Source organism: Novosphingobium sp. CF614 (assembly GCF_900113255.1).
Classification (GTDB): Bacteria; Pseudomonadota; Alphaproteobacteria; order Sphingomonadales; family Sphingomonadaceae; genus Novosphingobium.
Map to the genome: position 1 here is coordinate 1 of NZ_FOOR01000013.1, position 57,671 is coordinate 57,671.

The window sequence follows — 57,671 nt, forward strand, 5'->3', positions numbered from 1 at the left end:
CCCAGTTCCTTGCGTATCTGACCGAACAACACTTTGCGACGCCCCTTCGGGATGAACACAACGTGGTATTTGCACTCCCATCTCGTGTGGCTTAAACTCTGGTACTCGCTCATCGTGACATTCCTTTCGTGTGCTTGGCGGCTCACGAAAGCAAATGTCGCGATGGGTTCCCGGATACGTCAAACTATGATGGTCTCCCCGGCATAGCCGGGGGATTACCTTTTGGATTTAATGATTCAAATTATATTTTTGAGAATTAAATACTTATACAAACGTACTTAATTTCCACATAGTCATCTATACCGTATTTCGATCCCTCCCGGCCGATGCCGGAAGATTTCACTCCACCAAAGGGAGCCGCCTCGGTTGAGATGATCCCGGTATTTATCCCGACGATGCCATACTCCAGCGCTTCCGCGACGCGGAACACGCGGCCGAGGTCGCGGGCATAGAAATAGGCCGCGAGACCGAATTCCGTGTCGTTGGCGCGTTTGATGACATCGGCTTCGTCACCGAACCGGAACAGGGGCGCCAACGGACCGAAGGTTTCTTCACGGGCCACGGCGGCGTCATCGGGCACGTCGACCAGGATGGTGGGTTCGAAGAACAGGCCGCCCAGATCATGGGGCTTGCCGCCGGTCACCACCGCCGCGCCCTTGGCCACTGCATCGGCTATGTGCTCCTCGACCTTGGCCACCGCCTTCTCGTCGATCAGCGGCCCTATGGTGACCCCGTCCTCCATCCCGTTGCCGATGCGCAGCCGGGAGACGGCGATCTTCAGCCTGTCGACGAATGCGTCGTAGATTCCGTCCTGCACATAGAGCCGGTTGGCGCAGACGCAGGTCTGTCCGTTGTTGCGGTATTTCGACATCAGCGCACCTTCGACGGCGGCATCGAGATCCGCGTCATCGAAGACGATGAAGGGTGCGTTGCCGCCGAGTTCCAGGGAAAGCTTTTTGATGTCCTTGGCACATTGCGCCATCAGCTGGCTGCCGATCTCGGTCGAGCCGGTGAACGTCAGCTTGCGCACGATCGGGTTGCTGGTGAGTTCCGCCCCCACCTGCCCCGCCGAACCGGTCACCACGCTGAGGACCCCTTTCGGAATTCCTGCCCGTTCCGCCAGCTCGGCCAAAGCCAACGCGGAAAACGGCGTCTGCGAAGCGGGTTTGAGCACCATGGTACAGCCCGCGGCCAACGCCGGGCCAGCCTTGCGGGTAATCATGGCGGACGGAAAGTTCCACGGCGTGATCGCCGCGGTAACGCCGATCGGCTGCTTCAGGACGATTACCCGCTTGTCCGGCTGATGACCGGGAATGACATCGCCGTAGATCCGCTTGCCTTCCTCCCCGAACCATTCGAGAAACGACGCGGCATAAGCGATCTCACCGCGAGCCTCGACAAGCGGCTTGCCCTGCTCAAGGGTCATCATGCGCGCCAGATCTTCCTGATGCTCCATCATCAGCTCGTACCAGCGGCGCATCCGGACCGCCCTGTCCTTGGCCGTCAACGCGCGCCAGGCGGGCAGCGCCCGGTCGGCCGCTACAATGGCGCGCCGCGTTTCGGCCGCACCCATGTTGGGAACGCTGCCGATCGCCTGTCCGGTTGCGGGATTGGTGACCGTGATCGTCCGGCCGTCCATGGCATCGGTCCACTCGCCGTCGACATAGGCCTGCTGGCGGAACAGCGACGGATCGTTCAGTTGCACGCGCTTACCTCGCCAAGCGGCCGCAAGGGCAAACGGCCTCGTGATTTTGAAACAAGGGAGGCGCCCGCCATCCCGAGCCGCCTGTCAATCGACCAGTTCACTTTCGGATTCCTTCTCGAGCTTGAAGCCGCGGTAATTGTCCTGGACGACGTTCGCGAGCGTTTCGCGGAAAGCGCCGAGGCCGCCCATGTAAAAATAGATGGTGTTCTTCTTGCCCGGTATGTTCGCGCCAAAGATCCAGGAATCGGCTTTGGGGAACAGCGTCTGGCTTGCGATTTCCGCGCAAGTCCGGGTCCAAGCGGCTTCGGCGTCGGACGCGGGCTCGATCGTCGCATAGCCGTTGCGTTCCATATGATCGATCGCCTGGGCGATCCATTCCACTTCCGTTTCGATCGAGGGCGGAAGATTGGTGAAGGGACCGTTGGGGCCAAGCACCATGAACATGTTCGGGAACCCGGATGTTCCCAGGGATAGGTAGGCCGATGGCCCGTCCTTCCAGTGGTCCTGGATGCGGACGCCCTTTCTGCCGCGCAAGTCCATCCGCTTGTAATTGCCGTCCACCGCATCAAAGCCGGTGGCGAACACGAGGATGTCGAGTTCATGCTCCACCCCGTCCGCCGTTTTCACGCCCTTCGGCGTCATCGCCGTGATCGGGTTCTCGCCGATATGGACAAGCTCTACATTGTCCCGATTGAAGGTCCGGTAATAGCCGCTATCGCATAGCGGGCGCTTGGCGTAGAGATCCTTGGGCTTCAGCTTCCGGGCGGTCTCCGGATCCTTGACGATCTCGTCGATCTTCCGGCGGATATAGTCCTGCGCGGCCTTGTTCGCGGCCTTGTTCGCGCCCTCGTCCGTCGCGATGTCGCAGAACGTCTCGAACATGAAGCGGAAGCCGCCGCCCTTTTCCCAGGCCCTGTCGAAGATGCGCTCGCGCTCTTCGGCGGAGACGCTGGACACCGGCACGTCACTTTCCGGAAAGCCGAAGGCCAGCGCGGACTTGCGGACCGCCTCCCATATCCGGGGATAATCGTTCTTGATTTCCGCCAGTTCCGATCGGCTCAGCGGACCATTGCCGACGGGCACCGAATATTGCGGCGAGCGCTGGAAAACCGTCAAATGGCCGACCACCGGCGCGATCGCGGTTATGAGCTGGACCCCCGTCGAACCGGTGCCGACCACCCCCACGCGCTTGCCCTCGATTCCGGCATCGTCCGGCCAGCGCGAGGTATGGTAAATCTTGCCCCGGAAACTTTCGATTCCCTCGAATTTCGGAATGTTCGTCGCCGAAAGCAGCCCGACCGCGGTAATCAGATATTTGGCGGAATAGCGCTGACCGGTATCCGTCTCGAGTATCCAGCGCTTGGTATCGTCGTCGAACAGCGCGGACGTCACCCCGGTGTTGAGCCGGATGTTTCCATAAAGGCCATGCCGCTCGGCGACATGCTCAAGGTAGCGGAGGATTTCCGGCTGCGTGATATATTTGGAATGATGGTCCCAATCCCGCAGCAGATCGGTGTCCCAGGAATAGCAATAGACATGCGATTCCGAATCCGACAGCGCGCCCGGATAACGGTTCCAATGCCAGGTGCCGCCAATGCCGCCGGCCTTGTCAAAGGCCAGCGCATTCAGGCCCACGTCATCGCGAAGTTTCTTGAGGGCATAAAGTCCCGAAAATCCGGTGCCGATAATTGCGGCATCGAGGCAAGTAACCTCGCCATCACCGACAGCATTGACTTCATTCATCCTAGACTCCAATCCATGCCCTACATGTTATTCATGCTTGCCTGTTCGCTGCGGCGTATCCGCCAGCCATATCAGGTCGCTCGTGATGCCCCCTGAAACTCGCGGATCATGTTGCGCGCGATGATGACTTGCTGGATCTGGCTTGTGCCCTCGTAGATCCGAAACAGCCGCACATCCCGGAAGAAGCGCTCGATACCGTATTCGCTCATATAGCCCGCGCCGCCGTGAATCTGGACGCAGCGATCCGCGACACGCCCGCACATCTCGGTCGCGAAAAGCTTGGCACAGGAGGCCTCCGTGCTCACGTTCGCGCCCTCGTCGCGCTTCCGGGCGGCATCGAGCACCATGCACCGCGCCGCGTAGAGTTCGGCCTTGCTGTCGGACAGCATGGCCTGGATCAGCTGGAACTGCGCGACGGCGCGCCCGAACTGCTTGCGCTCCATCGCGAAGCGCAGGGTATCGTCAGGCCGAACAGGCCGAGCGCCTTCATCTGCTCGATGACATCGGCCGGAATGGCATCCGTTTCCGCGACCTCCTTTTCGCGCGGGATCAGCGCTTCGTCGACGAACCTGCCGATCGAAGCGAGCAGCGCGTCCAGAATCTCGGCGTCCCGGATCATCGCCTTGTCCTATGCCCGGCCAGTCGGGTCGGCCCGCATCTGGCTGACCATGTGCTTGAGGCGGGGACCGATATCGTCCTCCAGCTTCTCCCGCGGGAGCACGAAGCTCGGGTCGCCGCAATTGAAAGCAAACGTACCATGCTCGGGATGCACGAAGGGGACGCCCACCGAGTTCACGTCCCGCTCCCACTCCCCGATCGAAAGGCAATAGCCATAATCGGCAGCGCGTGCGCGGAAGAATGGATTGCCTGCATCCATGCGGCGAAAGTGCCGGTCGGCCCGATCAACGACATTGCGCAGGCGCTGCGCGAACCGCAAGTCGCCGCGCGCGACATGCTCGTGAACATCCTCCCCCCAGGAACGAAGACTTCCAGATGATCGGCAGTCCGATCAAGCTGTCCGACACCCCGGTGACCTATGCCGCCGCCCCGCCGATGCTCGGCCAGCATACCGACGCGGTGCTGCGCGAACAGCTCGGCCTCACGCAAGCCCAGCTCGATTCACTGTCCTCGGCCGGAATCATCTCGCAACTCGGGCCGCAGGAAGCCAAGGGAAAGACACCAAAAATCGCCGTCGACTGAATCCCAGGTCTCTTGGACCAAGACTCAATCTTCTCCCTTCGTCGTTGCGTCGGCGAATGCGGCCCGCGCCGCCAGGCAAACAGCTCAAGCCTTTCTGGCGGCAGTGCTCTTTCGAACGATCAGGTCATGCGGCAGCGTGATGTTCCTCAGGCTTTCCTGGCCGTCGTTCATGATCTCCAGAAGCAGGTGGACCGCTTGCAGCCCGATCTCGACAGTGGGCTGGGCGATGGTCGTAAGGCTGGGCCGCAAGAAACGCGCGAAACGGATGTCGTCGAAACCTGCCACCGATATGTCCTGCGGGCAGCTCAGCCCGGCTGCCGCGACGGCTTCGGAAGCCCCGATCGCCATTTCATCGCTGAAGCAGAATATGGCCGTCACCGCGTGATTCCGGATAAGCTTCTGGGCCTCCGTGAAGCCGGAACCTACCGAATAGTCCCCCTTCCCGATCTGCAGACTTGCCTGGATGCCATGCCGCTTCGCCGCGCTGCGCACACCTTTCAAACGGTCGCTGCTGATCGGGCTTGCCAAAGGCCCGGTGATGATTCCAATCGACGAATGTCCCAGGCTTGCCAGATAGTCGATCATTTCGGCGGCGGCGCCGGCATTGTCGATGTGCACGCTTGAGACGGGCAGGCCCGGGCTGTATTCGCAGCCATTGACCACCGCCGCGTTGCTGCCCTGCTCCGATATCATGTCGGACAGGATATCGGGCACGCGGTGCCCCAGGAACACCAGTCCATCAACCTCCCGGCGCAGGAGCATCAGGGCGTACTGGCTTTCGAGTTCCGGATCATAGCGCGTATCGCCCAGGATGACCGAATAACCGGCATGGCGGGCGGCCTCCTCGGCCCCCCGGATGATGTTGGCGAAGAACGGGTTGGAAATGTCCGGCACGGTCACGAGGATTTTGGAGGCGCGGCTGGTGCGCAATGTCCTCGCGGCGCGATTGGGTTCGTACTTCAATTCCTCGATGACTTTGAGCACGCGGTCGCGCGTAGCCGCCTTCACCAGCGCCGGCTTGCTCAAAACTCGCGAAACCGTTGCTGTCGAGACAGCAGCGCGGCGTGCAACGTCGATAATACTGGACATGTCCCAATTAATCCGGCGACGAAGCGTTTGTCGACCCTGATGTTGGCCCTGATATTGGCGGAACCGTCATGGGCGCAGCGGCTGATACCCTTAGCGGCGCTCGATAGCGTGAGCCCGGCCCGATGCGGCGCCTGGGGCTCCCTTGACGACGATTTGAGATCGTGATAGCGCATATGTAAAGCATTACATCATGCTTGTCTGGGACCAGAACACAATCACGAGAGAGGATACGAATGGCTCACCGCCAAGCGCTGCTTGCCATGGGATGGACCGGAAAGGGCCGCATGCCCGCCTGATCGATCTGGACGCCGCAGCCAGCAGCGACGCTTATTGCCAGGACCTGCAAGGGCGCGTCGCTGAACACAACGTCTGCATCACCGAGCTTTCCACTCACCTGCAAGGGCAGCTCGTGGCGGTCCATCCCGCGAAAAGCGGGTGAGTTCTTATCAATGCAGGTTAGTATCAAGATGCTCCCGGGTGACGGGTTCCGCGGAGGGCACGCGCGTTTCGCGGATCGAGGAGCGGAACTGTCAGGTCAAGATGGGCCGCGGTATCGTGGCTGTCCCGGCGGTCATTGTCCGGCCCGACACTCGTCCCCGACCGCTCCCGCAGCGTTGTTCCAGGCGATTGCCTTGCGTCGAGGCGTGAGACAGCCCAGTCAACTTATCCCGCCGGCGCGGGCTTCAGTTCCCGCCGTCTTGTACCTGCGGCGATCCACAAAGGCGCGAACCAGGCGGTCCCCACTCCAGCAGGCGGTCCGCCTGCGCTCGCGCCTCGTCGGTCACTTCCGCGCCCGATAGCATTCGCGCGATCTCTTCCTTGCGCGCCGGCTCGTCCAGCAGGGTGACCGACGTGCGCGTCACCGTGCCTTCGCTCGACTTGGCGATCATGTAGTGCCGGCCCCCGCGCGCCGCGACCTGCGGCGAATGCGTTACCGCCAGCAATTGGCCGCCGCTCGCCAGCCGCGCCAGCCTTTCGCCGATCGCCGAGGCGACCGCCCCGCCCACGCCCCGGTCGATCTCGTCGAAGATCACTGTCGCCGCCCCGCCTTCTTCGGCGAGGGCTACCTTGAGCGCGAGGATGAAGCGCGAGAGTTCGCCCCCGCTGGCGATCTTGGCAAGCGGGGCGAACCCGGCGCCGGGGTTGGTGCTAATCAGGAACTCGACCGCGTCCAGGCCGGCCGCGCCCCAGCGCTCCTCGGGCAGGCGCACCACCGATGTCTGGAAACGCGCCGCATCGAGCTTTAGCGGGGCGAGTTCGGCCGCCACCGCCGCATCGAGCCGTTTTGCCGCCGCGCGCCGCAAGTCGTGCAGCGCGCCGGCCCGCTCGCGATAGGCCAGCGCCGCCTTGCCCGCGGCCGCTTCCAGCCCCGCGAGGTGTTCATTCCCGCCTTCGATGGCATCGAGCGCGGCACGCATTTCGCGCATCCTGTCCGGCAGGTCGTCGACCTGGCAGGCATGCTTGCGGGCCGCCGCGCGCAATTCGAACAGGCGCGTCTCGATGCGGTCCAGCTCGGCCGGGTCGAAGGCCAGTGCCTCGGCCGCACGCTCCAGCTTGTCTTCCGCCTCGCCCGCCTCGATCACCGCCCGGTCCAGCGCCGCCAGCGCCTCGGCGAGCAGGGAATGCTCGCCGGCTATGCGATCGAGCCGCCGCGCCGCGCCGCGCAGGCCGGCAAGCGCCGAATCGGATCCGTTCCACAAGTGCTGGAGCGCGGCCAGGTCGTCGGCCAGCTTCTCTCCCTTCTGCATCTGGGTGCGGGCCATGGCGAGCTGCTCCTCCTCACCCACCTCGGGCGCGAGAGCGGTCAGTTCGGCCAGGTGGGCCAGCAGCAGGTCCTGGTCCTCGGCGGCCCTGGCGACTTGCGCACGGGCGGCGTCGAGCAGGCCCTGCGCCGCGCGCCAGTCCTTCCACGCCGCCTCCACCCCGGCGACATCACCGCCGGCGAAGCGATCGAGCAGGGCCCGATGCCCGCGCGGATTGACGAGCCCGCGATCATCATGCTGACCGTGAATCTCGACCAGCGCGGGGGCGATTTCGCGCAGGAGCGCCACGCCCACCGGCTGGTCGTTGAGAAATGCCTTCGATCCCCCGTCAGCCTTGAGCTGGCGCTTCAGGATCAGCGGCTCCCCGGCCTCCACCTCCAGCTCGGCGGCCTGGATCACCGTGCGGACCGCCTCGGGCAGCATCGCGAAATCGAAGCTTGCGGTTACGCTTGCCCGCTCCTCCCCCGCGCGCACCAAGGTGCTGTCGGCCCGGTTGCCGAGCACGAGCCCCAGGGCATCGAGCAGGATCGACTTGCCCGCGCCCGTCTCACCGGTGAGGACACCGAGCCCTCCGGCGAAATCGAGATCGAGCGCCGCGATCAGGACGATATTGCGGATGGAAAGCCGGCTCAGCATGTTCGCGAAGCGTTCTAGCGAAGAGCAAGGCCGCCGTCACCCCGCTTCGCACGAAGCCGGGCGTCGCATGCGCGCCCGGTCGGGTCGATCAGGACATATGGTGCAGGAACTGGACGACTCCCGCGAGCCACACCAGGGCAAGCACCGCGCCGATCGTTTCAAGTTCCCAGGTCCAGCGCGTCCGGTATCGGGGAAACGACTGGCGCGGATATCCGCTATGTGTTTGGTTCGCCTTCATGGCTAAAATCCTCGCGACCACTTTCGTCCGGATCATCCAAACCGGACGGGGGCATCCATGTCCCAACCTTCTGGTTGATTACATGAATCCGGTGTTCAAAAGGTAAATCGCGCGGTTGCGTCATGGTTCCCGCGACGCGCGCGTTTTCGCGCCGCGCCGATCAGGTCGCGAGGTTTTCGGGCGCGTTCTTGTTCATCAGCCTGTACGCCCGCTCATACCACACGCTGTTCGGATAGTTGGCTTCGAGCACGGCGGCCGCTTTCTGCGCTTCCTCGGAAATCCCCAGCGAGAGATATCCTTCGACAAGGCGATAGAGCGCCTCCGGCGCGTGGCTGGTGGTCTGGAAATTGTCCACCACGTTGCGGAAACGCAGCGTGGCGGCAAGCCACTTGCCGCTGCGTTCATAAGAGCGGCCGATGGTCATTTCCTTGCCGGCAAGGTGATCGTTGACGAGATCGAGCTTCAGCTTGGCATCGGCGGCATAGCTGGTGGTCGGATAGCGGCGGACGATGTCGGTCAGCGCCTGCTTGGCCTGCTCGGTGGTCTTCTGGTCGCGCGTGACATCGCTGATCTGCTCGTAATAGCAGACGGCGACCAGGTAATAGGCGTAAGGCGCGTCCTTGTTGCCCGGGTGGATCGACAGGAAGCGCTGCGCCGACTGGATCGCCTTGTTGTAGTCACGCGCGGCGTAATAGCTGAAGGCGCTCATCAGCTGGGCGCGGCGGGCCCAGGGCGAATAGGGATGCTGGCGCTCCACTTCGTCGAACAGCGCGGCGGCCTGCTTGGTCCGCCCCTCGTCGAGCCGGGCCTTCGCCGCCGCGTAGAGCGTGTCCACGTCGCGCGCGACATAGGCGGTATCCTTGTTCTTGCCCCCTCGCCCGGCGCAGCCGGCGGTAAGGACAAGCGCCACCGTGGCGGCGGCAAGGAGGGCGGTCTTCAATCGCGAACGTTCGAGCATGGCGAGGGTCTATAGACAGCGCGATGCTGAACGCCAAGTGAAGTTGCGCGGGTGCATGCCCGCCGTGCCGATACACGCACTGCAACAGGTGACAATCCGGCACGCGATGCCATAGTAGGCGGGCATGACCGGCAGCAGCGATCTCTATTCCCCCGTCATGTCCGATGCCCTGGTGATCCTGGGTGCCGCGGGCATTGTCATCCCGGTGTTCAACCGCTTCCGGATCACGCCGGTGATCGGATTCATCCTGGTGGGACTGCTGGTCGGGCCGTTCGGCCTGGGCCGGCACGTCTTCGATCACCCCTGGCTTTCGTACATCACCATCACCGACCCCGACGGGCTGGAGGGGTTCGCCGAATTCGGCATCATCCTGCTGCTGTTTTCGATCGGGTTGGAGCTGTCCTTCGCGCGCCTGTGGGAAATGCGGCGGATGGTCTTCGGGCTGGGTTCGCTGGAACTGATCGTGACCGGCTGCGCGCTGACCTTCATCCTCGCCGCGATCGGTGAGCATTTCGTCGGCGCGATGGCGCTGGGGCTGGCCCTTGCCCTGTCCTCGACGGCGCTGGTGCTCAAGATCACCAACACCACCACGCCGGTCGGCCGCGCCGCGCTGGCCATGCTGCTGTTCGAGGATATCGCGCTGGTGCCGATCATCTTCCTGCTCGGCGCGCTGGCGCCGCACGCGGAGGGCAATGGCGTCGGCAACCTGCTCGACACGCTGCTGTGGGGCACCGTGGCGGTGGGGGGCCTGCTGGTGCTGGGCCGCTACCTGCTGCCGCCGCTGTTCGCGCAGGCGGCGCGCACCAAGAGCCCCGAGCTGTTCCTGGCCGCAAGCCTGCTGGTGGTGATCCTTGCCTCGCTGGCGACGGCGGCCACGGGCCTTTCGCCGATCGTCGGCGCGCTGGTGGCCGGCCTGCTGATCGCCGAGACCGAGTACCACGCCGAAGTGGAGCAGATCACCGAGCCGTTCAAGGGCCTGGCCCTCGGCGTCTTCCTGATTACCATCGGCATGAGCATCGACCTCATGGTGGTCTGGGAAAACCTGGGCTCGATCCTGGTCGCCACGGTCGGCGTCGTCCTGCTCAAGTCCGTGGTGACGGGGCTGCTCCTGCGGCTGATGGGCGCGCGGCGCGGCACCGCGACCGAAACCGGCATCCTCATGTCGAGCCCTTCCGAAACCACGCTGATCGTCCTCACCGCCGCGTCCTCCGCCCAGCTGATCCAGCAGGGCACCGCGCAGTTCTGGCAGATCGTCACAGCGCTGGGCCTCACCATCACGCCGCTGCTGTCACTGGCGGGCAAGACCATGGCGCGACGCGTCGACGGCATCGAGCCGCCGCACCAGCCGGCGGACGGCGAGGGCAAGCCGCGCATCATCATCGTCGGCTTCGGCCGCGTCGGACGGCTCGTCGCCGACATGCTGGCGAAACATGGCCGACCCTATGTGGCGGTCGAAAGCAACACCGATTCCGTCACGGAAGGGCGCCGGCGCGGCTATGCGGTGACGTTCGGAAATGCCGGTCACGGCGATGCGATGCTGCGCCTGGGCGCCGCCGAAGCCGCCGCGGTGATCCTGACGATGGACGAGCCCGTCACCGCCCAGCGCATCGTGCGCAAGCTGCGCGCCCAGTTCCCCGACCTGCCGATCATCGCCCGCGCCCGCGACGCCGACCATGCCGCCCAGCTCTACCGCGCCGGCGCCACCCACGCGGTGCCGGAAACGCTGGAAAGCTCGCTCCAGCTCTCCGAGGCGGTGCTGGTCGAGATCGGCGTGGCGATGGGCCCGGTAATCGCCTCGATCCACGAAAAACGCGACGAATTCCGCGAGACGATCATGCGGCAGGGCGGGCTCAAGGAGAAACCCGCGCTCAAATCCAGCCGATTGCGCGAGCCGGAATCGAGCTAACGAAGGAGCAGCGACCATCATGGAGAACGCATCGGCGGCAACGCAAGGGAGATACGGCAAATTTACCTGGCTCATAGTACCGGCAATTGCCATTGGCGCGGCGCGATGGGCCGGACACAGCAGCCTTGCCTTAGCCTATCCCCGCCTTGCGGCAGCCCTGTTCCTTTGGATTGCCGCCGATGCCTTGACGCTGACAGTGATGGCCCGCTCGCCGAACCGCCGCCCTGCCGCCCATTCCGTCCTCGCATGCCTGGCCAGCGCCTGCATCGTAGTGGCCTTGAGCGCGCCACCGAGCGTGCGCCAGGGACTTGGCGCTCTGCCATGGCTGAGCGCCGTGATGACGCTGGTCGTGCTGGCCCATCTGGGCTGGAGCGCGATCCGCGCCAGCAAGACCTGGCGATCCGCCCAAGGGCAAGCCGCGGACAGATTCCGCGCTGTCGCGGAAGTTTTCCTGCCTGGCCCGCTGGTCCGTTTCGCAAGCGCGGAGATTTCGCTGCTTCACCTCGCCCTTTTCAAATGGGGTGCCGAGCCCGACATTCCGCACGGTACGCGCGGCTTTGCCTATCATCGCCACCTTGCGCCGATGGTGAGCGTGCTGCTGGCCATCCAGGTGATCGAAATCGCGGTAATGGACTTGCTGGTCGGGTTGTGGAACCGCTACGTGGCCAGCGTGCTCACCGCGATCGGCCTTGCCGCGCTGGTTTACATGGTGGGATTAATCAAATCACTCCGCTTGCGGCCAATCCTGCTCACCGAAGAAGGGTTGCTGGTGCGGGCCGGCATTCTGCATGAGCGCTTCATCAGCTATCAACAAATTGCCGGAATCGCACCAAGCATAGAAGCTGTGGAGGTCAAGGATCGCACGACGCTCGACATGGCCCTTCTGGCTTGGCCCAATGTCCTGTTGCGACTTCGCCAGCCCATCGCGCGTCGCCCTTTCCTGCGCACTCGCCCCGCCATCACCGCGCTTGCCTTCAAGGTCGACGATCCCGAAGCCTTCCTCAACGCTCTGAACTGGAAGCTTCGGCAGGCCTGTGCTTGAAGCCCCTACCCTCTCGGCTCGAACACCGACCATCCCGTCCGCTGCACCAGCCGCTCCAGCGCCAGCTGGCCCAGATGCGAGTTGCCGCTCGGGTTGAGCCCCGGCGACCAGACCGCGATGCTGGCGATCCCCGGCGCGACGGCCAGGATGCCGCCGCCCACGCCGGACTTGCCGGGCAGGCCGATGCGATAGGCGAAGTCGCCCGAATTGTCGTAGTGCCCGCAGGACATCATCAGCGCGTTGATCCGCCGCGCGCGCTTTTCGGTGACGACCCGGTGCCCACCGACTTGCCCCCCGCCCATCAGGTAGCGGCCGGCCATGGCCAGTTGCCGGCAGTTCATCGCCAGCGCGCAGAAGTGGAAATACGTGCCCAGCACCATGCCCACGTCGCCATGGATATTGCCGAAGGCGCGCATGTAGTTGGCCAGCGCCATGTTGCGAAAGCCGGTCTCCAGCTCGGCGCGGGCGACCGTCTCGTCGATCGCGATGCCATCGTCGCCCGCCAGTTCGCGCACGAAGCGCAGCATCTGCCCGATCGCCTCGCGCGGCTGCAACCGCCCGAGCAGCACATCGCACAGCACGATCGCACCGGCATTGACGAAAGGATTGCGCGGAATTCCGTGCTCGGTCTCGAGCTGGACGATCGAGTTGAACGCCGATCCGGAAGGCTCGCGCCCGACCCGGTGCCAAAGCTGGTCGCCGACCGCGCCCAGCGCCAGGGTCAGCGCGAAGACCTTGGAGATCGACTGGATCGAGAACGGCTCTTCCGCATCGCCCGCGGCGTGGACGGTGCCGTCATGCAGGATGACGGCGATGCCGAACTTGTCGGCCGGCACTTGCGCGAGCGGCGGGATATAGGTGGCGACTTTGCCGCGATTCTCGTGGGAGCGCATCTCTTCGGCGATTTCGGCGACGATCCGGGCGATGGCGATGTCCGCGACGGCCATGCTTTCACATCTCCCCTTCATTCCGCGTCGGCGGAATTCCTGCCGTGACGTAAGGCGACAGGACCGTCCAGCCCATACTGAGATAAAGCGCCTTGCCCTCTTCCGTCGCGGTCAAAACCTGCTGGCTGGCCGCGCTTTTCCGGCAGCTCGCAAGCGCTCCCATCACCGCCCGGCCAAGCCCACGTCGCCGATGGTCGGGCTCGGTTCGGATGCGATCATAAACAAATGCTTCTTCGGTCTCCACGGCGAAGCCGCTGGCCGCAAGCTTTCCGTCCCGCGCGAAGATCGCCGCGTGGTTGACCCCGCCTTCGGCAGACAGTTCCAGATCGTAACCAAGTGGAACGACCGGGCCGGACAGCGTGATATCGGCGCTCATGAAATAGCTGGAAGACATCAGTCGCCAGCGGTCCGGCAATAGCGACAGGAGAACCTCGGCTTCGCCGCAAAGCTTGAGCAGGTGGAACGGCTTCGTCACCTCCCGGCCAATGGCGGTTATCCCTTCTTCGGGAGCGGCAAAGACCCAGCGCACCCGTTCATCATCCAGATTCGTATCGACCCGCCAGCTCCCCCGATCGAATACCGGCGCCGGCAAGCCGCGCGAGATGGATCGGCCTTCAAGCCAGGCGCGCACCAGGGCGCGATCGCGGCCCTCGCCGAACATAAGCCGCTCGGCTACCCTGCCAGCGCCGCCTTCACGGCCGCGATCGCCTCCGCCGCCTTGCTGCCGTCGGGCCCGCCGCCCTGGGCCATGTCCGCGCGGCCGCCGCCACCCTTGCCGCCGAGCGCCCCGACGCCCGCGCGCACCAGGTCGACGGCGCTGATCGTGCCGGTAAGGTCGTCGGTGACGGCGGCGGCGATGCTCGCCTTGCCCTCGTTCACCGCGACGATGGCGGCGACGCCCGAGCCCATGCGCTGCTTGGCCTGGTCGAGCAGGCCGCGCAGTTCCTTGGGATCCAGGCCTTCGAGCACTTGCCCCGAGAACCTGACGCCGCCCACCTCCTCGTCCGCGCTTTCCGCCTTGGCCGAGCCGCCGCCGAGCGCGCCGGAGAGCGCAAGGGCCTTCCTCGCCTCGGCCAGTTCGCGTTCGAGCTTCCGGCGCTCGTCGAGCAGCGCGGCGACGCGCGCCTCGACCTCCTCGGGGTTGGTGCGCAGCAGGCCCGCCGCGCCCTTGAGCGCGTCCTCGCGCGCGACCAGCCACTGGCGCGCGCCCTCGCCGGTCAACGCTTCCATGCGGCGCACCCCGGAGCTGACGGCGCTTTCCGAGACTATCCGCAGCAGGCCGATATCGCCGGTGGCGCGCACATGGGTGCCGCCGCACAGTTCGACCGAATAGCTGTGCTCACCCACCTTGCGGCCCATCGAGAGCACCCGCACCTCGTCGCCATATTTCTCGCCGAACAGCGCCATGGCGCCCGCCTCGATCGCGTCCTCGGGCGTCATCAGGCGCGTGAGCACCGGCTCATTGGCGCGGATCTCGGCGTTCACCTCGGCCTCGATCGCGGCGATATCCTCGTCCGAGAGCGCCTTGGGGTGCGAGAAGTCGAAGCGCAGGCGATCGGCCGCGACCATCGAGCCTTTCTGGGTGACGTGATCGCCAAGGCGGCTGCGCAGCGCCGCGTGAAGCAGGTGCGTGGCCGAGTGGTTGGCCCGGATCGCATCGCGCCGGGCCACGTCGACGGCGAGCTGGACCGTATCGCCCGGCTTGATCGTGCCGCTCTCCACCGTGCCGCTCATCGCATGCAGCCGGCCGAGCGGCTTGGCGGTATCGGCGACCGCTATCCTGAGGCCGCCGGCACCGGTGATCGTGCCGGCATCGCCGACCTGGCCGCCCGATTCGCCGTAGAACGGGGTCTGGTTGGCCAGCACCATGATCCTGTCGCCGGCGCTGGCGGACTGGACTTCCTTGCCGTCCTTCACCAGCGCGACGACGCGGCCTTCGCCCGAAGTGGAAGTGTAGCCCGTGAACTCGGTCGCGCCTTCGCGCTCGGCCACGTCGAACCAGACTTCGCTGTCGGCGGCCTGACCCGAGCCTTTCCAGGCGGCGCGCGCGGCGGCCTTCTGCCGCGCCATGGCGGCATCGAAGCCGGCCTTGTCCACCGCGATGCTGCGCGGGCGCAGGGCGTCCTCGGTCAGGTCGTAGGGGAAGCCGAAAGTATCGTAGAGCTTGAACGCGGTCTCGCCGGGCAGTTCGCCGCCCTCGGTCATGCCGGCGGTCGCCTCGTCGAGCAACCTCAGGCCGTTGGCGAGCGTGCGGCGGAACTGCACTTCCTCGCGTTCCAGCGTTTCCTCGATCAGCGGCTGCGCGCGGCTCAGTTCGGGATAGGCCTGGCCCATCTCGGCGACGAGCGCGGGGACGAGGCGGTGCATCAGCGGGTCCCTGGCGCCGAGCAGGTGCGCGTGGCGCATGGCGCGGCGCATGATGCGGCGCAGGACATAGCCGCGACCCTCGTTCGAAGGCAGCACGCCGTCGGCCAGCAGGAAGCTGGTGGAGCGCAAGTGATCGGCGATGACGCGGTGGCTCGCCCGCCCCTCGCCCTCCGCCGCGACGCCGGTGAGGCTTTCGGACGCGGCGATCAGCGCCTTGAACGTGTCTATGTCATAGTTGTCATGCACGCCCTGCATGACCGCCGAGATACGCTCCAGCCCCATCCCGGTATCGATCGAAGGCTTGGGCAGGTTGCCGACGATCTCCCCGGCGGCCTGTTCGAACTGCATGAAGACGAGGTTCCATATCTCGATGAAACGATCGCCATCCTCTTCCGGCGATCCCGGCGGGCCGCCCCAGATGTGGTCCCCGTGATCGTAGAAGATTTCCGAGCACGGGCCGCACGGGCCGTCATCGCCCATCGCCCAGAAGTTGTCCTTGGTGGGAATGCGGATGATCCGGCTTTCGGGCAGGCCGGCGATCTTCTTCCACAAGTCGAAGGCCTCGTCGTCGGTGTGGTAGACGGTGACCAGCAGCTTTTCGACCGGGAGGCTCCATTCCCTGGTCAGCAGGGTCCAGGCGTGGGTGATCGCCTGTTCCTTGAAGTAATCGCCGAAGGAGAAGTTGCCCAGCATTTCGAAGAAGGTATGATGCCGCGCGGTGTAGCCGACATTGTCCAGATCGTTATGCTTGCCGCCGGCGCGCACACACTTCTGCGAGGAAGTCGCACGCGGGACCGCCCGGGTTTCGAGGCCGGTGAAGACGTTCTTGAACGGCACCATGCCGGCATTCACGAACATCAGCGTCGGGTCGTTGTACGGGACCAGCGGCGCGGAGGGAACCGGTTCATGACCGTTCGACGCGAAATAGTCGAGGAAGGACCGGCGGATTTCGTTGGTCGTCTGCATATTCGCGCCGATAAGCCACGCGCGCGCGGGCGGCAAGCCGTTGTCTGCGGTCAGAGTGTTCCGCATTCGCGATGAACGACCATGTGGCGAGACGAGCCCCGACAGTTCACGCGGGTTTACACCAAGTATCATCGATCGGAACTCCTGTTCCGCTTTCCTTCGTCGTCGCGGGCCGCCGAAGGGCGGCGCGGCAATCTAACGCGGTTGACGCCGCCCTGGATTGCTTCGGCGGCTTCCCCGCCTCGCAACGGCGAAAGGAGAAAACGAGTCGCAGCACGATCACGCGCCTCCGCTCGTCCTGAGCCCGTCGAAGCTTGTCCGGAACGGCGGCTGCAAACCGCCAGCCGAAAGGGACGATGGCGCGGCGGTGGGGCCAACACTCTTCGACAAGCTCAGAATGAGCGGACCTTGATCCGGATTTCGGGTTCTTCACTCCGGGGCGCACGGGCTCTAAGCGCTGCATCCATCCGACGGAACGGTTGCATCACCTACCCGGCCGTCGCGGTTATAGATGTCGGGATACAACGCAAGCTTGCCCCGGCCGTCGGCACCCGCGGTGAAGTAGGCGACGTAGACCGGCAAGTCGGCAGGCAGCCTGATCGTGATGGTATTCCTGGTGGCCACGATGGCCTGAATGTCGTCGCGGGTCTTGATCCCTTCCAGCAGGGTGCCGGCGAAATCCAGCGCGTTGCCGACCCTGATGCAGCCGTGGCTGAAAGCGCGAACCTCGCGCGCGAACAAGTGTTTGCTCGGCGTGTCGTGCATGTAGACGGTAAAGGGATTGGGCATGTCCAGCTTCATCGCACCCAGCGCATTGTCCGGCCCGGGCTTCTGGCGGACTTGCCCCCCGCTCCGGACATATCCCTGCCGTGCCGGAAAATTGCCGTGCTTCTCGCGGATGATGCTTTCGGGCACGGTCCACCAGGGATTCAGGATCACGCCGGTAATCATGGCGGAAAAGACCGGGGTCGGCGTCGAGCGCTTGCCGACGATCACCGGCCAGGTACCGACAAGGCGGCCCTGGCGCCACAGCTCGGCCTCGAAGGCCGCTGCATTGACCAGCACATAGTCCGGCCCCAGCGATCGCGGCATCCAGCGCCAGCGTTCCATGTTGCGGGCGATCCTCAGCCGGGACGGCGGATCGGCCGGGGCGGCATAGGCGGCGCGCAGCACGGCGTAGTCCGGGTGCGTCGGTCCGAGGCCGGCGAAGAAGGAATCGATCATGTCGAGCGATACGGCGCGCTCCAGCTGCCCGTGCAGGTCGACCGCGCCGTCGCTGTCGGAAATCCGCCATCCCGCCCGCTGCGCCGCCGGGGCGAAACCCAGAAGATGCATGCGCGCCAGGCGAAGCGCCAGGTCGGTGGCCGTGCTGTCGATCGCCGCGCCGTCACCGCTGGCCTCCGCCCTGGCCAGGGGGGCGGCATCGAGCAACGGCAGGGCGTCCTCGGGCGCCTTGGCGATCCAGTACTCCAGCCGTTCAAGCTTCGCCGGAGTCCATCCGGGAACGGTTACTTCACCTGGATGCGCGGAACACAGGAACAGGGCGCCCGCCGCAAGCAGGCCGGTCCGCGTTGTTCCCGCCGTTCGCCGGCGACACTTGAAAAGTCGCGCAGCCGCTTCCACGTGTTGGGAAAAGACTTTCGGGATTCGCAAAACATGATTTTCAGCAGGCGCCGCTTTATTGGCGCCGTCGCTGCAGGTTCCGCAGGACTGGTCGCGCCGCGCGCTTTCGCCGCGGTCCGATCCGGCGATCGGCCGGCCCTGCTGCCACGCGCGATGGCTGCCTTGGATACCCATGCCTTCCATATCCGCAATCGCGACCTTATGGGGCTGGTCGACTTTACCGAGCCTTCCGCCCTTCCCCGCTTTCACGTTGTCGACATCGGCAATGGCAGGGTGCTGGCGACCCATCTCGTCGCGCATGGGCGCGGCTCCGACCCAGGCAACACCGGCTGGCTCGACCGCTTTTCGAATCGCCCCGGCTCCAACGCATCCTGCCGCGGCAGTTTCCTGACCGCGGGTACGTACTACGGCAAGCATGGCCGCTCGGGCCGCCTCAATGGCCTCGATCCAGAGAACAGCAATGCCGCGAGCCGCGCGATCGTGATCCATGCGGCCGATTACGTCAGCCTGGGCATGGCCCTGTTGCAGGGACGCATCGGTCGCAGCCTCGGCTGCTTCGCCGTGCCGGACCGCAATGTGGCCGAAGTGCTGCAGCAGCTTGGTGAAGGCCGATTGCTGTTCGCGTGGAAATAGCCGCGTCAACCTGCCCTCCCCATCCCCGCCGTGGAATGTTCCCTGCCTTGCGCCGACGGTCCGGCGTGACGTTCCTCGTTTCCGCGCATGCGAACAGAAATCCATCCCCGGCACGGCTTTTGCATTGATTGCGGTCAACGCATGCGGCGCATGCTGTCGCGGCAGAAGCCGTGCCGTTTCGCGGCCTGTAACGATGCTTGATGATTGGTCGCAAAATGTCGCACCTGCGAATTGCGCTCTTGTGGGAGCGCCCGTTTGCATCGATAGGATGCGTCGAAGTCAGGAAAGCATGCGACTTGATACCCGCCCCCCATCACGACCTTCCAGCGCCGGGTTGGTGGCGATCGAGCCTTGCTCTGCTCGCCGCCGCGGCGCTTTCCTCCTGTTCCGGCGATCCTTCGCAGCAAGCCTCGCAGCATCCGGTGCCGCAAGTCGGCTACATCGTCGCCAGCCAGACGAGCGTGCCGCTCGCGGTCTCGCTCAGCGGGCGGACGGTCGCCTACGAGACTTCGCAAGTACGGCCGCAGGTCTCCGGAGTGATCCGCAAGCGCTACTTCACCGAAGGCAGCTACGTGCAGGCCGGCCAGCCGCTGTTCCTGATCGATCCCAGCCTGTACCAGGCGGCGGTCAACCAGGCCCGGGCGAACCTCGCCAGCGCGCGCGCCTCCGCTGATGCTGCGGCTGCGAAGGCTGATCGCTACAAGCCGCTGGCCGATATGGAGGCGATCGCCAAGCAGGACTATACCGATGCGCTCGCCAGTTCCCGGGTAGCGAAAGCAGCGGTGTCCCAGAACGCCGCCGCGCTCGATACCGCGCGGATCAATCTGCGTTTCACCCTGGTCCCGGCCCCGATCAGCGGCCGCATCGGCCGTTCGCTGGCCACGGTAGGGGCGCTCGCCAGCGCCAGCCAGACCGATCCGCTGGCAGTGATCCAGCGCACCGATCCGATCTATGTCGACATGCAGCAATCCGCCGCCGACCTGACCGCGCTGCGCCGCAAGCTGGCCGCGGGCGGGGTCCGTCCCGGCAGCACCGCAGTGCGCCTGAAACTCGATGACGGTTCGGACTACGGATCGCCTGGAATCGTGCAGTTTTCCGAAGTGACCGTGGACCAGGATACCGGCACCGTCACCTTGCGCGCGCGCTTTCCCAATCCCGACGGCCTGCTGCTGCCCGGCATGTTCGTGACCGCGGTGTTCGACCAGGCATCCGATCCCAACGCATTTCTGATTCCGCAGAACGCGGTCCAGCGCGATTTTGACGGCAGCGCCTTCGTCATGGTGGTCGGCGCCGGCAACAAGGCCGCGCACCGCAAGGTGACGGCGGATCGCACTTTCGGCGCCAACTCCGTCATAACCGCCGGCCTCGGGAAGGGCGACAAGGTCATCGTGCAGGGGCTGAACGGCCTCAAGCAAGGTACGGCGATCCGGCCCGTGGCCGCGTCCAGCCCGCAGCAGGCCCTCGCTCCGGCCGGCGACAAGGCATCCGGCTCCGGCTCCGGTAGGGGCGACTGAGCCCGGCATGTCGCGCATCTTCATCGACCGACCCATTTTCGCGTGGGTTCTGGCGATTATCGTCATGCTGGGCGGCATCGGCGCGCTGAAATACCTGCCCAACGAGCAATACCCGGATATCGCGCCGACCCAGGTCAACATCCGCGCGAACTATCCGGGCGCCTCGGCCGAGACGATCGAGAACAGCGTCACCCAGATCATCGAGCAGCAGCTGACGGGCATCGACGGCCTGCTCTACTTCAGCTCGCAATCGACCAATCGCGGCCAGGCGACGATCAGCGCGGTCTTCGCGAAAGGCACCGATCCGGACATCGCGCAAGTCCAGGTCCAGAACAAGGTGCAGTCGGCGATTTCGCGACTGCCGCAGTCGGTCCAGAACCAGGGCATCAACGTCACCAAGTCCAACCCGGACCAGCTGCTGCTGGTCGTGGTCTACGACGCGACCGACACGCGCTCCAACCAGGACGTGTCCGATTACCTCGCCTCGAACATCCAGGACCCGCTTTCGCGCATCCAGGGGGTTGGCGACGTCAATGTGTTCGGCACGCCGCACGCCATGCGGATCTGGCTGAATCCGAACCGGCTCGCCGCCGTTTCGCTGATGCCCAGCGACGTGGTCTCGGCGATCGAGGCCCAGAACACCGAAGTCGCCGCCGGCGAGATCGGCGGCCTGCCGGCGGCCAAGGACCAGGCGATCGACGCCATCGTCACGGCCGGATCGCGCCTCCAGACCGTCGACCAGTTCCGCGATATCGTGCTCAAGACCAATACGGACGGGTCGACGGTCACCGTGGGCGACGTCGCCCGGGTGGAGATCGGCGCGGAAAACTACAGCGTCGTCAGCCGGTTCAACGGCCACCCCGGCGCCGGTATCTCGGTTTCGCTTTCGCCCGGCGCCGATGCGCTGGCCACCGCAGAGGCGGTCAAGGCGAAGATGCGGGAACTGTCGGCCAACATGCCCGACGGACTGAAGTTCACTTACGGCAGCGACACCACCGAGTTCATCAACCTTTCCGTCTCCGAAGTCGAGAAAGCGCTGTTCGAGGCGATCGTCCTTGTCGTGATCGTCATGTTCGTGTTCCTGCAAAGCTGGCGCGCCACGCTCATCCCGGCGATCGCGGTGCCGGTGGTGCTGCTGGGAACGTTCGCGATCTTCTACATCGTGGGCTTCTCGATCAACACGCTGACCCTTTTCGGCCTGGTCCTGGCGATCGGCCTGCTGGTCGACGATGCCATCGTGGTGGTCGAGAATGTCGAGCGCCTGCTCCATGAAAACCCCGGGATGTCCCCGCGCGACGCGACGATCAAGTCGATGGCAGAGATCCAGACCGCGCTGGTGGCGATCGCGCTCGTCCTTTCGGCCGTGTTCCTGCCGATGGCCTTCTTCGGCGGGTCGACCGGGGTGATCTATCGCCAATTCTCGCTGACGATCGTATCGGCCATGGTGCTTTCGGTGCTGGTCGCGCTGGTCCTGAGCCCAGCCCTTACCGCGACCCTACTCAAGCAGAAATCCAGCGGCGAACACCGCGAACCCACCCTGATCGAGCGCCGCATACCGTGGCTGGCGCGTGGCTGGGAGAAGTTTCACACCGGGTTCAACCGCGGTTTCGAACGCACCGTGGATGCCTATGGCCGCCGGGTCGAGCGCGTGGTCGCGCACAAGTGGCGCTGGCTCGGCCTGTTCGGGCTGACTTGCGCGGCGACGCTGGTGCTGTTCGAACGCTTGCCGACCGGCTTCCTGCCGAACGAGGACCAGGGCATCGTCATGGTGCAGTGGCGCCTGCCGGCGGGGGCCCCGCGCACGCGCACCGAGGAAGTTCAGCGCCAGGTCGAGAAATACTTCCTGACGTCTGAGAAAAGCAACGTCGACGGGATCTTCACGATCGCCGGCGGCGGTTTCGGCGCCACCGGGCAGAACACCGGCCAGGCCTTCGTCAAGCTGACCGACTGGGAAAGGCGCAAAGCCTCCCGCGACGGCGCGGATGCCATCGTGGCGCGCGCCGCCGCCGCCTTTAACGGCCTACGGGACGCGCAAGTCTTCGCGCTTGTTCCCGGCGCGATCCGCGGCCTGGGCATCTCGGCCGGCTTCACGCTCGAACTCCAGAACCGCACCGGCATGAGCCGCGAGCAGTTCCAGAAGGCGCGCGACACCCTCCTGGCCGAGGCTTCCCGGAACAGCCGGCTCTCGGGCGTCCGCCTGAGCGACCTGCCCGACGTGTCCACGCTCAAGGTCGACAGCAACACCCGCGCGCTCACCGCCTATGGACTGACCAAGAGCGAGGTGAACTCCACGCTCGCGACGGCCTGGGGCGGGACTTACGTCAACGATTTCATCGACAAGGGCCGCGTCAAGAAAGTCTACGTCCAGGGTGATGCGCCGTTCCGCTCTCGGCCCGAGGACCTCGCCTACTGGTACGTGCGTGGCAGCGACGGGCAGATGTCGCCGTTCTCGGCGTTCTCCACGGTCGGCTGGTCCACCGCCCCCAGTTCCAGCTCGCGCTTCAACGGACTGCAAGCCTACGAATTTTCCGGCAATGCCGCCACGGGCGTCAGTTCCGGCACCGCCATGGACCTCATGGAGCAGCTTGCGGCGAAGATACCCGGCACCAGCGTCGCCTGGTCGGGTTCTTCCTACCAGGAGCGGCTGTCCTCCGGGCAGGCGCCGGTGCTTTACGCGCTGTCGCTGCTGGTCGTGTTCCTGTGCCTTGCCGCGCTCTACGAAAGCTGGTCGATTCCAGTGGCGGTGATCCTCGTCATCCCGCTCGGCCTGCTCGGCGCCATCGCGGCGGTGACGCTGCGGGGCTTGCAGAACGACGTCTATCTCCAGATCGGCCTGCTCACGACGATGGGCCTTGCGGCCAAGAACGCGATCCTGATGATCGAATTCGCCGAGCAGGCGGAGCGACAGGGCAAGCGCGTGATCGAGGCCGCGCTCGAGGCCGCCCGCATCCGCCTGCGCCCGATCCTGATGACCAGCTTCGCCTTCATCTTCGGCGTGCTGCCGCTGGCGCTGGCGACCGGCGCCGGCGCGAACAGCCGCAAGGCGATCGGCACGGCGGTGGTCGGCGGCATGCTCACCGCGACCTTGCTGGCGATCTTCTTCATCCCGCTGTTCTTCGTCCTCGTGCGGCGCGGCGTGCGCGATGGACTGGCGGCGGCGCGGCGCTACTTGCAGGAGCGCCGCCAGGCTTCGGGAGAGACGCCATGAGGTGCCTGGAGGCGATGAAGCTGGCGGGCGGCCTGTTGCCGGCGATGGCGCTGGGCGCCTGTTCGCTGGCCCCGGCCTACGTTGCGCCTGCTCCGCCGGTTCCGGCCTCATGGCCGGTCGGCGATGCCTATCTCGCGCAAAGCGAGGCGAACCTGCCGCTGGTCTCCTATACCGAGATCTTTCGCGATCCCCGGCTCCAGGCACTGATCGCCCAGGCTCTTCTCAACAACCGCGACTTGCGCGTCGCCGCCGCGAACCTCGCGGCCGCCCGCGCCCAGATCCGGGTGGTGCGTGCCGACCAGTTCCCGGCCATCGGCATCGACGGTGCCGCGACCCGCACCGACAACGGCGGCGGATCCTCGGGCGACGGTTCGTCCTATTCGGTCGAAGGCGGTATCTCCAGCTTCGAACTCGATCTGTTCGGCAAGCTCGCCAACGCCACGGCGGCCCAGCGGGACACGGCGCTGGCGAGCGAAGCGGCGGCGCGCACGGTGCGCCTTGGCCTGGTGGCCGACCTCGCGCTGGCCTGGGCCACCTATGCGGCGGATCGGGACTTGCTGGCGATCGCCGAATCGACCGTGGACAACGCCCGGGACAGCGTAAGACTGACTTCGGCCCGCCTTGCCGGCGGCGTTGCCCCGCGCACGGACTTGCGCCAGGTCGAACAAGTGCTCGAGACCGCGCGGGGCGACGTCGCCACGCAGAAGACCGCCCTTGCCCAGGACGCCAACGCGATTCGCCTGCTGGTCGGCGCGGACTTCGACCAGGCGTTGCTCCCCGCCGGCGTCGAAGAGGTCGGCCAGGGGCTTGCGGTCCTGCCCGCCGGCACCAGCTCGCAAGTTCTCCTGCGCCGCCCCGACGTCGTCTCGGCCGAATACGACTTGCGCGCCGCCAATGCCGATATCGGGGTGGCGCGCGCCGCGCTGTTCCCGTCGATTTCGCTGACCGGCCTGCTGGGCTTCGCCAGCGACGCCCTTTCCTCGCTGTTCAACAAAGGCGCGTTTTCCGCCACCGCCGGAGTCGACGCGAGCTGGTCGATCTTCAACGCCGGCGGCAAGGCGGCCGGGGTCGAAGTCGCGAAGGCGCAGCGCGACGCCGCGCTGGCCGCTTACGAGAAAGCGATCCAGACCGCGTTCAGCGAAGTCGCCGATGCCCTCGCCGACCAGGGCACGCTGGCCGAGCGGCTGCGCGCCGCCAGCGCTTACACCGCCGCCGCGCAGGATACCGCGCGGCTGACCGAGGCGACCTATCGGCAAGGCATCGCCAGTTCGCTCGACAATCTCGACGCCCAGCGCAGCCTCTATACGGCACGCCGTTCCGAGATCGCGGTGCGGCTCCAGGTCGCCGCCAACCGGATCACGCTCTATCGCGTGCTGGGCGGGGACCAGGCAACGACGCCCGGGCAATGATGCGCTCCGCTCCGCGCCGGCGTGCGTCGACAAGCTGAGGACGACAAGCTCAGAACGAGCGGTTCTTGATTCGGATTTTGGGTCCCTGGCTTAATACCAGGTCTCTTGGGCGGAGACTCGTTTTCCCCTTTCGTCAATTGCGAGGCGGCGAAGCCGCCGAAGCAATCCAGGACAGCGCCAAACTGCGTTGGAGCGAGGGCTCTGAACTTGTCTCGATCCAGTATTCAGGCGCCTGACCATAGCCCCTTCACGGACTGATGAAATCGACGGTCTCCTGCCGTGGATCGTAGGAGTCCGCCTTCCACCGGACCGAACCGAACGGCCGCTCGAGCCGGCGGCGGACACGCCGTCCGTGCCGCGAACGGTTGAAGGAATCGGCTTCGGCCTGAATGTCGAAATCGGCCTGGGTATAGCGATCGCGCATGCGCAGATAGTCGCCCCAGGTCGGGCAATGGTAACGCTCGGTCCAGAGCGCCGGATTTTCGATATCGCGCGCGATCGACCACTGGAATCCGCCGATACGCTTGCGCACGCCCTGCATCTTCATCATGACGCCGTAGAAATCGCGCGCGCGGTCGGGATCGACGTCATATTCCACGTCGACCACCACCGGCCCGGAACGGAGCGTCAGCGCCAAGCTCACTTCCGGCTCGTACCCGATCTCGACCGACGAATTATCCTCCTCCTGGTCGCGGGCGATAGGCAGAATGAAACCGAGCAGCGCGGTCGAAGCGACGGCGATTCCCGATAGAATCATCGCGAAAGACACATCATGCGCGGCGGCGACCGAGCCCCAGGCCCAGGCGCCGATACCGATCCCGGCCGTCGTCGCCGAAGAAAACAGCGACAGCGCGCGCGCGGTGACCCAGCGCGGCGCGGAAAGCTGCACGGCGACGTTGAGCATGGCGACCGTCTGGATGTTGCAGCCACCCACCACCACGAACGCCGCGCAAGTCAGGATCAGCGAATGGCTGAACCCGATGGCAACCAGCGCCAGCCCGGTGCCGACCGCATAAATCCGCACGGCCAGTTCGGTCGAGATCCTCTCCCGGATGCGGCCGACCAGCAAGGCGCCGATCACCGCGCCGATGCCCTGCGCGCAAAGCAGCATGCCGAATGTCGCCGCATCGCCGCCCAGCAGGTCCTTGGCGACCAGCGGCGCGAGCGCCGACGCGGTGGCGGTGGACAAGGCGAAAAAGTTGACCCGCAACATCGCAGTGCGGATCGCCGGGGCATTCAGCGCGTAGCGCACCCCGCTGATGAGCGCCCGGTCGATTCGTTCGGGCGGAAGCCGCGAGGGTACGTGGTCCCTGCGCCAGAGGAAAAAGGCGGTCAGCAACGGCAGGTAGAGCAGGGCCGTCATGCCGAACACGGTCTTCGCGCCGTAGAGCACCACGATGACGCCGCCCAGCGCCGGGCCGAAGCTGCGGGCCATGTTGTAGCTGATGGTGCCCAGCGCCACCGCCGCGGGCAGATGCGCGCGCGATACCTGTTCCGGGATCGAGGCCTGCCACGACGGCGAGAACAAGGCCACGCCCGCGCCGATCAACATGCAGAACAGCAGCAGCAGTTCCGGCGTGATAAGGCCGAGAAAGCCGATCCCGGCCAGGACGGCGGCGCAGACCGCGCTGAAGCCAAGGCCCGTCATCGCGATTCGCCTCCGGTCGAACATGTCGGCGATGGCACCGGCCGGCAGCGTCACCAGCACGAGCGGCACCATCATCGCCGTCTGGACCAGCGCGACCATGCTCGGCGAACTGGAAAGCCGCGTCATTTCCCACGCCGCGCCCACGCCCAGGAACAGCTGCCCGAAATTCGAAAACAGGCTCGCCAGCCAGATTCGGCGGAACGTGGCTTCCTGCAAGGGAGCGAAAGCGCTGCTCCTCGTCCCAGCCGTTCCGGCCCCATTGGCATCGCTGCTGCCGGACATCGCCACGTCTTCCTCATACCTGTCGGACCGCGATCTTGTCCCCCGCGTTGCCCACGTCAAGGCGGCCTATCGCGAAGACGATCGATTGACGCAACCGCATCGCGCGCCAATATACTAACCATGGAAAGCAATTGGCCGTGATCGGGTTCGCACCGCTGATCGCATTTCATCATGCGACCTTCGCATGCCCCCGGCGCGAACGGGGCCGTATCGAATATTGCTGATAATTGAACCAGGAAGGAACTGCGCGTGGCGACCGACGCCGACAACAAATCGACCGAGGTGAAGAAATCTCCCTTCGGCAACCGTGAGGAAAGTCCGAAGCGGCACGTCGGCTTGCGCATGACGGTGATCGCGCGGCTGCTGCGCAACAATTTCGACCGCAAGGTCGCGGTGCTCAACGTCACGCGCTCGCAATGGGCGATGATTGCGACGGTGGCGCGCCATCCCGGCTCTACCCAGCGCACGATCGCGGAATACCTGGAAATGTCGGAAGCATCGGCTGGCCGCCTGATCGATCGGCTCTGCGCTGACGGCCTGCTCGAACGGCGTGACCGCCGGGACGACCGGCGCGCACGCGCGGTCTACCCCACCGAACAGGCACGTCCCCTGCTGGTCAGGCTCGGCGCTATCGCCAACGAAAGCGAGCAGCGCATGTTCAATGGCTTTTCCGACGAGGAAATCGAGCAAATGCGCGGTTTCATGGATCGCATTTATGACAATGTGTGCCGCGGCTGAAACGGCGTCCATCGGCCGGATGGAGCATCGTCCGCAAAAGTGGGAACCCGGTTTTTCGCTTAAAACGATGCGATAACAAAAACCAGGGCGGGTGACTTGCGCCGGATTTCGCCCCGGATTTCGCACAGCCCGCTCAGAACGCGCACAAACAGAAAGGGCGGCGCCGAAGCACCGCCCTTTCCGCCTTGAGAGCTCGTGAAAAGCTTACTTGATCGAAGCAAGGTCCCGCTTCGAGAGCGCGGTCGTGACCTTGCCGTTAACCTCGCTGAGGGTCGAGGCCGGAACCGTGACGAGACGGCCGTCCAGCATGACCTGCGGGTTACCGTCGGCAGTGACGCGGTATACCGGGGCGATGCGATAGCCGTTCGCCGAGTAGAGCATGGCGCCGGCATTCACCTTGACGGGGGCGGCGGCTTCCTCGGTAACTTCGCGGACCGACTGGGTGGTTTCAGCGAAGACGGCGGAAGGGATACCGGCCAGAGTCGCGAAAGCGGCAAGGGCGGCGAGAGGGGCGAACTTGTTCATCGTGATAATCTCCGAAATTATGAAAACTGCGAACTGGTGGCTTCTTCACCTTACTAACCTAGGTTAGGAGTTGTTCGCACCAAAGTCAATTGCAATTGTTGCAACTGCGAACGCGGTTTGCTCAAAAGCCGGACTCCATCGCGGGTCGCGGCGGGAGAGCCAGCCGGGCGCGGTGCTCCGGGGTCAGGGAGCGGAGGACCTTTTCGCGGCTTCTCATGGCGGCGCGGCCATGCATAATATTCTATCGGCACCGCTCGAACTCGGCCTTGAACGGGAACCGATCGCATGCCTAAAGACACGCCGTGCGATTGCATGGGGATGCGCAAGCCCCCTATGCTGGACATTCAACATCAAACACCCGCCAAGAAGGAACCCGAGATGAAGCCTGGAACCCGCCTCAAAAGCGCCGCCTGCGACACCGAAGTCATGGTGATCCGCTGCGCCGACGGCCAGATCGAATGCGGCGGCGCGCCGATGGCCGAAGCCAAGCCCGCCGAGCCCGCGCCGCTCGCCGCCGATTTCTCGGCCGGCACGCTGATGGGCAAGCGTTACGTCGATGCCGACGGCAAGTACGAACTGCTCTGTGTCAAGCCGGGCAAGGGCTCGCTTTCGGTTGACGGCGTCGCGCTGGTCGTCAAGGACGCGAAGCCGCTTCCGGCTTCCGACTGATCGCCCATCCGCCAAGGCAGCAATATACGATGAACATTGCCCTCCTTCTCGAAATGGCGGCGGAAGCCGCGTCCGATCGTATCTGCCTTGTCTGCGACGGCAAGCGCTGGACTTATGGCGATCTGCTCGATGCCGCGCGCGGCGCTTTCGAACTGATCCAGGAGAGCGAGGCCGAATACGTCGCGCTGCTGGACGAAAGCAGCGAGGCGGCGGTGATCGCGGTGTTCGGCGCGGCGCTGGCCGGGGTGCCCTATTGCCCGCTCAACTACCGCCTGCCCGATGCCGACCTGGCCGCCCTGCTCGGCCGCATCGCACCGGCGCTGGTGATCGGCGACGAGGAACGCGTGACCCGGCTCGCAGGAGATCAGGGCCACACGATCTACTCGCGCGAGGAATTCACGCTCAAGGCACAGGAAACCGTGCCCGCCGACGACGCGCGCGAGTACGATCCGGGCGAAGGCATCGCCATCCAGCTCTTCACCAGCGGCACCACCGCCGCGCCCAAGGCGGCGATCCTGCGCCACTCGAACCTGCTCGGCTACATCCTGGGCACCGTCGAGTTCGCCTCCGCCGACGAGGCGGACGCCGCGCTGATGGTGGTCCCGCCTTATCACATCGCCGGCATTTCCGCCCTGCTCTCCTCGATCTATGCCCAGCGCAAGATCGTGATGCTGCCCAATTTCTCGCCCGAAGGCTGGCTGGGCCTGGTGGAGGCCGAGGCGATCACCAATGCCTTCGTGGTGCCGACCATGCTGGCGCGCATCGTCGATGCCATGGAGAAGGGCCTGAACGCCGATGTCGCCACGCTGCGCGCGATCGCCTACGGCGGCGGCAAGATGCCGCTGGAGGTGATCCACAAGGCCCTGGAGCGCTTCCCGGGCGCCGGTTTCACCAATGCCTACGGCCTTACCGAAACCAGTTCCACCGTCGCGCTGCTTGGCCCCGACGATCACCGCGAGGCGCTGGCGTCCGACGATCCCAAAGTCCGCGCCCGCCTGACCTCGCTCGGCAAGCCGATCCCGACCGTCGAGATCGAGATTCGCGGCGAGAACGGCGAAGTCCTGCCCGCCGGCGAAGCGGGCGAGATCTACGTGCGCGGCGAGCAGGTCTCGGGCGAGTACAAGGAAAAGAGCGCGCTCGACGCGGAAGGGTGGTTCCCCACGCGCGATGCGGGCTACATGGACGAGGACGGCTACCTGTTCCTGTCCGGCCGGGCCGACGACGTCATCGTGCGCGGCGGGGAAAACATGTCGCCGGGCGAGATCGAGGACGTGCTGCTCACCCACCCGGCCATCGCCGATGCCTGTGCCTGCGCGATTCCCTCGGTGGAATGGGGCGAGGCGGTGGGCGTCGCCGTGGTCACGCGCGACGGGCACGAGCCGCCGTGCGAGGCGGAGCTGAAGGACCTCGTGCGCTCGCGCCTGCGTTCCTCGCGCGTGCCCGAGAAAGTCGCCTTCGTCGCGGAGCTGCCCTACAACGAGATGGGCAAGCTGCTGCGCCGCAAGGTCAAGGAAGTCCTTGCCGACTGAAACCCTGCCCTCCGGCCCGGCGATACCCCTGTCGCGCTGGGCCGACCGGCAACTGAAAGCCATGGCGCGCGAGCACGGCCTGGCCGCGCTTGCCGCGCTGGAAGGCGCCGCCCTGATGGGAGAGCGCGCGTCGAGCGGCGGCTATCGCATCGCCGGACGCGTTTCCGCCGGAGCAGGCGGCAGCCGGCTGCTGCCGACGCGCGATGGCGGCTGGTTCGCATTGACCTTGATCCGGGACGAAGACCGCGCACTGCTGCCCGCGTTGCTGGGCGATGCCGGCCTGTCGATCCACGACGATGACGCGATCACCGCGGCAGTGGGACAGCACGATTGCGCCGCGCTGGTCGAGCGCGGCCGCGTCCTGGGGCTGCCGGTCGCCTCCACCGACGAAACGCCCGCCGCGCCGCCCGTGGAGATCATGACCCTCGGCCCCCGCCGCCGGCGTCCGCCCGGCCACCGCCCGCTGGTGATCGACCTGTCCGCGATCTGGGCTGGGCCGCTGGCGGGTCATCTGTTCTGGCAGGCCGGCATGGACGTGGTCAAAGTGGAGAGCCGGGGCCGTCCCGACCTGATCCGGCACGACGATCCGGCGATGTTCGCCCTCGTCAACCAGGGCAAGGCCAACGTCCTGGTCGATTTCTCCAGCGAGCCCGAGAAAGCGGCGCTGATCGCGCTCATCCGCCGCGCCGACGTGGTGATCGAATCGTCCCGCCCGCGCGCGCTGTTGCACCTGGGCGTCGATGCCGGGGCGCTCGTCCGCGAAGTGCCGGGGCTGGTCTGGCTTTCAGTGACCGGGCACGGCGCCAGCGGCGATGCGGCGAACTGGGCAGGCATCGGCAACGATTGCGGCGTGGCCGGCGGCCTGTCGCGCGCGATGGCCGACCTGACCGGCGAGATCGGCTACGTCGGCGACGCCATCGCCGATCCGCTCACCGGCATTCTCGCCGCGCGCGAAGGGCTCAAGGCCTTGCGCGGCGGCATGGCCCAGCGCATTGGCCTGTCGATGAGCGCGATAGCGGCCATGGCCCTGGCCGAGGAACGCGCGCATGACCGCGCCGCCATCGACGCCGAGCTGCGGGCGTGGGGCGAGTCGGGCGGCCGCTTGTTCCCGCAAGTACCGCCCCGCACCCCGCGCGCCGAAGTCCGCGCGCTGGGGGCCGATACCACGCGCTGCCTGCCGGAGCTTGCCCGGTGCTGATCCGCAATGCCGAGGTTTGGCAGGCCGGCCCGGCCGACGTCCGCGTCGAAGCGGGGCGGATCGCCGCGCTCGGCACGCTGCCGGCCCTGCCCGGCGAAACGATCGTCGATGCATGTGGCGGCGCGCTGCTTCCCGGGCTCCACGATCACCACATCCACCTCGCCGCGCTGGCCGCGCGCAAGTCTTCGGTCGCTTGCGGCCCGCCGGAGGTCCGCGACGCGCAAGACCTTGCCCGCGCGCTGGACCGCCCGGGGACCGGCTGGCTGCGGGGCATCGGCTTTCACGAAAGCGTGCTGGGCGGCATCCTGCCCGATGCCGCCGCGCTCGACCGGCTGGTGCCGCACCGGCCCTTGCGCATGCAGCACCGCACCGGCCGGATGTGGCTGCTCAATTCGATGGCGCTGGACGAACTGCTGCGCGCCGCCGCGCCGCCGCCGGGGATCGAGCGCGAGGGCGGACGGTTCACCGGGCGGCTGTTCGACGAGGACGCCTGGCTGCAGCGCGCGCTGGGCAGCCGGCCCCCCGACTTTTCCGAAGCGAGCCGGGAACTGGCGCGGTACGGCATCACCGGCGTGACCGACATGTCACCGCGCAACGACCCGGCGATGGCGGCGCATTTCGCGCGGCAGGCGGCATCGGGCGCGCTGCGGCAGTCGCTCGTCCTCGCCGGGACGCCCGCGCTGGCGGAGGCGGCTTGCGAGGGATGGCGGCTCGGCCCGGTGAAGCTCCATCTGCACGAAGCCGCCCTGCCCGATTTCGACACGGCGCTGGCCTTCGTGCGGGCGGGCCATGGCCAGGACCGGCCGGTGGCGGTGCACTGCGTGACCGAGGTGGAGCTGGTCTTCGCTCTGGCCCTGCTGGAGGAAGCGGGCCACCTGCCGGAAGACCGGATCGAGCATGTCTCGATCGCCGCGCCCGAACTGGTCGCGCGGATGGCGGCGCTCGGAGACGAAGCGGGGCTGCGCGCCTGCGTGCAACCCCACTTCGTCTCCGAGCGCGGCGACCGTTATCTCGCCGATGTCGAGCCGCGTCACCACGGCGACCTCTATCGCCTGCGCAGCCTGCGCGAGGCCGGAATCGTCATGGCCGGCGGCAGCGACGCGCCTTACGGCAGCCCCGATCCCTGGACCGCGATGGCGGCGGCGACAAGCCGGCGCACCAGCGGCGGGGCCGTGATCGGCCGGGACGAGGCGCTGACCCCAGAGCAGGCGCTGGCGCTCTATCTGGCCGATCCGCTCGACCTGGCCCGGCAGCGCCGGGTCGCGCCGGGCGAGCCCGCCGACCTCTGCCTGCTCGATCGGCCCTGGGCCCAGGCGCGCGCGCGGCCGCGGGGCACGGACGTCGCCGCTACCTGGGTATCAGGGCGCCTCGTCCACCAGCGCGTCGACAAGGCCCCAGTCGAGCGCTTGCCGGGCGCCGATGCGGCGCCCTGACAGGATCATCAGCAGGGTTCGCTGACGGCCGATGCGGCGCGTCAGCGATACGCAGCCGCCGGCGCCGGGAAGGATACCCATGGCCAGTTCGGGAAGCTGGAACCAGGCGCGGGCGGTCGCCGTCACGCGCCGCGCGAAGGCGGCCAGTTCCAGCCCGGCGCCGACGCAGGCGCCGTCGACGTGAACTTCCAGGCGATCGGCGCAGCGCAGCGCCTCGCGCGCAGGCAGGGTATGGCAGCGGATCCTGTGCGCGGTGGCCGGGTCGGTAGTCGTGCCGAACTCCGCCAGTTCCGCGCCCAGGCTGAACGCCTTGCCTTGCGCCCGCAGCAGGACGCGCGCGATGGTGGGATCGGCGTTGGCGAGCGCGAAGGCTTCATGCAGGCCGTCGCGCATCGCCCGATCGATCGCGTTTCCCGCCTCGGGCCTGTTCAGCACGACCACCAGGTCGTCCTCCTCCCGCGCCAGCATCACTCGCCCGGTCGGAGGCACGCGCTCGTCCCGGGGACGCGCGGCGATCCACGCGCGGTGGGCTTCGCTGCCTTGCAGCATGGCATAGGCGAGCGACTCGACGGTCAGCCCCTGTTCGAGCGGCAGCGCGGGCAGCAGGCGCAGCACTTGCGCCGCGGTCGCGGCGGCCAGCGGCTGGCGCGCGGCGGCCCGCACGACGGCGTCCGGATCGAACCGTTCGTCCACCACGGCATCCAGCCGCGCGGCGAGCGGATGATCCGGCGCCCCGATCCCGATCACCGGGCAGGATGGCAGGCTGATGCCGGGGATGTCCGCGCTTTCCCGGGCAAGATCGATCAGCGCGATCGGCCCCCGCCACTGCCCGGCATCGCTTTCCAGCCGGGCGGCCGGGATGGTGAAGGCGGCGGGAGACGTGGCTTGCATCATGGTCATGCGAACCCGGCGCCGGGATCGGCACCCTTCGACCGGGGGATCGGACCCCGGCCCGGTCTTCGTGTTCCCTGCTCCAATATCACGAACCCGTTTCCCCTTGACCACCCTGGCCCTACCGCCGCGCGGCTTTGTCCGCCAGCCCCCGGAGGCCTTGACGCCAGACGCCCTGCCGAGGCGGACCGGCGCCCCGACTGGCCGCGAACCTATCGTCCGTGGCCGGCGCGCCTCTTCCCCGGCCGCGCTGCAGGCCCGGAAAGGGCCCGCAGCAGCGCGCGGAGGCGCGGTCCAGTCAACTACTTATTCGCAGGTGCACAAGACCCCCGGGCCTGCTCCCAACACACTCCAACGAACGGCATCCACCAAGAAGAACGCCGTCACGTCGCGGGAGGGGCCAGGAAATCACAACCCCGGGGGCGTCGATGTTCAGGAATGTTCACACCACCTGCCTGCTGACCGCAGGCGTTTCGCTGCTCGCTTTCGCATCGGGAACAGCACAGGCCCGCAGCGACGACGCTGCGGCGTCGGCCAGCGCCACCGCGAGCGCCGAAGCCGATACCGGCCTCGGCGACATCGTCGTCACCGCCGAGCGGCGCGAAATCAGCCTGCAACAGGCACCGCTTTCGATCAGCGCGATTTCCAGCGACACGCTGAGGGCGGCGAACGTAACCGACATCACCGGCCTCAACGGCACCGTGCCGGGGTTGGTGATCGCGAAGAGCGGGGGCGGCGAACGCATGCTCTCGATCCGCGGCATCGGTTCGGAGACGCCGGAAAACACCAATACCCAGCCCGGCGTTTCCTATCACATCGACGGCGTCTACATCTTCAACTCGATCGCGGCGAGCGCGGCCTTCATCGACGTCGCCCAGGTCGAAGTGCTGCGCGGGCCGCAAGGCACGCTGTTCGGCCAGGGATCGACCGGCGGCACGATCAACGTCGTGTCGATCGACCCTTCGGCCGCCGATTTCAGCGGCAACATCGGCGCCGGCATCGGCAACTACAACTACAAGGAAGGCAACGGCGCGCTCAACGTGCCGATCAGCGACACGCTGGCACTGCGCGGCGCCTTCCAGTTCACCAAGCATGACGGCTATGCCCATGCAACGCAGGTTCCCGGCGTCGAGAAGTACGACCTCGACGACGAGGACAGCACCGGCTGGCGCATCGGCGCGAAGTGGTCGCCCACGAGCAACCTTTCCGTCACGCTGAACACCATCCAGTACGACAGCAACACGCATGGGCCGGCCCAGAAGAACATCCTCGACCCCGAGACCGACCCGCGCGTGCTGACCCAGGACTATCCGGGACGCTCGGTGGTCAAGACCCAGCTCTACACCGGGGTGGTGCGCTGGGAGACGCCGTTCGCGGTCATCAAGTCGATCACCGGCTTCCAGAAGCTCCATTCCGAACAGGCGTGGGACGCGGACGCGCTCGATACCGACCTGTTTTTCGCCCAGACCTACAGCCCGCTGAGCTTTACCGGCTATACTTACGACCACGTCGCCCTCTGGCAGGCCGACACCAAGAGCTGGAGCCAGGAAATCAACATCGCCTCCAACACCGCGGGGCCGTTGAGCTGGGTCGCGGGCGCGGTCTACCTGTGGTCCAAGAACAGCCAGTACATCAACGAATACAAGGGTTCGGACGACGATTTCCTGCGTCCGCCGCTGGCGATGAACACCGCCTACGACGACGCGGCGGTGGGCTTCCTGACTTACGCCGAGCTATCGTCGATCACGCGCGAGGACTATGCGTTCTACGCCCAGGCCACTTACGCGCTGACCGACAAGCTCAAGCTTACCGGCGGCGCGCGCTACAACCATGACAAGGCCTCCGGCACTTACGACAGCCTGTCGGGCGGCAGTTCGTCGCAGACCTCGGGCAGCTATCTCCAGCCTTCGGCCACCGCGCCGCGCAAGGCCTCGGCCTGGACCGGCAAGGCGGCGCTCGAATACCAGTTCGATCCCAGCCACATGGCCTATGCCAGCTTCACCAGGGGCTTCAAGCCCGGCGGCATCAACTCCGGCTCCGCCTCCGGGTTCGGCGCCTATCCGATCTTCGGCTGGACCGACGCGATCAAGCCGACTTACGCGGAGGAAAAGGTCGATTCCTTCGAAATCGGCACCAAGAACCGCTTCATGGGCGATACCCTGCAGCTCAACGCCTCCGCCTTCCTCTACAACTACAAGAACATGCAGTTCCTGGAGGAGGATCCGGTGCTGTTCGCCAAGGGCATCAGCAATGCGCCCAAGGCGCGCGTCTGGGGCGCCGAGATCGAAGGTTCCTGGCTGGCGACCAGCGCGCTGCGGATCGACGCCTCGGGCTCTTGGCTGGAAGGCAAGTTCACCGCCCACTACGGCGCGCTCGATCCGACCGCGGCCTCGGCGGCGCAGATCGCGGCGGGCTATCCGGACTACCTGTTCTGGACCAACTTCTACGCCGCTTCCGCCGCGCGCGAATCCGCCCGGGTGGACATCGACGGCAACCGCGTGCCCAAGCTTCCGCGCTGGCAGGGCACGATCGCGGCGACCTATACCGCCGAAATCGGCCCCGGCAAGCTGACGGCGCGCGGGCAGGTGATCTATCGCGGCAGCTACCAGTCCCGCGTGTTCAACACCGGCACGGTGGATCAAACGCCGGGCTATGCCCAGGTCAACGCGATGCTGAAGTACGAGCCGACCGATACCAACACCGACATAACCCTGCGCGTGACCAACCTGTTCGACAAGAACGGCCTCAATTCGCGCGTCACCGATCCCTACGGCAGCAACCAAGTGTTCGATACCTATATCCCGCCGCGCCAACTGATCCTGTCGATCGGCTACAAGTTCTAGGCTTCCTTCTCCCTCCGGGAAGCGCGGGAGGGCGTGGCGGACTACCGCCACGCCCTCTTTTTTCGGCACCGGGGGCCACGATCAACTCTTCTTGCGCGAGTCACCAAGAGCGCGGTCGCCGTCCGTGCGAACCTCCGCCGGTCGATTTCCAGGACGCAGCAGGAGCTTCTATGCCGCGAAAACTCATCGTCATGTGCGTCGCGTCGCTTGGCTTTTTCTTCGTCACCGCCACGACGTTCACCTCGCTGGGATATGTCCTTTACACGATGGTGGCCGAACTGGGCTGGTCGCAGGCGGTCGCCGGGCTGAGCTTCTCGCTGCTGGGGCTGGCCTGCGGGCTGGGCAGCCCGCTGCCGCCGATCATCATGAAGGCCGTCGGGACGCGGCTGACCATGTTCGCCGGCTGCATCGTGCTGGCGAGCGGATTCTTCATCGCCTCGATCATCCAGCACCTGGGCTTCTTCTTCCTGGCGACGACGCTGATGGGCCTGGGCTTTTCGCTGGTGGCGCCCTCGCCCGCGATCTTCCTGCTGGCGACGTGGTTTCCCAGGTCCTCGGCGCGGATGATCGGTTTCTACTTCATGACCGGGGCCGCCGGCGGCATCGCCGGGCCACTGATCGTGGAGGGCATCGTCGGCTTGACGGGCAGTTGGCGGCTGCATTGGATGGTGATGGGCATCTTGGCGCTGCTGCTCGGCGCGCTGTGCCTGCTCGGCATCCGCGACGCGGTGAAAGTCGAAAGCGTCAAGCAGGTGACCGGCGCCGGAAGCGGCGGGAGCAGGACGAACGGGAGCGAATCGCCCTGGACCGTCCACGCGGCCGTGCGCAGCCCCACCTTCCTGATTCTCGCCTTCGCCATGATGGTCGTGCAGACGGTGATAACCACCGCGCATTCCACGCTGGTCTCCCACGTCGCCACGCTCGGCGTGGGGGCCGGCCCGGGCGCGGTCGCCATGAGCCTGCTCGCCTTTGCCGCCACGATCGCAAAAGGCTGCACCGGCGCCCTGAGCGAACGGGTTCCCCCCAAGCGGCTGCTGGTCATCGGCCTGGCCTTGCTCAGCATCGCCATGACCATGCTCTACGCGGCCGGCGGCCTCGCCATGGCCTATAGCGGGGCAGCCATCATGGGGCTTGGCTGGGGAATCGCCTGGCTCAGCGCCCACGTGCTGCTGCTGCGCTACTTCGGCGCGGCAATCGCCGGGGACATGACCGCAATGGCCACGACGGCGACGACTTTCGCGGTACTGGGCCCGATCATAGCCGGCAGGGCGGCCGATATGACGGGCAGTTTCGGCCCCGCCTTGTTCGGCTTCGCGATCCTGCTGGCCTTCACCACCCTGTCGACGGCGCTCTTCCTGCATCCGCCGGTGCGGCGTGGACGAGAGGCCGAGGCCGAATTTCCGGAAGACGCCGGCCTCGTGCCGGCGGAATGAGCCGCGGCGCGATGCAAAAAGCGACTGCACCAAAACAGACGGCGCGCGATACAAGGCGCGGAAACGGGCCGGGTGGCCTCTACCGGCCAGGCCGCCTTTACGGGCCTAACTGCCTTTACGGAATCGTATCATGACACTTCTGACCGACCAGTTCTTCGACAGCTTCGCCAGTTCCATCGAGGACACGCTGAAAGCCGATACCCTGCCCCCGGCCTGCTATACCGATCAGGAGTTCTTCCGTTTCGAACGCGACGCGATCTTCCACCGCGAATGGCTGTGCGTCGGCCGCGTGGAATGGCTGGAGAAACCTGGGGACTACTTCACCGTCACCCACGCGCAGGAACCCATCATCGTCGCGCTTGACCGTGAGGGGCAGTTGAACGCGATGTCCGCCGTGTGCCAGCATCGCGCCATGCTCGTCGCCGAGGGCGCCGGCAACGCGCGCGCCTTCGTATGCCCCTACCATCACTGGACCTATGACCTGGACGGCGCGCTGATCGGCGCCCCGGCCATGAACCGGACCTGCGACTTCGACAAGGCGGGTGCCAGCCTGCCGAAGATCAGGATGGAAACCTGGCATGGCTTCATCTTCGTCAACTTCGATCCTGAGGCGCTGCCGTTGACGCCGCGCCTGGCGGGGATCGAAGCCGTCGTCGCCAACTACGAATTCGCCGGCGCGCGCGGCCCGCGCCCGGATGCGCCGCCTTCCTATCCCTGGAACTGGAAGGTAATGTTCGAAAACAACAACGACGGCTATCACGCCAACCGCCTCCACGCCGGGCCGCTGCACGATATCGTGCCCAGCGCGCTGGCGAGCTTTCCCGAACTGCCGCCGGAAACCGCCGGATATTACCGACTCAACGGATCCCTGCATGCCGATGCGAGCTTCAACGCCACGCAGAAGGCGGTCTTCCCGGTCTTCCCGAAGCTGACCGAAGAGGAGCGCAACCGGCTGCTGTTCGTCAACCTGCCGCCCAGCCTGTCGCTGGTGGTGATGGCGGACATGGTCATCTACATGATTCTCCACGTGGAGGACGCGGAGCATCATGCGATGACCACCGGCATTCTTCTTCATCCCGAAGCCCAGGCCGATCCGCTGTTCGAGCACAAGATGCGGATGAACATGGATGCGGTGGCGGAAATCATCGCCCAGGACATGCATGTGGACCGGCTGGTGCAGAAAGGCCTGGGTTCGAAATTCGCGCCGCGCGGCCGGTACAGCTGGCAGGAAGGGGCGCAGCGGCAGTTCAACCTGTGGCTGGTCGATCGCTATTGGAGCGAATGGAACCGTCGGCGCGGCCCTTCCGCACCGGTCACCCAGTTCCGGCGTACCGGCGCCGCCTGACGCCGCTTCCCGATGCCGTCGCGGGCGCGGAATCCACGCGCCCGGTCAACCTTTCGTGCGCGCGCCGCAGAACGCGCCGCGCACGCGCTCGATCAAGAAGGAACCTGCCGCCGATGACCAACAGCCTGATTTTCGTCGATCTTGCCTCGGACGATCCGGCCGCCGCCGGCGCCTTCTATGCCGAAGTGTTCGGCTGGGAAAACGATGCGCGCCCCCAGGGGATCTACCACCGCATGGTGCCCGGCGGCTTCTTCAAGCACGCCGACGGTTCGGACAGCCGGATCGGCAACCTGCACCTGGGCATTTTCGATGCCGCCAACGCCCGTCCCCATCCGGACCCGGCCGGCGCCGAGCCGCGCGCCATTTCCGCCGGTGGCCGCAAGCCCCGCGTCTGGGTGCTGGTCAGCGACGACGACACGCCCGAGCGGATCCTTGCCACGGCCGAGAAGCTGGGCGCGACCGTGCTCTGGCGCAATCACTACTGGAAGGAATTCAACGGGTACAACCACTGCTTCGTCGATCCCTGGGGCAACGAAATCCTGCTTTGGGGCAAGGCCGGCGAAAATCCCCGGATTCCCGATGATTACACGCGGGAATGACAGCGCCCTGGCCTGAAACGCGGCGACAAGTTGTTGTGCGTCGTGCCGCAAGACCGCGACACCTCCCGCTTCCTAGCCTTCGGGCATCGGCAGCAGACCTCCGGATCGCAACCAGTGAACTCTCCCATCGCAAAGCATAGCTGACACGAATGAGCCGCCTTCCACTCGTTTTCTTTGGCCACGGCAGTCCCATGGTGGCGCTGGAGAAGAGCACCCTGACGCGGTGCTGGGCGGGGATCGCCGCCCGCATCGGCAAGCCCAGGGCGATCCTGTGCATCTCCGCCCATTGGCTGACCGATGGAACCGCCGTCACGGCGATGCCAGAACCGCGCACCATCCATGATTTCGGCGCCTTTCCGCAGGCCCTGTTCGACGTGCGCTATCCCGCGCCCGGCGATCCCGACCTGGCGCTGCGGGTGCGGGAGCTGCTGTCCCCCATGCCCGTCGCGCTCGACCATGGCTGGGGGCTGGACCACGGCACCTGGTCGGTGCTGGTCCACGCCTATCCCGAGGCCGACGTACCCGTCGTCCAGCTGGGCATGGACTTGTCCAAGGACCCCGCCGCCCATTGGGAAGTGGGCCGCCGGCTCCGCCCGCTGCGCGACGAAGGCGTGCTCATCATGGGCACCGGCAATATCGTCCATAACCTGCCGGCGATGGACTGGAACAATCCGGCCGCTCCCCCCTACGACTGGGCGGACAGGTTCAACGCCGCCATGATTTCCGCCATCGCCGAGGATCGGCCCCAGGTCGTGATCGATTTCGAGGCGCTGGGCGAGGCCGCCCACCTCTCCGTGCCGACGCCCGATCACTTCTGGCCGCTGCTCTACGTGCTGGGCGCCCGGCACGATCGGGAGAAGGCGGAATTCGAGGCCGACTTCATTCACCACAAGTCGCTCGGCATGGCCAGCGTCCTGATCGGCGCGTCATGACCGGGCTTTCCCCTTTCCCTCCTGCCTCAAAGGAGTTTTGATGGCACTTATCAGCCTTAAGCCCGCCGCGGTTCGCGAGGATGCGCGGCCAAGTGCCCTGCATTTTCTCCGCGCGACGCCGGAAACGGTGCACTGGGGCTATTTCTCGCCCGAGATCAAGCCGGCGCTGACGGTCAAGAGCGGGGACCTGATCCAGGCCCAGGCCGTCACCCACCATGCCGGGGACGATCCCACCCTGATGTTCGACGAGGATATTCGCCGGATCTTCACCGAAATCGATCCCGAGACGCGCGCGCCCGGATGCCACATCATGACCGGACCGATCTACATCGAAGACGCGGAACCCGGCGACATGCTGGAAGTGCGCTATTTCGAAATGGTGCCGCGCTTCAATTACGGATCCAACCTGCAGGCCAACTGGGGGCATCTCTACCAGGAATTCGGGGAGACCGAGCGAATCACGATCTACAAGCTCGATCGCAACGCCAATACCGCAAGCGCCATGTACGCCTATGACGTGCCGGACAAGTACATGGTGCCGGGCCGCATCACCCACTGCCCGGAATGCGATCGCATGCCGGCGCTGCCGGGCATCTCGATCCCGGCGCGCCCGCACCTGGGCACCGCCGGGGTGGCGCCGGCCGTGAACGCCCCGGTCAGCACCATTCCGCCGGGCCTGCATGGCGGCAATATCGACAACTGGCGGATCGGCGCGGGCGCGCGCATGTATTATCCCGTGCAGGTCAAGGGCGGGCTGTTCTCGATCGGCGATCCCCACGTCAGCCAGGGCGACGGCGAGATCAGCGGCACGGCGATCGAGGCTTCGCTGGACGTGCTGTTCCAGATCATCCTGCGCAAGGACTTCAGCTTCCCCTCCCCCTTGCTGGAGACCGACGACTGCTGGATCGTCCACGGCTTCGGCGCCGACCTGGACGAGGCCATGAAGAACGCCTCGCTCGACATGCTGCACCTGCTGACCGAACATCAGGGCCTGTCGCGCACCGACGGCTATTCGCTGATGAGCGTGGCGGCCGATTTCGGCGTGACCCAGGTGGTCGACGGCACGCAGGGCATACATTGCCGCATCGAAAGGCGCATATTCCCGGACAAGGGCACCTTCCGCGATCCGGGGTAAGGACACCCGCCGCTTCGGCAAGCACAGGCAGGCATGATGGAACCGCACCCATGGCCAACGATCTGATCGACGTCCGCCCCATGACCAAGCGCATCGGCGCGGAAATCTTCGGCGTGGACCTGGCCCGCCCGCTCGGCAACCGGGCCTTCGGCGAGATCCACGCGGCGCTGATGGAGCACCAGGTCGTGTTCTTCCGCGACCAGGCGCTCACCCACGATGCGCACAAGGCGCTGGGACGCGTGTTCGGCGATCTCCACATCCACTCCGGCGTGGCGGGCCTGCCCGATCATCCCGAAGTGGTCGCCATCCATGCCGACGAGAACAGCAAGTTCGTCGCCGGAGAGAACTGGCATTCGGACCTCAGCTGCGATGCCGAGCCGCCGATGGGCAGCATCCTCTACATGCATACCGTACCGGAGGACGGCGGCGATACGCTGTTCGCCAGCATGTATGCCGCCTACGACGCGCTGTCCCCGGCGATGAAGGCCTTTCTCGAACCGCTGACCGCGGTGCATGACGGCAACCACGTCTACAAGGCGCTGTTTCCGGATTCGACCAGGACCTATCCGTGCAACGCGCACCCGGTGGTCCGGACCCATCCCGTCACCGGCCGCAAGCTGCTGTTCGTCAACGGTTCCTACACGACCCGCATCGAGCAGTTGTCCCGCGACGAAAGCGCCGCGGTCCTGGCCTTCCTGTTCGAGCATGTGAAGAACCCGAACTTCCACGTGCGCTTCCGCTGGCGGCCGCATTCGGTGGCGTTCTGGGACAATCGCTGCACCCAGCATTTCGCGGTGTGGGATTATTTTCCGCAAGTGCGCTCAGGTTTCCGCGTCACCGTCGCCGGCGACCGTCCCCGGTGAGAGGCCGCCGATGAAGCGGATGAAGCGGGCCGCGCCGGCGGGCCTGTTGCTGTGGGCCTGCCTGCCGGGAGCGCCGATCACGCCGGCATGCGCCGAACCGGCCAGGGAAGCGCCCTCCCCTTCGCCCGCCAAAAGGCTGCGCGCGCAACTGTCGGCCATGGTCGATGCCGGGGAAATTCCCGGCGCCATCGCGCTGGTCGTGCAGCACGGCCGGCCGCTGCTCTCGGTCCGGGTCGGCTACGGCGACGTGGCGACGCGGACACCGATGGCCGAAGACGCGATCTTCCGGCTCTATTCGATGACCAAGCCGGTCACCACCGTGGCCGTCATGATGCTGGCCGAGGATGGCCGCCTGTCGCTCGGCGATCCCGTCGGCCGCTACCTGCCCGAGCTTGCCGGCTTGCGCGTGTACGGCGCCGGCACGCAGGAGCCCCTGACCACGGTGCCGGCGGCGCGGCCGGTGACGATCGAGGACCTGCTGCTCCACAGGTCCGGGATCACTTATGAATTCATGGGCAACACCCCCGTCCACCAGTTCTATCGCCGCCACGGCATCAGCCGCGCGACGGCGGTCGCCAGCACCCGGGCCCAGGCCGCTCCCGCCCGCACGCTGGACGAACTGGTCGCCCGGCTGGGCACGGCGCCGCTGCTGCACCAGCCCGGCGAACGCTTCAGCTACGGCTTTTCGACGACCGTGCTCGGCGCCGTGATCGAACGCGTATCGGGAGAGAAGCTCGACCGCTTCCTGAAGCGCCGCGTCTTCGGCCCGCTGGACATGCCCGACACGGCCTTCGTCGTGGATGACCGGCACCTTCCCCGCCTCGTCACCAACTATGCGGCAAGCGATGGCGGGCTGCGGGCGGTCGATGAACCCGCCACGTCCGAGTATCGCGATCCTGGCCGGCTGCTCGACGGCGGCGGCGCCTTGACCGGCACGATGCGCGACTATCTCCACTTCGCGGAAATGCTGGCGCAGCGAGGCAAGTGGAAGGGACGGCGGATCCTGGCGGCGAAAAGCGTGGACGCGATGTTCACGCCGCGCCTGCGCACCGGCGCCGCGACGCCGGAAGACGATTCGCCCTTTGGCTACGGCCTGGCGATCGGCGATGCCGGGACCGAGGCGATCGGCATGATCCCCCGGGGCGCGGGCGGCTGGTCGGGATCGGCCGGCACCTATTTCTTCGCCGATCCGGCCCATGGCGCCGCCGCGATCCTGATGACCAACGTGCTGTCCCCGCCGCCCTACACGGCGCGCGCCTATCGCCTGCGCGCGCTGCTGGACCAGGCGGCACTGGCTGTTATCGAGCGATAGGACCAAGCTCCATCGGGCGAGGCCCGATGCCAAGTCTCACTGATCGCAACTCTCGTTTCCCTTCGTCGTTACGAACCGCCGTGGGTGGCGCGGCAATCCAGCGCGGTTTACGCGGCCCTGGATTGCTTCGGCGGCTCCGCCACCTCGCGGCGACGAAAGCCGGGCGTTGAAACCTGGCCGGGAGGATGCCGTGCGCGCCGGGCAGGGCAAAGGCCGCGTCAACTGGTGAACAGCGATTTCCTGATGATCGCGTGAACGCCCCAGTTGCCGTTGACCACTTGCGACACGCCGAAATCCACGCCGACCGAGAGCAGCGAAATCGCTTCGTCCTCGCTCAGGCGTTTGGCGGTCATCAGGAACCGGCGCGCCTTGCGGAAGGCGTCGCGCATGGCGGCATCGACCGAGGATTGCTTGTAGACCTCGCTCTGCGCGTCCTCGCCCAGCTCCTTCAGGTAATCGGGGTGACTGAAGCCCATGACGACCCATTCGGTTTCGGTCTCGATCAGCGGATAATCGAGATCCCGGAACTGGTCGACCAGGGTCGAGGCGCGATGGTGGACGATCTGGATGAGGGCATTCATCGAACATTCGATGGCCGTGCCGCAGAGTTCGGAATCCCCCTGCGATGCGTGCGGGTCGCCCAGCGACAAGAGCCCGCCGGACACCTGCACCGGCAGGAAAATGCGCGATCCCGGGCCCGTCCGCCAATTGTCGAGGTTGCCGCCGAACGCGGCCGGCGGCACCGAATCGACCAGGCCGTTGTAAGCGGGAGCCAGGCCGATGAAGCCGAAATGCGGCCGGATCGGAATCTCGACATTGCGCAGCACGTCATAGTTGCGCTCCGTCGTCGCGGGATCGACCGGCACGCCGGGATAGTCGTAGCGCGCGTGGCGGATGCCGGATGGATCGACCTGCTCGGTCCAACGAAAACTGTATACCGCGTGCGCCGTCGGCATCCTGCCGGCGGCGGTTTCCACTTCGTAGATGGTGATGACTTCGCGCTGCTTGGGCTCGGTCAACAGGTCGTGATAGTGAAAGCCCCAATACGTCGCGGCATTGCTGCCGAAGCATTTGCCCGCGAAACGGGGATTACCGCTCGGCCGCGGCGCCAGGTCGAGCACCCGCACTTCGATCAGGTCGCCCGGCTCGGCGCCGTCGACGGCGATGGGCCCGGTGCAGATATGCACGCCAAAGCCCTCGCCCGGGCCGCGACCGAAGGCGCTGGCATCGATCGGTCCCGCGCCCCTGCGTTCCACCGCCTTGCCGGTTTCGTCCCAGCGATAGACGCTCTCCACCCCGGCATCCCCTTCCACCATCCGCTCCGGATCGTCGTTGGCATGGTGGGTCAGCGTTTCGATCGTGACGAAATCGCCCGACCGGACCTGGAGCACGGGCTTCAACGACCGGCTGAGAAAGCCCCAGTGGATCGTTTCGGGACTCGCCGGCAAGTGATGATGCCGGACCGACGGGCCGCTTTGCACGCCGCCGGACGCCATCAGGGCGGAGGAGGCGGCCGATGCTCCGGATTCGCCGTCGATCTCCGGCTCGATTTCTGGCTCGCCGTCGGTTTCCAGGTCCGCTTCGGAAATGCCGGCCGCATCGTCGTGGACGCGCGCCGGCACGCGTTCGCCGCGCGCGGGGCGGCCCCGGCGCAGCAGCGTCACTTCCTCCTCCTCGCTGTCCCGCGCCTTCCGGTATTCCCTTGGCGATATGCCGTACTGTTCGCGGAACGCGCGGCTGAACGAAGCGGAATCGTTGAAGCCCCATTCGAACAGGATGTCGGAAATCGACTTCTGGACATGCAGCGGGCTGCGCAAGTCCAGGCGGCAGCGCTCCAGCCTCCGGACTTTCACATAGTGGCCGAAGCTGTCGTTGATCGATTCGAACAGTTTCTGGAGATAGCGGGAGGAAATGCCGTGCTCCGCCGCGACCTGCTGGTAATTGAGTTCAGGATCGCTCAGCCGGATTTCGATGGTCTGGAATATCCGTTCGAGAAGGGCCGCGCGCATGCCCGCCGCGCCGCCCAAGGCCTTGACCGGAGCGTTGTCCAGCAGGCTGGTGACGAGGAATTCCGGAAACGCCAGTTCGACCGGCCGTGCCTGGTCCGTCGAGATATCCGGCAAGACATCGGCCAGCGAGCGCAACATGCCCGAAAAAACTCGCGCCGTCCCGGAATCGGTCGCGATCATGCGCGGTTCGCCCGCGATCGGCGTCTTGAGCCGCATGCTGAGCACGCTTTGCGGCACCCGCACCACCAGGCTGCGATTGTCGCCGGTGAAGCTCAGATTGGCGGCGCGATCGCCGCGTCCGCAGATGATCTCCCCGTCGAGCAGCCGCAGGGTCTGCTGCGCTTCGCGTATCGTCGCGGTCCCGTCCAGGATCATCGCCAGCCAGTAGGATCCGGGCTGCTCGCGGAAATCGATGGTCCAGGACTGCGGCGTTCCGGTTATCCGTATGAAATCGATGCCGGTGCTGCTGCGGAACTGGATGAGTTCGCCGTAGAGCGTGGCGTCATCCGCCTCCGCAAGCGTCAACGACAGCCGCTTCAGCGCGAAGCCCCAGGCATCGCGCCGCTGTTCCTTGGGATAGGCGTTGGTCGTAAAGCGCAAAGATCCAACCACTCGTTATCAGTGGCACCCGCTTCCCCATCCACGATCTGGTGTCGGCTGCGCAAAGGCTATTGGCGGAAACGGGAACCGTCAATCGCGACCACCGCCCCGAACGCCGGGTGGTCAGAAGGGCGTCCCATCTCCGTACACGCTGGTGGTGCCGCCGGCATCGCCCGAAGCATTGCCGCGACCGCACACGGCCAGCATCGTCAAGGCATAGATCAGCGCGCTCGATGTCATGTCCCCGGGCATCGGGCGCCAGCGCGGCATGCCGGTGGTGACCGCCGGGACACGGTGCATGTTGAACACGTTATGATCCCGCCACATGCTGGAATAAACCGGATTGGCCCGTTCCAGCGGTGCCGCGCGCGCCAGCCGGGTGGCCGCATCGACCGCGCCGACCAGCGGCGCCACTTCGCCCGGAACCGCCTCGAAACCATGGCGGACCACCATCGGTTCCACGTCGAAACCCTCGACATCGACCGAGCGCATCGCCGCGACGATGCCGTGATAGGCGTCGGCCGCCTTCTGGCGGGGGTTCAACGTGACATCGATATAGAGCGCGCAGACTTCCGTGCCCGCCCCGAAATCGAACGGGATCCCCCCGCGCACCGACGCGATCTGGACTTTGGGCACCACACGGCCGCCGGGCGTTTCGATCGTGCTCTCCCGCTCGAACGCAAGGCTCCAGGCATGGAGCGCGTCGATCACGGGGCCCAGCCGATAGATCGGATTGGGATGCCGGCGGGCATCGGCGGGCGCTTCCAGGATCGGCGTGAACACGCCCCGTCCGAACAGGCGGACCCGGAACAGCGCATAGCCGCACCCCAGCCAGGTCAGGCCGAAATCGGTGCCTTCAGCGGCAATGGCATAATCGGGCGCGACGCCGCCGTGATGGAACAGATAATGGGCGCCGATGTCCTTGCCGTTATAGGCGATACCGGAAAACTCCTCGATCGGTTCGGGCCCGATCTCGCCGGGACAGGCCGTCAGCCAGGTCTTGCCGGCCAGCGCGATGCCGGCTTTCTTCAGCGCTTTCGCGGCGATCAGGAAGCACGACATGGGGCCGCGATCATTGGCGATGGGATAGCCGCGCAGCTTGCCGTCCTCGATCCAGCATCGCGTCCATTCGGGATCCGCCAGCGTGGATTCGCGATACCGGAAGGCGTCCTGTTCCGGCATGCCGCTGGGGCTTTCGGTGTCCAGGTGCGCGGTGAACAGCAGGTTCGCGCCCTGCCCCGTTCCGCCATATTCGCCGATCACGTTCATCCGCTCGGGCGTGGCCCCGACCAGGCGTGGGCGAAAGCCCTCCCGCGCCATCCAGTCGCGGACGAACGCGGCGGCGGCGGCCTCTTCGCGCGATCGGCTGGGTATGTTGCCCAGGGCCAGGGCGAGATCGACCAGTTCGTCGGTGTCGATCGCGGCGGCGATGGCGTCGCGCTCCTCGGGGCTCACGGCATAGGGGGCCTTGGCCGGATCGGCGAAAGCCGGCACCATCGGTTCGGGGCAATCAGCCATCGCTCGCGTCCCTGCCCCGCGTCATTCGCCGGCCGGCAAGGACAGGGCCGCCACGCGCGCCGCCGCGTTTCCGCCGTGGTGCCAGGCCGCCTCGACCGCATCGGTGGTGGTCAGGAGCGCGCAGTTCTTTTCCAGCGCATTCAGCGCGCTTTCGTGCAGGCCCGGCTCATAGGCCGCGCAGGCGTCGGAAACCAGGAACACATCGTAGTCGCGATGGAAGGCGGCGCGGGCGGTCTGGTCCACGCAGCAATCGGTGCTGAGCCCGCAGACCACCAGCGTATCTATGTCGCGGGCCCGCAGCCGCGCGTCGAAGTCCGTCCCATGGAAGCTGTCGTAGAGCAGCTTCTGAACCTCGATATCGCCCGGTTCGGGGAAAATGCGGTAATAGTCGGCGCCGCCGCCCTCGGCCCGGCAGATCGCCTCGCCGCCCGGCTGCCCGCGCCGGGCCATCAGCGTCTTGAGCGCCCGCGAGTCCGTCTCCGGGCGCGTCACCACCCGCATCAACGCCACGGTCGCGCCCGCCCGCCGGGCTGCCGCGACCAGCCGCTCGCAGCGATCGATGGCCTCGTGCGCGGCCGAGAGGTCCACGCCCAGCCGGCCCAGCAGCCCTTCGGGCGCGGCGAAATCGACCTGGACATCGACCACCACCAGCGCGGTGCGCGCGGGGTCGATCATCCCGGGCAGCCGCGCCGGATCGATGTGAGGAAACGCCGCGGGCATGTCAGGCACGAAGGGGCATCTCCACGCGGCCGGGAAACCGCTCGCGCAGGACCGGCAGCACCTGCTCGCCGAAAATGGGGATGTCCCGGTGGTAATCGGGGAAGATCAACATCAGTCCGTCCGTCTCCGAGACCTCGATCAGCTCCGTGATCCGCTCCGCCACCGTTCGCGGCGTGCCGAGCACATGGGCCGACATGAAGCCGGACCGGCTCTTCTCGACGAAGGCATTCTCCTTGCCGATCTCCTCGTCAAGGAAGCCGTAAGCCCGCATCATGCCCCACAGCGCGCCTTCGTCCAGCCCGTCGCGGAAATGCTGCGCGGTGGCCCCGGCCTCTTCGTCGGTCGTCCCGAACACCACGGTCAGCATCGAATACGTGCGGATGGTGCGGCCGTATTCGGCGGCGATATCCTTGGCCCGGCGGCTGTCGGCGCCAAGCTGGACGGCATCGCCGCCGGACAGGAAGATCGCGTCCATCTCCTGCGACGTCAGGCGCATACCCTTCTCGGAAGAGCCGGCGCAGACCAGGAAGGGCTGCGGGTCCGGCTTGGGCCAGGATTCGCAATCATCCAGCGTGAAATAATCGCCGTGCATGGTGACCGAATCCTGCGTCCACAATGCCTTGATCGCGCTGATCCATTCCTGGGCGAGGTCGTAGCGCTGGTCGTGGTCGACGCCTTCCGGCCACGCGCCCATCTGCGCGAACTCCCCCCGGTAGGAACCGGTGACGAGGTTGAGCCCGGCGCGCCCGCCGCTGACCTGCTGCAGCGTCGCCAGCATCTTGGCGGCGACCCCGGGGTTCTGCAGCAGGGTGTGGATCGTCGTCCACACCTTCACCCTGCTCGTCACTTCGGCCAGCGCGGCCATCAGCACGATCGGGTCCAGCGAGCTGTTCCAGTGCCGCGTCTCACCGCCATAGCCGCGAAACTTGGACATCGACATGATGAAATCGAAGCCCGCCGCCTCCGCCAGCACCGCGCATCGGCGGTTATAGGCATAGGAACCGTCCAGCACCGGCTTGTTGCGCGAAAGGATCCAGCCGCCGTTGGCGATCGGCAGGAATATCCCCAGATCCTTGCCGCCCTTGTCCGACGGCAGACCGAAAGGCGTGGGCTCAAACGTCGTCATTCCAGGCTCCCCTGACTGGCCTTTCAGCTTAGGACCGCGCCGGCCATGGTCTTGTTCTCCAGCGCATGTTCTGTTGCTCGCTTCGCCGGACCGGCCCCGGAGGGAGGTGCAGCGCCGCGCCGGAAAGCATGCCGCGCGCCGTGCGCCCGGCGCCAAGAATTGCGGCCGCCAGCACGAAGAACGAATCCCCGCGCGCACCCTACCATGCCGGCGAAACAGGAGGTATCGGCATGACGACATGGCTTATCACGGGAATTGGCGGAGGCTTCGGACGGGCCCTGGCCGGCGCGGCGCTGGCGCGCGGCGACACCGTGGTGGGCACCACGCGGCGCCCGGACGATCCCGCCTTCGAGGCGCTGGCGCCCGGCCGCGCCCATGTCATCAGCCTGGACCTGGGCGACGAGGCCGCCGTCGAAGCCGCCGTCGCCAGCGCGGAAACCCTGACCGGCGGGCTCGACCGGCTCGTCAACAACGCGGGCTACGGCCTTGCCGGCGCGATCGAGGAAGCCGCGCTGGACGAGATCCGCGACCTGTTCGACGTCAATCTCTTCGGGGCGATCCGCATGATCCAGGCCGTGCTTCCCGCCATGCGCGCGCGGCGGGCAGGCCATGTCGTCAACATTACCTCCGTCAGCGGCTTCGCGCCCTGGGCCGGCACCGCCATCTATGGCGCGAGCAAGTATGCGCTGGAATGCATCGGCCAGACCCTGGCGCAGGAAGTGGCGCCCTTCGGCATCAAGGTGACGAACGTCGCCCCCGGCGGTTTCCGCACCGGCTTCGCCGCGACCGGGCTCAGGATCGCCCGGCGGAGCATCGCCGACTATGACGGCGTTGCCCATCACGCCGGCCGCAGCCTGACCGAGAACGCCGGCCGGGAACCGGGCGATCCCGCGCGCGCGGCGGCCGCCATCCTCACCGCGCTCGACGCGCCCGAGCCGCCGCTCCACCTGCTGCTGGGCGAGGATGCGCTGCACTACGCGCGCGACCAGTTCGCTTTCGTGGAATCGCAAATCCGGGCGTGGGAGGCCCTGTCGCTGTCGACCGCCGCCGAGCCGGCCTGATACCGGACCGGCCTGATGCCGGGCCGATCAGCCCAGCAGGCGCGGGATCGCGATCGAGCGGATGTCGAAGCGTCCGTCCGCGTGTTCGGCCTTGCCGCCGCGCGGCGCGGCGCGGTGCTGCACCACGCCGTTCTTGCCGAAGCCGGGCACCACCGGACGACCCGCGTCCCGGCTGAGCCAGAGGCGCAGCAGGTGGCGGCGGCGCTGCGGTTCCGGATAGTCATGGAACGTCGTGCGGGCGTGCAGCGCCGCATAGTTGGACAGCCACTGAATGTCGCCGGGGCGGAAATCCATTGCGATGGCCACGCCCGGCTCATAAGTGATCTCGTCGAAGAGGTTCAGCACTTCGACCTGCCCGGCGCTGAGCCGGGGCACTTCGGGATAGTCCTGCGCGGTGAGGATATAGAGAGACCCGGCATACATGGAGAAGACCCCGTCCACCAGGCTGACGATCGGCGACGTGTAGGTATTGGCGGGCGCCTCGTGATCCTGCCGCCGCCAGTCCCAGTGGAACGGCTGGAGCAGCAGCGGCGCTAGATCGGGCCGGCGCCGCAATATCTCATTGTAGATCGCCGCGCCCGACACGAGGCAGGACGTGCCCCCTTCCATCGCCGGCCGCAGGCACATCAGCGCCACGATGTCGGAACTGTCGGAATGATAGACCAGCTTGTCGCGGACCTTGGACGAAAGCGCGCTGGGATCGTCCATCGTCTTGTCCGACGTGGCGTAGACATGGTCGATCAGGTCGCCCATCTCGTTCTGGCGGATGGGATCGCCCATGTGGAGCCCAAGGATATAGTAGATGGCGGCCGACAGGACGTCCGAATAGAGATGCGTGCGCAGGCCCCGCACCAGCACGAAGCCCCGGCCATAATCGACATCCCGCCCCCATTCCGCGACCGCATCGGCGCAGGCCGAAAGCGGATAGTCCCCCGCCCGCACGGTCCTGAGATCGGGATCATCCCCGACGAACCGGGTGCCGAGCGCCTCCAGCTCCGCCACTTGTCCTTCGGAGAGATGGTAGATCCATTCGCCCGAGCGGACGAGTTGGTCGCCGGTCCAGGCCGCTGCGGTCGTGACGGGGGGCAGCGCGTGGGTCGCGGCGGGCGCGAGAGTGGACATGAAAAGACCTTCCGCTGGGATCGACGGCGGCAGGTTACGCCATGCCGGTGCCCGGCACTTGACGGTCGGTGCCGAAAGACTTTCCGCCCCGCGAACGACGGAGCCCGAGATCCGATCCCAACACCTTTCTTCGTCATCCAGGCGAGGAGGGCCCGTTTCGGTTCGAAGCGTGCGGCGGCAGCGGCATGCCGTTGGCCGCTGGCCGGCCTGGTGGAACCGGCACGGGGGCTCGTGCACTGTACTTGGAGGAGGGCCGGAAAGGACCCGATCATCGGAGAACAGCCATGCCAAGAGGCGACAAGGATCGTTACACCGACAAGCAGAAGCGCAAGGCCGAGCACATCGAGGAAGGCTACGAGAAGCGCGGCGTCAGCCACGAGGAAGCGGAACGGCGCGCCTGGGCCACCGTGAACCGGGAATCGGGCGGCGGCAACAAGTCCGGCTCCGGCCGGGGAACGCCGGACACCCATGTATCCTCCTCGCGCGGCGGCAGGGCGCACAAGTCCGGCTCGCCGGAACAGCGTTCGGCCGCCGCTCGCAAGGGCTGGGAAACCCGCCGCAAGCACGAAATCGCCTGAGCGCGCCCCGGAAATACCGGGTTGCGGTGATCGCAGCCCGCGAGGCCCTGTCTCCCTTCAGGGGGGGTGGGAGTGGGAATACGCGGCGCGCCGATGCCCTCTCCCGGCTGCGGCCAAGCGGCGGGCCGCCATGGCTGTGCGCATTTGTTGCAGCGGTTTCGCCAAGCCTGAGAAATTTTGAAATCCGCCGGAAATCCGATGCCCCTAGCCCACCATGACGGGAGCATTGGAATGGAGACGGCAATGTATCAACCGACGGGCGATCCACGCGCCGATCCGGCTTCCGCCGCGATGACGGACGATCGCATGGGATTCGCCCCTGCTCACCGCTTCGACCCGATCGCCGCATCACATGTTCACCCCTGCCGGCATAAGTCCGGCTTGAACAACGCCGCGACCGGGCCGATCGTTCACGTCGGCTACCACAAGACCGGGACGACCTGGTTTCAGGAAAGCTTCTATCCGGCCGTGCGCAACCGGACCTACCGTTCGCGCCTGGCCGCCCGCGCGGCGCTTCTCGACGTCGGCGCGCTGCACTTCGATCCGGCGGCCGCGCGCGCCGCGCTCGGGGACGATCTCGAGCGCATGGTGCTCTGCGAGGAAAATCTGAGCGGCGGGCTGCACAATGGCGGGCTCGCGGGCAACCTTTCGAAGGACGTGGCCTGTCGAATCCGCGCGGCCCTGCCCGGCGCCCAGATCGTGATCTTCGTGCGCGATCCCTGCTCCGCTATCGCCTCGGCTTACCTGCAATACCTAAAGGGCGGCGGCACTTATTCCGTGCGGCGCTATCTCTTCGGGCGAAAACGCCTGTCTCCGGCCGCGCCCGAACGCGATGAAGCGCCCGGCTTTCGCCTTGAACACTTCGACTATGCCCGCCTTATCGCCCATTATGACGCGCTGTTCGGCGAGGAGCGCGTCCACGTCTTTCGCTATGAGGACTTCCGGGCCGACCGACGCGGCTTCGTGGCCGCCTATGCGGCGCGTTTCGGCCTGGAGGTCGACCTGGACAGGCTCGATTGGTCGGTCCGCAACCCTTCGCCCAGCCGCCTGCTGGTTGCGCTGCTGCGCGCGGCAAACATGTTCACGCGCCGCGCGGTGGCCGACAAGTCCTGGCTGATGCACGTGCCAGGCTGGTACAAGCTGAGCCGCCAATTGCTGCGCCGGGCCAATGCCTGCGGGCGGTTCGGCAGGCCGCTGGGCACGCACGACATTCTCGACGAAGCGACTCATGCGCGTCTTGCGGAATACTATCGGCCCTGCTCGCGGGCCCTCGATGCGCGCATCGCGCGCCAGGCCGCCACCGCATCGGCGGTGCCCCAACCCTTGCGGCGAAGCTCGGGACCGCGCTCTTTCGCCCTCTTGCCCCTTGCGCGCGAATCGCTAGAGAGGGGACTGTGACGCGGCTCATGCCGCAGTGCAGTATGACAGGGATAGATCGATGGCGACCTTCACGCTTCCGGCCAACAGCAAGATCAAGAAGCAGGGCAAAGTCCACAAGGCGGAAGGCGCCAAGCGGGTCAAGAAGTTCACCGTCTACCGCTATGATCCCGACTCGGGCGAAAACCCCCGCTACGACACCTTCGAGATCGACCTCGACAATTGCGGCCCGATGGTGCTCGACGCGCTCATCAAGATGAAGAGCGAGGCCGACCCGACGCTGACGTTCCGCCGTTCCTGCCGCGAAGGCATCTGCGGCTCGTGCGCGATGAACATGAACGGCGCGAACGGCCTCGCCTGCACCACCGCGATCGAGGATCTCAAGGGCGACATCCGCATCACCCCGCTGCCCAGCATGGACGTGATAAAGGACCTCGTGCCCGATTTCACGCATTTCTACGCCCAGTACGCCTCGATCCGCCCCTGGCTGCAAACGGTCTCCACCACGCCCTCGGGCAAGGAGCGCCTGCAATCGCCCGAACAGCGCGAGAAGCTTGACGGCCTCTACGAATGCATCCTGTGCGCCTGCTGCTCGACCTCGTGCCCCAGCTACTGGTGGAATTCGGACAAGTTCCTCGGCCCGGCGATTCTGCTCCAGGCCTACCGCTGGCTGGCCGACAGCCGCGACGAGATGACCGGCGAGCGGCTCGACGAGCTGGAGGATCCCTTCCGCCTCTATCGCTGCCACACCATCATGAACTGCGCCAACGTCTGCCCCAAGGGCCTGTCGCCGGCGCGCGCGATCGCCGAAATCAAAAAGATGCAGGCGGAACGCCAGGTCTGAGCCGGATATCGGGTGAGGCGAACCGGTGAACTCGTCCGCGAGCGGGGCACTGGCCATCCCTCCCGGGACCGCCTAGCCGCGCCGCGATGACTGCGATGCTCGAACGATACGAAGCGCTGGTCGCGACGGGCGAGTTGCGGCCCGATCCCGAACAGGCGGCGGCGGCCGAGCGCCTGAGCCAGCTTCAGCGCGAACTCTACAAGGCTTCCTCGTCCACCGGGCTGATCGGCAAGCTGCTGGGCAAGAAGCCGGTGCCGCCGCGCGGCATCTACATGTGGGGCGGCGTCGGGCGCGGCAAGTCGATGCTGATGGACCTGTTCGTCCAGACGCTCGACATGGCCGAAAAGCGCCGCATCCATTTCCACGCCTTCATGCTGGAAGTCCACGCCCTGCTGCGGGAAGAGCGCAAGAAGGAAACCGGGGATCCGATCCCGCCGGTCGCCGCCGCCCTCGCCCGCAACGTGCGGTGCCTCGCGTTCGACGAGATGGTCGTCAACAACTCGGCCGACGCGATGATAATGAGCCGGCTGTTCACGCACCTGATCGTCAACGAAGGCGTGACGATCGTCACCACCTCGAACCGCGCCCCTTCCCAGCTCTATAAGGACGGGCTCAACCGCGAGCATTTCCTGCCGTTCATCGCGCTGATCGAACGGGAACTGGACGTGCTCACGCTCAACGGGCCGACCGACTACCGCCTGCAGCGCCTGGGCGGCATGGCCACGTGGCACCTGCCGCTTGGCGAACACGCCACCGAGCAGGCGCGCGAAGCCTTTTATCGCCTGACGGACTATCCGCCGGAGGACAGCGAACACGTGCCATCCGCCGAACTGGACGTGGGCGGCGGGCGCATGCTCCATGTTCCCAAGAGCCTCAAGGGCGTGGGCGCTTTCAGCTTCAAACGGCTATGCGGAGAAGCGCGCGGCGCCGCCGACTACCTGGCGATCGCACGGGCCTACCACTCGGTGATCCTGGTCGGGATACCGAAGATGGGGCCGGACAAGCGCAACGAAGCCGCGCGTTTCGTGACGCTGATCGATGCGCTGTATGAGAACAAGGTCAAACTGATCGTCGCCGCCGAGGCTGCTCCGGAAGACCTCTACCAGGCCGGAACCGGACGCTTCGAATTCGAGCGCACCGTCAGCCGCCTCAACGAAATGCAGAGCGCCGACTACCTCGCAAAGGGCCACGGCGAAGGCTGATCCCGAATTCTTTTGATCGGTACCCCCTCGTTTCGCCGCCCCGCGATGCCGAAGGGAGAAAATGACCCCCTCCGCCAAGGAACCCGGCACGATTCGTTAACGAATCCCGAATCGGGTGCGTCTTTCCGCCGTTGCGCCGCCGAACCGCGCGACCAGTATTCGATGCGATCGCGCTGCCTCGATCCGCGATAGCAAAGCAAAAAAATAGCGCCTGTTCCGAACAAGGAACGGCGCGACAACAAAATCCATACCATATGACAATAAAGAAGCGCTTTTCAAAAGACAGGAGTTCTTCTGAAAAGCGCTTCAATTTTTCGCGGTCTACTGCGCCGTAGCGCAGTACTTACCTTGAAGTCAATCAGCTCAAACGCTGCTGCCCCAGTGACCGCCCCAGAAGTCCTTACGCATTGTCATTCCCCATGTGAACCGCCACGATTTTTCGCGGCTGTCAACATGGATAACAATAGGTTAACGCTTCTTCAAGGAATTTTTAACCAGCTTTAAGAACCTTCGGGTGAGCAATGTGCTCGATCAGATCCCGGAATGGGACAGGGCGGCTCAGGTAATACCCCTGGATCACGTCGCACCGCAGGCGCTTGAGCATCTCCAGCACGGTCGCGGTCTCGACCCCTTCGGCGACCACCGTTCGATCGAGCGAATGCGCCATTTCGATGATCGACTGGACCAGCAGGAGATCCTCCTTGTTGCTTTCCATCGCCGATATGAACACCTTGTCGATCTTCACTTCGCTGGCGGGCAGATAGCGCAAGTAGTCGATCGTCGCGTTCCCGGTGCCGAAATCGTCGATCGAAAGGCGCAGCCCCGACTTCACCAGCCGCTGCAGCATCTGGAACGTGCGCGAGCTGCGATCGAGACGGTCGGTTTCCGTGATTTCCAGCACCAGCCGGTCAGGCGGCAATCCATGATCGGCCAGGATATCCCCGATCATGCCGGGAAGCCCCGGATTGCGAAGCAGTTGGGCGGAAATGTTGACCGATACCGTCAGGTCGTATCCCAACCGCGCGAGTTCCACGGCGGCGCCCACGGCTTCGTTGACGACGAACCGGGTTATGCGCTCGATCCGGTGGAATTCCTCGGCGATGCGGATGAACTTCTCGGGGCTGATCGGTCCGCGTTCCGGATGAGTCCAGCGCACCAGAGCCTCGGCGCCGCAGATCCGGTTCGATCGGAG

General features: G+C 66.1%; 50 protein-coding genes (1 of these 50 running past the window's edge). 27 read left to right on the top strand and 23 right to left on the bottom strand.

Features of this window, described 5'->3' with window-relative positions; translation table 11 throughout:
- The 6 genes from BM052_RS13720 to BM052_RS20275 all read right to left on the bottom strand — a co-directional run.
- A partial coding sequence (locus BM052_RS13720; protein WP_177198400.1) for a transposase occupies positions 1–113 on the bottom strand: 113 nt, incomplete at its 3' end.
- Positions 114–256: 143 nt separating this feature from the next.
- Entirely contained in the window at positions 257–1,699 is a 1,443-nt protein-coding gene (gabD, locus tag BM052_RS13725; protein WP_255406151.1) for an NADP-dependent succinate-semialdehyde dehydrogenase, read from the bottom strand.
- A gap of 90 nt (positions 1,700–1,789) precedes the next feature.
- Entirely contained in the window at positions 1,790–3,448 is a 1,659-nt protein-coding gene (locus BM052_RS13730; RefSeq protein WP_091147801.1) for a flavin-containing monooxygenase, read from the bottom strand.
- Between the two features lie 71 nt (positions 3,449–3,519).
- Positions 3,520–3,891, bottom strand: coding sequence for an acyl-CoA dehydrogenase family protein (locus BM052_RS13735; RefSeq protein ID WP_218151555.1), 372 nt, complete (start codon positions 3,889–3,891; stop codon positions 3,520–3,522).
- The gene (locus BM052_RS13740) at positions 3,846–4,067 is read right to left on the bottom strand and encodes an acyl-CoA dehydrogenase family protein (protein WP_091147803.1); all 222 of its coding nucleotides are present in this window, start codon (positions 4,065–4,067) and stop codon (positions 3,846–3,848) included. Before BM052_RS13740 ends, BM052_RS13735 begins: the two co-directional genes overlap by 46 nt.
- A 9-nt stretch (positions 4,068–4,076) precedes the next feature.
- Positions 4,077–4,385 carry an IclR family transcriptional regulator gene (locus BM052_RS20275; protein WP_255406137.1) on the bottom strand — a complete coding sequence of 103 codons (309 nt, stop codon included), beginning with the start codon at positions 4,383–4,385 and terminating at the stop codon, positions 4,077–4,079.
- Between BM052_RS20275 and BM052_RS20440 the strand changes: the two genes are divergently transcribed.
- Both BM052_RS20440 and BM052_RS20105 read left to right on the top strand, forming a co-directional pair.
- Positions 4,335–4,445: a hypothetical protein gene (locus tag BM052_RS20440; protein WP_369821537.1), complete on the top strand. Its 111-nt coding sequence runs from the start codon at positions 4,335–4,337 to the stop codon at positions 4,443–4,445. The two genes, BM052_RS20275 and BM052_RS20440, sit on opposite strands and share 51 nt — an antisense overlap.
- Positions 4,442–4,648: a hypothetical protein gene (locus BM052_RS20105; RefSeq protein WP_091147804.1), complete on the top strand. Its 207-nt coding sequence runs from the start codon at positions 4,442–4,444 to the stop codon at positions 4,646–4,648. Before BM052_RS20440 ends, BM052_RS20105 begins: the two co-directional genes overlap by 4 nt.
- A gap of 84 nt (positions 4,649–4,732) precedes the next feature.
- Here BM052_RS20105 and BM052_RS13755 read toward each other — a convergent pair whose 3' ends face one another.
- Positions 4,733–5,737: a LacI family DNA-binding transcriptional regulator gene (locus BM052_RS13755; protein WP_091147806.1), complete on the bottom strand. Its 1,005-nt coding sequence runs from the start codon at positions 5,735–5,737 to the stop codon at positions 4,733–4,735.
- Positions 5,738–5,927: 190 nt separating this feature from the next.
- Here BM052_RS13755 and BM052_RS20445 point away from each other — a divergent pair, with 190 nt between their 5' ends.
- Positions 5,928–6,176 carry a hypothetical protein gene (locus BM052_RS20445; RefSeq protein ID WP_369821536.1) on the top strand — a complete coding sequence of 83 codons (249 nt, stop codon included), beginning with the start codon at positions 5,928–5,930 and terminating at the stop codon, positions 6,174–6,176.
- A 244-nt stretch (positions 6,177–6,420) separates the two neighbouring features.
- On the opposite strand, the gene recN is transcribed toward BM052_RS20445, so the two are convergent.
- From recN to BM052_RS13765, 3 genes are all read right to left on the bottom strand, one after another.
- Positions 6,421–8,136, bottom strand: coding sequence for a DNA repair protein RecN (recN, locus tag BM052_RS13760; RefSeq protein WP_091147808.1), 1,716 nt, complete (start codon positions 8,134–8,136; stop codon positions 6,421–6,423).
- 88 nt (positions 8,137–8,224) lie between these two features.
- Positions 8,225–8,374: a hypothetical protein gene (locus tag BM052_RS19970; RefSeq protein WP_177198479.1), complete on the bottom strand. Its 150-nt coding sequence runs from the start codon at positions 8,372–8,374 to the stop codon at positions 8,225–8,227.
- A 160-nt stretch (positions 8,375–8,534) separates the two neighbouring features.
- Complete coding sequence (locus BM052_RS13765) at positions 8,535–9,332, bottom strand: outer membrane protein assembly factor BamD (protein WP_091147809.1); 798 nt, start codon at positions 9,330–9,332, stop codon at positions 8,535–8,537.
- Between the two features lie 124 nt (positions 9,333–9,456).
- Between BM052_RS13765 and BM052_RS13770 the strand changes: the two genes are divergently transcribed.
- Complete coding sequence (locus tag BM052_RS13770) at positions 9,457–11,238, top strand: cation:proton antiporter domain-containing protein (RefSeq protein WP_091147811.1); 1,782 nt, start codon at positions 9,457–9,459, stop codon at positions 11,236–11,238.
- 19 nt (positions 11,239–11,257) lie between these two features.
- A complete protein-coding gene (locus BM052_RS13775) occupies positions 11,258–12,280 on the top strand; it encodes a hypothetical protein (RefSeq protein WP_143084848.1) in 1,023 nt (340 codons plus the stop codon).
- Positions 12,281–12,285: 5 nt separating this feature from the next.
- Here the strand turns inward: BM052_RS13775 and BM052_RS13780 are convergent, their stop codons facing one another.
- The 4 genes from BM052_RS13780 to BM052_RS13795 form a co-directional block, all read right to left on the bottom strand.
- Entirely contained in the window at positions 12,286–13,227 is a 942-nt protein-coding gene (locus BM052_RS13780) for a glutaminase (protein WP_177198480.1), read from the bottom strand.
- A gap of 4 nt (positions 13,228–13,231) precedes the next feature.
- Positions 13,232–13,888, bottom strand: coding sequence for a GNAT family N-acetyltransferase (locus BM052_RS13785; RefSeq protein ID WP_091147814.1), 657 nt, complete (start codon positions 13,886–13,888; stop codon positions 13,232–13,234).
- 11 nt (positions 13,889–13,899) lie between these two features.
- Positions 13,900–16,560: an alanine--tRNA ligase gene (gene alaS, locus BM052_RS13790; protein WP_091147893.1), complete on the bottom strand. Its 2,661-nt coding sequence runs from the start codon at positions 16,558–16,560 to the stop codon at positions 13,900–13,902.
- Positions 16,561–17,010: 450 nt separating this feature from the next.
- Positions 17,011–18,183 carry a L,D-transpeptidase family protein gene (locus BM052_RS13795; RefSeq protein ID WP_255406138.1) on the bottom strand — a complete coding sequence of 391 codons (1,173 nt, stop codon included), beginning with the start codon at positions 18,181–18,183 and terminating at the stop codon, positions 17,011–17,013.
- 33 nt (positions 18,184–18,216) lie between these two features.
- Here BM052_RS13795 and BM052_RS13800 point away from each other — a divergent pair, with 33 nt between their 5' ends.
- From BM052_RS13800 to BM052_RS13815, 4 genes are all read left to right on the top strand, one after another.
- Positions 18,217–18,816 carry a murein L,D-transpeptidase catalytic domain family protein gene (locus tag BM052_RS13800; protein ID WP_091147817.1) on the top strand — a complete coding sequence of 200 codons (600 nt, stop codon included), beginning with the start codon at positions 18,217–18,219 and terminating at the stop codon, positions 18,814–18,816.
- 299 nt (positions 18,817–19,115) lie between these two features.
- The gene (locus BM052_RS13805) at positions 19,116–20,330 is read left to right on the top strand and encodes an efflux RND transporter periplasmic adaptor subunit (protein WP_369821538.1); all 1,215 of its coding nucleotides are present in this window, start codon (positions 19,116–19,118) and stop codon (positions 20,328–20,330) included.
- A 7-nt stretch (positions 20,331–20,337) separates the two neighbouring features.
- Positions 20,338–23,538 (top strand): efflux RND transporter permease subunit, encoded by a 3,201-nt coding sequence (locus BM052_RS13810; protein WP_091147820.1) that lies wholly within the window; start codon positions 20,338–20,340, stop codon positions 23,536–23,538.
- On the top strand, positions 23,535–24,947 hold the full coding sequence (locus BM052_RS13815; RefSeq protein WP_255406140.1) for an efflux transporter outer membrane subunit: 1,413 nt from the start codon (positions 23,535–23,537) through the stop codon (positions 24,945–24,947). Before BM052_RS13810 ends, BM052_RS13815 begins: the two co-directional genes overlap by 4 nt.
- 247 nt (positions 24,948–25,194) lie before the next feature.
- Here the strand turns inward: BM052_RS13815 and BM052_RS13820 are convergent, their stop codons facing one another.
- Positions 25,195–26,877 carry an MFS transporter gene (locus BM052_RS13820; RefSeq protein WP_091147821.1) on the bottom strand — a complete coding sequence of 561 codons (1,683 nt, stop codon included), beginning with the start codon at positions 26,875–26,877 and terminating at the stop codon, positions 25,195–25,197.
- Positions 26,878–27,126: 249 nt separating this feature from the next.
- Between BM052_RS13820 and BM052_RS13825 the strand changes: the two genes are divergently transcribed.
- Complete coding sequence (locus BM052_RS13825) at positions 27,127–27,615, top strand: MarR family winged helix-turn-helix transcriptional regulator (RefSeq protein ID WP_177198481.1); 489 nt, start codon at positions 27,127–27,129, stop codon at positions 27,613–27,615.
- Between the two features lie 204 nt (positions 27,616–27,819).
- Here the strand turns inward: BM052_RS13825 and BM052_RS13830 are convergent, their stop codons facing one another.
- Positions 27,820–28,140, bottom strand: a complete 321-nt coding sequence (locus BM052_RS13830) for a hypothetical protein (protein WP_091147823.1) — start codon at positions 28,138–28,140, stop codon at positions 27,820–27,822.
- Positions 28,141–28,518: 378 nt separating this feature from the next.
- Here BM052_RS13830 and BM052_RS13835 point away from each other — a divergent pair, with 378 nt between their 5' ends.
- From BM052_RS13835 to BM052_RS13850, 4 genes are read left to right on the top strand one after another with little or no spacing between them, the layout of a single operon-like run.
- Entirely contained in the window at positions 28,519–28,809 is a 291-nt protein-coding gene (locus BM052_RS13835) for a hypothetical protein (RefSeq protein WP_091147900.1), read from the top strand.
- Positions 28,810–28,838: 29 nt separating this feature from the next.
- Positions 28,839–30,338, top strand: coding sequence for a class I adenylate-forming enzyme family protein (locus tag BM052_RS13840; protein WP_091147824.1), 1,500 nt, complete (start codon positions 28,839–28,841; stop codon positions 30,336–30,338).
- Positions 30,328–31,536, top strand: coding sequence for a CoA transferase (locus tag BM052_RS13845; protein ID WP_255406141.1), 1,209 nt, complete (start codon positions 30,328–30,330; stop codon positions 31,534–31,536). Before BM052_RS13840 ends, BM052_RS13845 begins: the two co-directional genes overlap by 11 nt.
- Entirely contained in the window at positions 31,530–32,969 is a 1,440-nt protein-coding gene (locus BM052_RS13850; RefSeq protein WP_091147826.1) for an amidohydrolase family protein, read from the top strand. Before BM052_RS13845 ends, BM052_RS13850 begins: the two co-directional genes overlap by 7 nt.
- Here BM052_RS13850 and BM052_RS13855 read toward each other — a convergent pair.
- Positions 32,895–33,869 carry an enoyl-CoA hydratase/isomerase family protein gene (locus tag BM052_RS13855; protein WP_255406142.1) on the bottom strand — a complete coding sequence of 325 codons (975 nt, stop codon included), beginning with the start codon at positions 33,867–33,869 and terminating at the stop codon, positions 32,895–32,897. The two genes, BM052_RS13850 and BM052_RS13855, sit on opposite strands and share 75 nt — an antisense overlap.
- 419 nt (positions 33,870–34,288) lie before the next feature.
- Here BM052_RS13855 and BM052_RS13860 point away from each other — a divergent pair, with 419 nt between their 5' ends.
- The 8 genes from BM052_RS13860 to BM052_RS13895 all read left to right on the top strand — a co-directional run bounded on the left by BM052_RS13860 (position 34,289) and on the right by BM052_RS13895 (position 44,322).
- Entirely contained in the window at positions 34,289–36,703 is a 2,415-nt protein-coding gene (locus BM052_RS13860) for a TonB-dependent receptor (protein WP_091147827.1), read from the top strand.
- 170 nt (positions 36,704–36,873) lie between these two features.
- A complete protein-coding gene (locus tag BM052_RS13865; protein WP_255406144.1) occupies positions 36,874–38,136 on the top strand; it encodes an MFS transporter in 1,263 nt (420 codons plus the stop codon).
- A gap of 130 nt (positions 38,137–38,266) precedes the next feature.
- Positions 38,267–39,481: an aromatic ring-hydroxylating oxygenase subunit alpha gene (locus BM052_RS13870; RefSeq protein WP_091147829.1), complete on the top strand. Its 1,215-nt coding sequence runs from the start codon at positions 38,267–38,269 to the stop codon at positions 39,479–39,481.
- Positions 39,482–39,594: 113 nt separating this feature from the next.
- Positions 39,595–40,080: a VOC family protein gene (locus BM052_RS13875; RefSeq protein WP_091147831.1), complete on the top strand. Its 486-nt coding sequence runs from the start codon at positions 39,595–39,597 to the stop codon at positions 40,078–40,080.
- Positions 40,081–40,229: 149 nt separating this feature from the next.
- Positions 40,230–41,012, top strand: a complete 783-nt coding sequence (gene ygiD / locus BM052_RS13880; RefSeq protein ID WP_091147832.1) for a 4,5-DOPA-extradiol-dioxygenase — start codon at positions 40,230–40,232, stop codon at positions 41,010–41,012.
- Positions 41,013–41,052: 40 nt separating this feature from the next.
- Entirely contained in the window at positions 41,053–42,147 is a 1,095-nt protein-coding gene (locus tag BM052_RS13885; protein ID WP_091147834.1) for an acetamidase/formamidase family protein, read from the top strand.
- Between the two features lie 50 nt (positions 42,148–42,197).
- On the top strand, positions 42,198–43,010 hold the full coding sequence (locus BM052_RS13890) for a TauD/TfdA dioxygenase family protein (RefSeq protein WP_091147835.1): 813 nt from the start codon (positions 42,198–42,200) through the stop codon (positions 43,008–43,010).
- Positions 43,011–43,020: 10 nt separating this feature from the next.
- Entirely contained in the window at positions 43,021–44,322 is a 1,302-nt protein-coding gene (locus tag BM052_RS13895) for a serine hydrolase domain-containing protein (protein WP_091147837.1), read from the top strand.
- 218 nt (positions 44,323–44,540) lie between these two features.
- Here the strand turns inward: BM052_RS13895 and BM052_RS13900 are convergent, their stop codons facing one another.
- The 4 genes from BM052_RS13900 to BM052_RS13915 form a co-directional block, all read right to left on the bottom strand.
- Positions 44,541–46,943, bottom strand: a complete 2,403-nt coding sequence (locus BM052_RS13900) for an acetamidase/formamidase family protein (RefSeq protein ID WP_091147838.1) — start codon at positions 46,941–46,943, stop codon at positions 44,541–44,543.
- A gap of 111 nt (positions 46,944–47,054) precedes the next feature.
- Positions 47,055–48,449, bottom strand: coding sequence for a zinc-binding metallopeptidase family protein (locus BM052_RS13905; protein ID WP_091147840.1), 1,395 nt, complete (start codon positions 48,447–48,449; stop codon positions 47,055–47,057).
- A 21-nt stretch (positions 48,450–48,470) separates the two neighbouring features.
- Positions 48,471–49,169: a cysteine hydrolase family protein gene (locus BM052_RS13910; protein ID WP_177198483.1), complete on the bottom strand. Its 699-nt coding sequence runs from the start codon at positions 49,167–49,169 to the stop codon at positions 48,471–48,473.
- A 1-nt stretch (position 49,170) separates the two neighbouring features.
- The gene (locus BM052_RS13915) at positions 49,171–50,295 is read right to left on the bottom strand and encodes an LLM class flavin-dependent oxidoreductase (RefSeq protein WP_091147843.1); all 1,125 of its coding nucleotides are present in this window, start codon (positions 50,293–50,295) and stop codon (positions 49,171–49,173) included.
- Between the two features lie 230 nt (positions 50,296–50,525).
- Between BM052_RS13915 and BM052_RS13920 the strand changes: the two genes are divergently transcribed.
- The gene (locus tag BM052_RS13920; protein ID WP_091147844.1) at positions 50,526–51,356 is read left to right on the top strand and encodes an oxidoreductase; all 831 of its coding nucleotides are present in this window, start codon (positions 50,526–50,528) and stop codon (positions 51,354–51,356) included.
- 27 nt (positions 51,357–51,383) lie between these two features.
- Here the strand turns inward: BM052_RS13920 and BM052_RS13925 are convergent, their stop codons facing one another.
- The gene (locus BM052_RS13925) at positions 51,384–52,478 is read right to left on the bottom strand and encodes a TauD/TfdA family dioxygenase (RefSeq protein ID WP_091147846.1); all 1,095 of its coding nucleotides are present in this window, start codon (positions 52,476–52,478) and stop codon (positions 51,384–51,386) included.
- A gap of 284 nt (positions 52,479–52,762) precedes the next feature.
- On the opposite strand from BM052_RS13925, the gene BM052_RS13930 reads away from it, so the two are divergent.
- The 4 genes from BM052_RS13930 to zapE all read left to right on the top strand — a co-directional run bounded on the left by BM052_RS13930 (position 52,763) and on the right by zapE (position 56,479).
- Complete coding sequence (locus BM052_RS13930) at positions 52,763–53,056, top strand: plasmid stabilization protein (RefSeq protein ID WP_091147847.1); 294 nt, start codon at positions 52,763–52,765, stop codon at positions 53,054–53,056.
- A gap of 243 nt (positions 53,057–53,299) precedes the next feature.
- The gene (locus BM052_RS13935; RefSeq protein ID WP_255406146.1) at positions 53,300–54,454 is read left to right on the top strand and encodes a sulfotransferase; all 1,155 of its coding nucleotides are present in this window, start codon (positions 53,300–53,302) and stop codon (positions 54,452–54,454) included.
- 40 nt (positions 54,455–54,494) lie between these two features.
- A complete protein-coding gene (locus BM052_RS13940; RefSeq protein ID WP_091147849.1) occupies positions 54,495–55,277 on the top strand; it encodes a succinate dehydrogenase iron-sulfur subunit in 783 nt (260 codons plus the stop codon).
- Positions 55,278–55,363: 86 nt separating this feature from the next.
- Positions 55,364–56,479, top strand: coding sequence for a cell division protein ZapE (gene zapE / locus BM052_RS13945; protein WP_091147851.1), 1,116 nt, complete (start codon positions 55,364–55,366; stop codon positions 56,477–56,479).
- 490 nt (positions 56,480–56,969) lie between these two features.
- On the opposite strand, the gene BM052_RS13950 is transcribed toward zapE, so the two are convergent.
- Positions 56,970–57,671, bottom strand: the 3' portion of a protein-coding gene (locus tag BM052_RS13950) for an EAL domain-containing protein (RefSeq protein WP_091147853.1). The gene runs 1,602 nt beyond the window's last position; 702 of the gene's 2,304 nt are visible here — the last part of the coding sequence; the start codon falls outside the window, past its right edge; the stop codon is at positions 56,970–56,972.

What these genes read in the sequence shown, in the direction of transcription:
- BM052_RS13885 (WP_091147834.1), top strand. Translation starts at nt 41,053, where the DNA reads ATGGCACTTATCAGCCTTAAGCCCGCCGCGGTTCGCGAGGATGCGCGG.
- BM052_RS13935 (WP_255406146.1), top strand. Translation starts at nt 53,300, where the DNA reads ATGTATCAACCGACGGGCGATCCACGCGCCGATCCGGCTTCCGCCGCG.
- BM052_RS13800 (WP_091147817.1), top strand. Translation starts at nt 18,217, where the DNA reads ATGATTTTCAGCAGGCGCCGCTTTATTGGCGCCGTCGCTGCAGGTTCC.
- BM052_RS20445 (WP_369821536.1), top strand. Translation starts at nt 5,928, where the DNA reads ATGCTTGTCTGGGACCAGAACACAATCACGAGAGAGGATACGAATGGC.
- BM052_RS13940 (WP_091147849.1), top strand. Translation starts at nt 54,495, where the DNA reads ATGGCGACCTTCACGCTTCCGGCCAACAGCAAGATCAAGAAGCAGGGC.
- zapE (WP_091147851.1), top strand. Translation starts at nt 55,364, where the DNA reads ATGACTGCGATGCTCGAACGATACGAAGCGCTGGTCGCGACGGGCGAG.
- BM052_RS13835 (WP_091147900.1), top strand. Translation starts at nt 28,519, where the DNA reads ATGAAGCCTGGAACCCGCCTCAAAAGCGCCGCCTGCGACACCGAAGTC.
- alaS (WP_091147893.1), bottom strand. Translation starts at nt 16,560, where the DNA reads ATGCAGACGACCAACGAAATCCGCCGGTCCTTCCTCGACTATTTCGCG.
- BM052_RS13765 (WP_091147809.1), bottom strand. Translation starts at nt 9,332, where the DNA reads ATGCTCGAACGTTCGCGATTGAAGACCGCCCTCCTTGCCGCCGCCACG.
- BM052_RS13890 (WP_091147835.1), top strand. Translation starts at nt 42,198, where the DNA reads ATGGCCAACGATCTGATCGACGTCCGCCCCATGACCAAGCGCATCGGC.
- BM052_RS13895 (WP_091147837.1), top strand. Translation starts at nt 43,021, where the DNA reads ATGAAGCGGATGAAGCGGGCCGCGCCGGCGGGCCTGTTGCTGTGGGCC.
- BM052_RS13755 (WP_091147806.1), bottom strand. Translation starts at nt 5,737, where the DNA reads ATGTCCAGTATTATCGACGTTGCACGCCGCGCTGCTGTCTCGACAGCA.
- BM052_RS13770 (WP_091147811.1), top strand. Translation starts at nt 9,457, where the DNA reads ATGACCGGCAGCAGCGATCTCTATTCCCCCGTCATGTCCGATGCCCTG.
- BM052_RS13860 (WP_091147827.1), top strand. Translation starts at nt 34,289, where the DNA reads ATGTTCAGGAATGTTCACACCACCTGCCTGCTGACCGCAGGCGTTTCG.
- BM052_RS13910 (WP_177198483.1), bottom strand. Translation starts at nt 49,169, where the DNA reads ATGCCCGCGGCGTTTCCTCACATCGATCCGGCGCGGCTGCCCGGGATG.
- BM052_RS13920 (WP_091147844.1), top strand. Translation starts at nt 50,526, where the DNA reads ATGACGACATGGCTTATCACGGGAATTGGCGGAGGCTTCGGACGGGCC.
- BM052_RS13810 (WP_091147820.1), top strand. Translation starts at nt 20,338, where the DNA reads ATGTCGCGCATCTTCATCGACCGACCCATTTTCGCGTGGGTTCTGGCG.
- BM052_RS13815 (WP_255406140.1), top strand. Translation starts at nt 23,535, where the DNA reads ATGAGGTGCCTGGAGGCGATGAAGCTGGCGGGCGGCCTGTTGCCGGCG.
- ygiD (WP_091147832.1), top strand. Translation starts at nt 40,230, where the DNA reads ATGAGCCGCCTTCCACTCGTTTTCTTTGGCCACGGCAGTCCCATGGTG.
- BM052_RS13740 (WP_091147803.1), bottom strand. Translation starts at nt 4,067, where the DNA reads ATGATCCGGGACGCCGAGATTCTGGACGCGCTGCTCGCTTCGATCGGC.
- BM052_RS13905 (WP_091147840.1), bottom strand. Translation starts at nt 48,449, where the DNA reads ATGGCTGATTGCCCCGAACCGATGGTGCCGGCTTTCGCCGATCCGGCC.
- BM052_RS13875 (WP_091147831.1), top strand. Translation starts at nt 39,595, where the DNA reads ATGACCAACAGCCTGATTTTCGTCGATCTTGCCTCGGACGATCCGGCC.
- BM052_RS19970 (WP_177198479.1), bottom strand. Translation starts at nt 8,374, where the DNA reads ATGAAGGCGAACCAAACACATAGCGGATATCCGCGCCAGTCGTTTCCC.
- BM052_RS13855 (WP_255406142.1), bottom strand. Translation starts at nt 33,869, where the DNA reads ATGACCATGATGCAAGCCACGTCTCCCGCCGCCTTCACCATCCCGGCC.
- BM052_RS13925 (WP_091147846.1), bottom strand. Translation starts at nt 52,478, where the DNA reads ATGTCCACTCTCGCGCCCGCCGCGACCCACGCGCTGCCCCCCGTCACG.
- recN (WP_091147808.1), bottom strand. Translation starts at nt 8,136, where the DNA reads ATGCTGAGCCGGCTTTCCATCCGCAATATCGTCCTGATCGCGGCGCTC.
- BM052_RS13830 (WP_091147823.1), bottom strand. Translation starts at nt 28,140, where the DNA reads ATGAACAAGTTCGCCCCTCTCGCCGCCCTTGCCGCTTTCGCGACTCTG.
- BM052_RS13785 (WP_091147814.1), bottom strand. Translation starts at nt 13,888, where the DNA reads ATGTTCGGCGAGGGCCGCGATCGCGCCCTGGTGCGCGCCTGGCTTGAA.
- BM052_RS13865 (WP_255406144.1), top strand. Translation starts at nt 36,874, where the DNA reads ATGCCGCGAAAACTCATCGTCATGTGCGTCGCGTCGCTTGGCTTTTTC.
- BM052_RS13840 (WP_091147824.1), top strand. Translation starts at nt 28,839, where the DNA reads ATGAACATTGCCCTCCTTCTCGAAATGGCGGCGGAAGCCGCGTCCGAT.
- BM052_RS13915 (WP_091147843.1), bottom strand. Translation starts at nt 50,295, where the DNA reads ATGACGACGTTTGAGCCCACGCCTTTCGGTCTGCCGTCGGACAAGGGC.
- BM052_RS13870 (WP_091147829.1), top strand. Translation starts at nt 38,267, where the DNA reads ATGACACTTCTGACCGACCAGTTCTTCGACAGCTTCGCCAGTTCCATC.
- BM052_RS20105 (WP_091147804.1), top strand. Translation starts at nt 4,442, where the DNA reads ATGATCGGCAGTCCGATCAAGCTGTCCGACACCCCGGTGACCTATGCC.
- BM052_RS13775 (WP_143084848.1), top strand. Translation starts at nt 11,258, where the DNA reads ATGGAGAACGCATCGGCGGCAACGCAAGGGAGATACGGCAAATTTACC.
- BM052_RS13780 (WP_177198480.1), bottom strand. Translation starts at nt 13,227, where the DNA reads ATGGCCGTCGCGGACATCGCCATCGCCCGGATCGTCGCCGAAATCGCC.
- BM052_RS13820 (WP_091147821.1), bottom strand. Translation starts at nt 26,877, where the DNA reads ATGTCCGGCAGCAGCGATGCCAATGGGGCCGGAACGGCTGGGACGAGG.
- BM052_RS13930 (WP_091147847.1), top strand. Translation starts at nt 52,763, where the DNA reads ATGCCAAGAGGCGACAAGGATCGTTACACCGACAAGCAGAAGCGCAAG.
- BM052_RS13735 (WP_218151555.1), bottom strand. Translation starts at nt 3,891, where the DNA reads ATGGAGCGCAAGCAGTTCGGGCGCGCCGTCGCGCAGTTCCAGCTGATC.
- BM052_RS13730 (WP_091147801.1), bottom strand. Translation starts at nt 3,448, where the DNA reads ATGAATGAAGTCAATGCTGTCGGTGATGGCGAGGTTACTTGCCTCGAT.